At 60.5% G+C, this 48,678-nt stretch carries 44 protein-coding genes, 6 tRNA genes and 1 pseudogene; 24 read left to right on the top strand and 27 right to left on the bottom strand.

Going from position 1 to position 48,678, the window contains the following annotated elements:
• Positions 1–201 precede the first annotated feature (201 nt).
• Positions 202–429: a hypothetical protein gene (locus RR51_RS24615; protein WP_015268870.1), complete on the bottom strand. Its 228-nt coding sequence runs from the start codon at positions 427–429 to the stop codon at positions 202–204.
• A 611-nt stretch (positions 430–1,040) separates the two neighbouring features.
• Positions 1,041–1,955, bottom strand: coding sequence for a gamma-glutamylcyclotransferase (locus tag RR51_RS24610; protein ID WP_039614961.1), 915 nt, complete (start codon positions 1,953–1,955; stop codon positions 1,041–1,043).
• A 601-nt stretch (positions 1,956–2,556) separates the two neighbouring features.
• Between RR51_RS24610 and RR51_RS28580 the strand changes: the two are divergent.
• The 4 genes and pseudogenes from RR51_RS28580 (at position 2,557) to RR51_RS29690 (ending at position 9,943) form a co-directional block, all read left to right on the top strand.
• A pseudogene (locus RR51_RS28580) lies at positions 2,557–3,718 on the top strand (IS256 family transposase).
• Between the two features lie 664 nt (positions 3,719–4,382).
• Entirely contained in the window at positions 4,383–7,445 is a 3,063-nt protein-coding gene (locus tag RR51_RS29695; protein WP_082044755.1) for an ATP-binding protein, read from the top strand.
• Positions 7,442–8,302 (top strand): response regulator, encoded by an 861-nt coding sequence (locus RR51_RS28575; protein WP_052261100.1) that lies wholly within the window; start codon positions 7,442–7,444, stop codon positions 8,300–8,302. Before RR51_RS29695 ends, RR51_RS28575 begins: the two co-directional genes overlap by 4 nt.
• Positions 8,303–8,780: 478 nt before the next feature.
• A protein-coding gene (locus RR51_RS29690) for an IS3 family transposase (protein ID WP_152619936.1) occupies positions 8,781–9,943 on the top strand; the annotation gives its coding sequence in 2 pieces (ribosomal slippage) (positions 8,781–9,036 and positions 9,036–9,943; 1,164 coding nt in all).
• A gap of 149 nt (positions 9,944–10,092) precedes the next feature.
• On the opposite strand, the gene RR51_RS24580 is transcribed toward RR51_RS29690, so the two are convergent.
• Together RR51_RS24580 and RR51_RS24575 are read right to left on the bottom strand one after the other, a co-directional pair.
• Positions 10,093–10,168, bottom strand: a tRNA-Thr gene (locus RR51_RS24580).
• A 71-nt stretch (positions 10,169–10,239) separates the two neighbouring features.
• Complete coding sequence (locus tag RR51_RS24575; RefSeq protein ID WP_039614958.1) at positions 10,240–10,650, bottom strand: pilin; 411 nt, start codon at positions 10,648–10,650, stop codon at positions 10,240–10,242.
• 215 nt (positions 10,651–10,865) lie between these two features.
• Here RR51_RS24575 and RR51_RS24570 point away from each other — a divergent pair, with 215 nt between their 5' ends.
• Genes RR51_RS24570 through yacG form a run of 4 tightly spaced genes read left to right on the top strand, consistent with a single transcriptional unit; the run spans position 10,866 to position 13,763 of the window.
• A complete protein-coding gene (locus RR51_RS24570) occupies positions 10,866–12,074 on the top strand; it encodes a type II secretion system F family protein (protein ID WP_039614957.1) in 1,209 nt (402 codons plus the stop codon).
• Positions 12,075–12,076: 2 nt separating this feature from the next.
• On the top strand, positions 12,077–12,943 hold the full coding sequence (locus RR51_RS24565; RefSeq protein ID WP_039614956.1) for a prepilin peptidase: 867 nt from the start codon (positions 12,077–12,079) through the stop codon (positions 12,941–12,943).
• Positions 12,943–13,566, top strand: a complete 624-nt coding sequence (gene coaE / locus RR51_RS24560) for a dephospho-CoA kinase (protein ID WP_013970769.1) — start codon at positions 12,943–12,945, stop codon at positions 13,564–13,566. The genes RR51_RS24565 and coaE overlap by 1 nt, the downstream gene beginning before the upstream one ends.
• Positions 13,563–13,763: a DNA gyrase inhibitor YacG gene (gene yacG / locus RR51_RS24555; protein ID WP_003260624.1), complete on the top strand. Its 201-nt coding sequence runs from the start codon at positions 13,563–13,565 to the stop codon at positions 13,761–13,763. The genes coaE and yacG overlap by 4 nt, the downstream gene beginning before the upstream one ends.
• A gap of 135 nt (positions 13,764–13,898) precedes the next feature.
• Here yacG and RR51_RS24550 read toward each other — a convergent pair whose 3' ends face one another.
• On the bottom strand, positions 13,899–14,606 hold the full coding sequence (locus RR51_RS24550) for an energy-coupling factor ABC transporter permease (protein ID WP_039614955.1): 708 nt from the start codon (positions 14,604–14,606) through the stop codon (positions 13,899–13,901).
• Positions 14,607–14,692: 86 nt separating this feature from the next.
• Here RR51_RS24550 and RR51_RS24545 point away from each other — a divergent pair, with 86 nt between their 5' ends.
• From RR51_RS24545 to RR51_RS24530, 4 genes are all read left to right on the top strand, one after another.
• Positions 14,693–15,124 carry a hypothetical protein gene (locus RR51_RS24545; RefSeq protein ID WP_039614954.1) on the top strand — a complete coding sequence of 144 codons (432 nt, stop codon included), beginning with the start codon at positions 14,693–14,695 and terminating at the stop codon, positions 15,122–15,124.
• A 55-nt stretch (positions 15,125–15,179) separates the two neighbouring features.
• Complete coding sequence (locus tag RR51_RS24540) at positions 15,180–15,809, top strand: DUF1780 domain-containing protein (RefSeq protein WP_013970766.1); 630 nt, start codon at positions 15,180–15,182, stop codon at positions 15,807–15,809.
• A 133-nt stretch (positions 15,810–15,942) separates the two neighbouring features.
• Positions 15,943–16,116: a DUF3094 family protein gene (locus RR51_RS24535; RefSeq protein WP_013970765.1), complete on the top strand. Its 174-nt coding sequence runs from the start codon at positions 15,943–15,945 to the stop codon at positions 16,114–16,116.
• An 84-nt stretch (positions 16,117–16,200) separates the two neighbouring features.
• Positions 16,201–17,496, top strand: a complete 1,296-nt coding sequence (locus RR51_RS24530) for an NAD(P)/FAD-dependent oxidoreductase (RefSeq protein WP_003260618.1) — start codon at positions 16,201–16,203, stop codon at positions 17,494–17,496.
• 176 nt (positions 17,497–17,672) lie between these two features.
• Here RR51_RS24530 and RR51_RS24525 read toward each other — a convergent pair.
• The 8 genes from RR51_RS24525 to rluD all read right to left on the bottom strand — a co-directional run bounded on the left by RR51_RS24525 (position 17,673) and on the right by rluD (position 23,087).
• A tRNA-Lys gene (locus RR51_RS24525) sits at positions 17,673–17,748 on the bottom strand.
• A gap of 5 nt (positions 17,749–17,753) precedes the next feature.
• Positions 17,754–17,830, bottom strand: a tRNA-Pro gene (locus RR51_RS24520).
• Positions 17,831–17,876: 46 nt separating this feature from the next.
• Positions 17,877–17,952 (bottom strand) — tRNA-Lys (locus RR51_RS24515).
• A 6-nt stretch (positions 17,953–17,958) separates the two neighbouring features.
• Positions 17,959–18,035 (bottom strand) — tRNA-Pro (locus RR51_RS24510).
• A 4-nt stretch (positions 18,036–18,039) separates the two neighbouring features.
• A tRNA-Asn gene (locus RR51_RS24505) sits at positions 18,040–18,115 on the bottom strand.
• 455 nt (positions 18,116–18,570) lie between these two features.
• On the bottom strand, positions 18,571–21,135 hold the full coding sequence (gene clpB / locus RR51_RS24500; RefSeq protein WP_015268858.1) for an ATP-dependent chaperone ClpB: 2,565 nt from the start codon (positions 21,133–21,135) through the stop codon (positions 18,571–18,573).
• Between the two features lie 252 nt (positions 21,136–21,387).
• Entirely contained in the window at positions 21,388–22,128 is a 741-nt protein-coding gene (gene pgeF / locus RR51_RS24495; protein WP_015268857.1) for a peptidoglycan editing factor PgeF, read from the bottom strand.
• Positions 22,125–23,087 carry a 23S rRNA pseudouridine(1911/1915/1917) synthase RluD gene (rluD, locus tag RR51_RS24490; RefSeq protein ID WP_003258205.1) on the bottom strand — a complete coding sequence of 321 codons (963 nt, stop codon included), beginning with the start codon at positions 23,085–23,087 and terminating at the stop codon, positions 22,125–22,127. Before rluD ends, pgeF begins: the two co-directional genes overlap by 4 nt.
• A gap of 147 nt (positions 23,088–23,234) precedes the next feature.
• Between rluD and RR51_RS24485 the strand changes: the two genes are divergently transcribed.
• The 10 genes from RR51_RS24485 to RR51_RS24440 all read left to right on the top strand — a co-directional run bounded on the left by RR51_RS24485 (position 23,235) and on the right by RR51_RS24440 (position 33,098).
• Complete coding sequence (locus RR51_RS24485; RefSeq protein ID WP_015268855.1) at positions 23,235–24,254, top strand: outer membrane protein assembly factor BamD; 1,020 nt, start codon at positions 23,235–23,237, stop codon at positions 24,252–24,254.
• A 94-nt stretch (positions 24,255–24,348) separates the two neighbouring features.
• A complete protein-coding gene (locus RR51_RS24480; RefSeq protein ID WP_013970760.1) occupies positions 24,349–24,579 on the top strand; it encodes a PP0621 family protein in 231 nt (76 codons plus the stop codon).
• Between the two features lie 226 nt (positions 24,580–24,805).
• The gene (locus tag RR51_RS24475; protein ID WP_023382451.1) at positions 24,806–25,570 is read left to right on the top strand and encodes a FadR/GntR family transcriptional regulator; all 765 of its coding nucleotides are present in this window, start codon (positions 24,806–24,808) and stop codon (positions 25,568–25,570) included.
• A 90-nt stretch (positions 25,571–25,660) separates the two neighbouring features.
• Entirely contained in the window at positions 25,661–26,863 is a 1,203-nt protein-coding gene (locus tag RR51_RS24470) for an ABC transporter substrate-binding protein (protein WP_039614953.1), read from the top strand.
• A gap of 65 nt (positions 26,864–26,928) precedes the next feature.
• A complete protein-coding gene (locus tag RR51_RS24465; protein ID WP_039614952.1) occupies positions 26,929–27,789 on the top strand; it encodes a branched-chain amino acid ABC transporter permease in 861 nt (286 codons plus the stop codon).
• A 1-nt stretch (position 27,790) separates the two neighbouring features.
• Positions 27,791–28,810, top strand: coding sequence for a branched-chain amino acid ABC transporter permease (locus tag RR51_RS24460; RefSeq protein WP_039614951.1), 1,020 nt, complete (start codon positions 27,791–27,793; stop codon positions 28,808–28,810).
• On the top strand, positions 28,810–29,562 hold the full coding sequence (locus tag RR51_RS24455; RefSeq protein WP_039614950.1) for an ABC transporter ATP-binding protein: 753 nt from the start codon (positions 28,810–28,812) through the stop codon (positions 29,560–29,562). The genes RR51_RS24460 and RR51_RS24455 overlap by 1 nt, the downstream gene beginning before the upstream one ends.
• A complete protein-coding gene (locus RR51_RS24450) occupies positions 29,562–30,257 on the top strand; it encodes an ABC transporter ATP-binding protein (protein ID WP_039614949.1) in 696 nt (231 codons plus the stop codon). Before RR51_RS24455 ends, RR51_RS24450 begins: the two co-directional genes overlap by 1 nt.
• Positions 30,258–30,409: 152 nt before the next feature.
• Positions 30,410–31,687: a Zn-dependent hydrolase gene (locus tag RR51_RS24445; protein WP_039614948.1), complete on the top strand. Its 1,278-nt coding sequence runs from the start codon at positions 30,410–30,412 to the stop codon at positions 31,685–31,687.
• Between the two features lies 1 nt (position 31,688).
• Positions 31,689–33,098 carry an amidase gene (locus tag RR51_RS24440; protein ID WP_039614947.1) on the top strand — a complete coding sequence of 470 codons (1,410 nt, stop codon included), beginning with the start codon at positions 31,689–31,691 and terminating at the stop codon, positions 33,096–33,098.
• A 158-nt stretch (positions 33,099–33,256) separates the two neighbouring features.
• On the opposite strand, the gene thiO is transcribed toward RR51_RS24440, so the two are convergent.
• The 5 genes from thiO to RR51_RS24415 are packed head-to-tail and all read right to left on the bottom strand — an operon-like array spanning position 33,257 to position 36,084.
• Positions 33,257–34,354: a glycine oxidase ThiO gene (gene thiO / locus RR51_RS24435; protein WP_039614946.1), complete on the bottom strand. Its 1,098-nt coding sequence runs from the start codon at positions 34,352–34,354 to the stop codon at positions 33,257–33,259.
• A gap of 54 nt (positions 34,355–34,408) precedes the next feature.
• Complete coding sequence (locus RR51_RS24430) at positions 34,409–34,798, bottom strand: type IV pilin protein (RefSeq protein WP_013970758.1); 390 nt, start codon at positions 34,796–34,798, stop codon at positions 34,409–34,411.
• Position 34,799: 1 nt separating this feature from the next.
• Positions 34,800–35,264 (bottom strand): hypothetical protein, encoded by a 465-nt coding sequence (locus RR51_RS24425; protein WP_039614945.1) that lies wholly within the window; start codon positions 35,262–35,264, stop codon positions 34,800–34,802.
• A complete protein-coding gene (locus RR51_RS24420; RefSeq protein WP_039614944.1) occupies positions 35,261–35,905 on the bottom strand; it encodes a PilW family protein in 645 nt (214 codons plus the stop codon). Before RR51_RS24420 ends, RR51_RS24425 begins: the two co-directional genes overlap by 4 nt.
• Positions 35,902–36,084 (bottom strand): prepilin-type N-terminal cleavage/methylation domain-containing protein, encoded by a 183-nt coding sequence (locus tag RR51_RS24415; RefSeq protein WP_039614943.1) that lies wholly within the window; start codon positions 36,082–36,084, stop codon positions 35,902–35,904. Before RR51_RS24415 ends, RR51_RS24420 begins: the two co-directional genes overlap by 4 nt.
• 109 nt (positions 36,085–36,193) lie before the next feature.
• Here RR51_RS24415 and RR51_RS24410 point away from each other — a divergent pair, with 109 nt between their 5' ends.
• The gene (locus RR51_RS24410; protein ID WP_024086212.1) at positions 36,194–36,691 is read left to right on the top strand and encodes a GspH/FimT family pseudopilin; all 498 of its coding nucleotides are present in this window, start codon (positions 36,194–36,196) and stop codon (positions 36,689–36,691) included.
• 79 nt (positions 36,692–36,770) lie between these two features.
• On the opposite strand, the gene ispH is transcribed toward RR51_RS24410, so the two are convergent.
• From ispH to murJ, 6 genes are all read right to left on the bottom strand, one after another.
• Positions 36,771–37,718: a 4-hydroxy-3-methylbut-2-enyl diphosphate reductase gene (gene ispH, locus RR51_RS24405; protein ID WP_013970753.1), complete on the bottom strand. Its 948-nt coding sequence runs from the start codon at positions 37,716–37,718 to the stop codon at positions 36,771–36,773.
• A 14-nt stretch (positions 37,719–37,732) separates the two neighbouring features.
• A complete protein-coding gene (gene fkpB / locus RR51_RS24400) occupies positions 37,733–38,170 on the bottom strand; it encodes an FKBP-type peptidyl-prolyl cis-trans isomerase (protein WP_003258215.1) in 438 nt (145 codons plus the stop codon).
• Positions 38,163–38,678 (bottom strand): signal peptidase II, encoded by a 516-nt coding sequence (gene lspA / locus RR51_RS24395; RefSeq protein ID WP_003258216.1) that lies wholly within the window; start codon positions 38,676–38,678, stop codon positions 38,163–38,165. Before lspA ends, fkpB begins: the two co-directional genes overlap by 8 nt.
• Positions 38,671–41,502 carry an isoleucine--tRNA ligase gene (ileS, locus tag RR51_RS24390; protein WP_039614942.1) on the bottom strand — a complete coding sequence of 944 codons (2,832 nt, stop codon included), beginning with the start codon at positions 41,500–41,502 and terminating at the stop codon, positions 38,671–38,673. The genes lspA and ileS overlap by 8 nt, the downstream gene beginning before the upstream one ends.
• Positions 41,499–42,449, bottom strand: coding sequence for a bifunctional riboflavin kinase/FAD synthetase (gene ribF / locus RR51_RS24385; protein ID WP_039614941.1), 951 nt, complete (start codon positions 42,447–42,449; stop codon positions 41,499–41,501). The genes ileS and ribF overlap by 4 nt, the downstream gene beginning before the upstream one ends.
• Before the next feature lie 118 nt (positions 42,450–42,567).
• Positions 42,568–44,106 (bottom strand): murein biosynthesis integral membrane protein MurJ, encoded by a 1,539-nt coding sequence (gene murJ / locus RR51_RS24380; RefSeq protein ID WP_013970749.1) that lies wholly within the window; start codon positions 44,104–44,106, stop codon positions 42,568–42,570.
• A 250-nt stretch (positions 44,107–44,356) separates the two neighbouring features.
• Between murJ and rpsT the strand changes: the two genes are divergently transcribed.
• Positions 44,357–44,635 (top strand): 30S ribosomal protein S20, encoded by a 279-nt coding sequence (rpsT, locus tag RR51_RS24375; protein WP_003247625.1) that lies wholly within the window; start codon positions 44,357–44,359, stop codon positions 44,633–44,635.
• 247 nt (positions 44,636–44,882) lie between these two features.
• On the opposite strand, the gene RR51_RS24370 is transcribed toward rpsT, so the two are convergent.
• Genes RR51_RS24370 through RR51_RS24360 form a run of 3 tightly spaced genes read right to left on the bottom strand, consistent with a single transcriptional unit; the run spans position 44,883 to position 48,445 of the window.
• Positions 44,883–47,183, bottom strand: a complete 2,301-nt coding sequence (locus RR51_RS24370; protein ID WP_039614940.1) for a PqiB family protein — start codon at positions 47,181–47,183, stop codon at positions 44,883–44,885.
• Positions 47,176–47,799, bottom strand: a complete 624-nt coding sequence (locus tag RR51_RS24365) for a paraquat-inducible protein A (RefSeq protein ID WP_015268842.1) — start codon at positions 47,797–47,799, stop codon at positions 47,176–47,178. The genes RR51_RS24370 and RR51_RS24365 overlap by 8 nt, the downstream gene beginning before the upstream one ends.
• Complete coding sequence (locus tag RR51_RS24360; protein ID WP_013970746.1) at positions 47,786–48,445, bottom strand: paraquat-inducible protein A; 660 nt, start codon at positions 48,443–48,445, stop codon at positions 47,786–47,788. Before RR51_RS24360 ends, RR51_RS24365 begins: the two co-directional genes overlap by 14 nt.
• Positions 48,446–48,678: the final 233 nt, after the last annotated feature.

Genomic DNA, 48,678 nt, shown 5'->3' with positions numbered 1-48,678 from the left:
CTCAGGCGCGGGTTGTGTTCACACTCCAGCATTTCGCCGTGCTGGAGGGACTAGCGCGGTCCCTGTAGGAGCTGGCTTGCCTGCGAAGGGCTGCGCAGCAGCCCCATAACCCTACCCGACAGGAATACACCACCAGAAGGCCATTAGCAGAAAGCCAGCCGCAAGCGTGATATCCGGCCCGCCGCTCATCAATGATCCTGCCTAACTAACAGGGTCCTGCCCGTTTCGCTCCATCACCTTCCCACACTGCTCACTGGCCAAACGGCTGATGATCCGGATCGCCTGGTGGATACCGGCAGTGTTGCGAAAGCTCAGGTGGGGGTTGTGTTCGCACTCCAGCATTTCGTCGTGCTGGACCAGGGCTTCGCCTAGCAGTTCGAGGGTCCAGGCGTAGCTTTGGATGGTGGATAGGCGTTCTTGGTCAGTCATGGTGCACCTCCGATTGGGCGGAGGCGGAACGGGATTGGCTGGAGGTGATGTAACTGAGCGTCGTCCAGGAATAAAGGTGGAGAACGGATGCGAGGATCTTGGTTGAACGTGAGGTAGGCATGCATGCGGTCCTTTTCGGTTGAAGCACCACGCTGACCGTCGCCAAACGGTTAGGGTGGCAGCTGTACGCAGGTTGGCGAACCGAGGAAAAGGAACTCGGCAGACCCGAAGGTCTCCCACGCACAGCCGCCATTACACGAAACTGCGGACGCAAAAAAAGCGCCTGCAATCGTGGTCGGGGCGCCGTTGCGCCTTTTCGTTCGGGTCGCCAAACCCGGTCGCGGAATTGGCCGCGACTTGAGCAAGGTATCGCTGAGGGTGCGCTAATGCAAGGTTCTCCATTGTATGAATATTCGCGGAAAACTGTAGGAAAAAGTCAGCTAGGGGAGCGAGTCGTAGCTAGAGGACCTGAAACACGACAACTCATTCTGGTGCGGAGACAGGAATCGAATATTGGCTTATTCATCCAGTATTTACTGGTCATTCACTCATGCAATCCTTGACCGTATCCCTAAATCACGAAGCACCTTCCTTGGCAACAGGTCGTGCACTCAGCTTTGCGACTCTACTCCTGGATGATCATCCCAATCACATACGCCACAGCTGAGATAGCTATCACCGCTCGGCGGAATGTCGATATCGTAATGACTCCTTACGTCTCGTGACTTACAGACCGGACACTGATCTGTCCGATCCTGCCTGGCACGATTTAGAACCTGCATGGTATGACCTACCACGGTTGAGCAAGAGTGCATTGCGATCGAGGAGGCCGTACGACTTGCACTCTTCGTATGCGTTAACCAGTTGGCAAGCTGCCAAGCCTCCTTCGCAAGGTTCTTGAGGTGCTGCCGTAGTGCCTTGTTGCTCGCGCCCGCACACAGTTGATTCATCAGGAGATCCGACCATGCGATAAAATTCGCATCCTGAGGCTGCTCGATTTCTACCGGAATCTCACATAACCCACGAACCGTAGTGATTAGGATCACCAGAGCTTCGCGAAGGAGCATGCCTACCGCTTGGAAATCTTCCGCTTCAACGGCGGACACCAAACGATCTTCGGCTTGGTCCATGCGCCGGAAAACTTCATCAAAAGGATTCGGCTCAGAGTTAGGCTCCTGCTGACCACGGAGCCGCATCATGAGCCCTATGTGAAAGGAAAGGGTGTAGTCGAGCGACGGGAAATACTTCTGTGAGTAAAGGTTGGTCATGTTGGTGATCACCCACCACCGGTCCTTATCGGTAGTGACGTCCCAGACCTCAAAGACCTGTCCTACCGCAATCTCCTTCTTGATGCGTTCCACATGCTGGACAATCTCATCAGGTGCTTGGCCCTCGACATAACGAGCGATGTCCTTCTCAGCGTGGTAATCCCTGTCAGGGCTGTACCTAGATAACTCATCAGGCGGGACGGGGTGATCATGAAAAACGCAATCGCCTTCTACACAGGTGCCTGGCTCGTCAATCATTGCTGCGCTTCCTCGCAGGTGGAAATCGGCTTGATAGCATTTTGGAAGGATTATCACCAATCCAGCCGTGTCGACGTCTGGCATCTGCGCCTGAGAACGCATTCAGCATGGGGCTGGTCAGCGGTTGTGCAAAAAATCACACACATGCTGCTTGTTAACCTGGTTCACCAGTTCACTAAGCTGGGCCCCCTCCCACTAACAAAGAGCCGCGGGTTTCCCGCCCCGTAATGCACCAATTCTCCTAGGGTCCCCGGAGCCTTTCCTGATTGGCACCGTCACGTGATCTTGCCTCGCGCTGGAGGTTTTGATTCCTCATGGGCGGGGGAATCAGCACTGTAGCGCGGAAGGAAGGTTTCACGTGTTGCATGTGTTTCGAAGCCACTAAGCAATTGATTTTAATTAAGTTAACCCAGTAAGTACTTACCCGAATGCGCGTGTAACAGGAGGAGCGAAACGTGTAACGGTGTTACTGACGATCCTGTCCCAGGAAGTGGTGTAACTGAACCAGCCGAAGGCGCCCTGCGGGCGAGAGAGGATGGTAATCGTGGTTCTTGACTAACGTTGAGTTTGCGAAGACCAAACACTCACCAAAGAATCCACGATGACCAAACCCACTATCGCATTGACCGAGTTGGTTGAGAAAGGGGCAGACGCTGATCTGCTCAAGCAAATGACCCAGTTCGTTGCCCAGCGCATGATGGAGTTCGACGTCGAAGGGCAGTGCGGCGCCGGCTTCGATGTCAAAAGTCCAGACCGGACAAATAACCGCAATGGCTACCGTGATCGCCTTTGGCAAACCCGCGCAAGCGACGTTGACCTGGAGATCCCGAAGCTGCGCCAAGGCAGTTACTTTCCTGGCTTTCTTGAACCTCGACGTACCGCCGAGAAGGCCATGGCGGCGGTGATCCAGGAGCCTACATCCAAGGCGTTGCAACGCGTTCGGTGGACTAACTGGTCAAGGCCATGGGCATGACCGGCATCTCCAAAATCCAGGTTTCACGGCTAGCTGGTGAGATCGATGAGCGCGTTCACGCCTTCCTCGACCGCCCGCTTGAAGGCGTCTGGCCCTATCTCTGGATCGATGCCACCTACGTCAATGTGCGGAAGGCCGGGCGCATCGTCTCGGTCGCCGTAATAATCGCCGTGGCCGTGAACACTGACGGTGGCCGCGAAGTCCTGGGCATGCGGGTTGGGCCGTCAGAGGCTGAGCCGTTCTGGACAGACCTCCTGTGCAGCCTAATGTGACGTGGCTTGCGGGGCGTGAAGCTGGTCATCTCCGACGCCCACGAAGGTCTGAAAGCTGCCGTATCCAAGGTATTCAATGCGACTTGGAGTGCTGTCGCGTGCATTTCATGCGCAATGCCATGGCCCATGTCGGCAAAGGCCAACGCACCATGATGGAGGCGCGGCTGCGCACGGTCTTCGCCCAGGACAGCCGCGCCGAATGCCATCAGCAATGGCGTTTGGTTGCTGATCAGCTATGCGAAAAATACCCCAAGATCGCGGCGCACATGGCGTTCCCCAAGGCGCATCGACAGCAGTTGCACAGCACCAACCCGCTTGAGCGGCTCAACGCCGAGATCAAGCGTGGCACCGATGTCGCAGGGATTTTTCCCAACGATCCAGCCATTACGCGGCCGTTAGGCGCAATGCTGCTGGAGCAGAACAACGAGTGGTGCCTGCAACGACGTTGCATGCAGTTGGAGGCCTTTGAGGCAGTCAGCGATAATCCACAGGTCAAGCTGTTGGTCGTGATCAACTAAACGGCAAACTCATTGGCCAGAGCCATGATGAGTTATACCACTTCCTGGGGCACGATCGAAATAGAACACGCGAAGGCATGCCGCGTCTACGAGACTGTGGTTTTTGGTAGCCAGGGTTTCAAATCGTCCAGGATCCGAAACGGTGGCACCAATCGTCATGATGCATTAGAGATTTAAACCAACAGATCATCATCAAGTATCGGCCGAATCGCTAACACATGACCTGGCCCTGATGGATGTCCTAGCATTAATCGTGTCACCTCCCATGCTGCATCTTAGCGCTCTTAACCCTTTGTTATCACAGCGTTTCTTCGCTTTGACGGCCGTTAACCCTACAACTCCTAAAACCTTGAGGCCGGCAATTTTATTCAAGGGCTCTAGTACAGAGCCCACTGAATCTTTACGACACCTGCACCACGTAGAATTTCATTCTCTCCTGAGCCCTCCAGGGATCTCGGAGCTTCTAAAGCCCGAAACGTCCCATCATACTGAAGGGGAAAAGCTTGGTACCCTCACCTATTGCTGTGAAGCTCATTCCTATAGGAATTACAGACTTATGATCGGGCTTAGAACTTAGCGTCGAAATTCGTTTGCCTTATGACCATTTTTCCGCAAAAATGGCCTTTTGCCACGAAACCTAACATTCTGCCATCGGAATAATTACATGGATGCAATCAACGAATTAATTAGGGAAATTGAAAATAACGACCTCATGACTGCCGCCCTGCATCACAAGTCATTTAAATCAACGGCTTCAGATATATTAAAAACTCATGACTTAGACTATAGAGTCATTGATGCCTGGGAATCACTTGGAAAAAGTGTAATCAGCTTGCACTCAGCTTTACGAGCTGTAGATGTTGCTGACAAAGCATCCGGCGCTTGCTCCCTAGTTGAAAGAAAGCTTAAAGTATTCATATACGCACAAATCGCCGAAAAAGTGCAGCTAACAAAGAAAGGGCGATTTGGACCGGGCGTCTCAGGTCAGGAAAAAAAATCTGCAGAAACGTTAAATTCTTTGACCAACCAATTACTAGGCTCAATTCAATATAGCACCGGCTACACAGACATATGCAATAATTTTTTTGATCGCTATGTATCTTTAAATGGTGTGGATCTCGCCCCCGAAAAAGACAGCAAGACCCAACTGCAAGAATATTGCCAAGGGGTTGGCCACAAGCTCCCAACCTACACTCTGCTTGAGGAAAATGGCTTTGCTCACGCAAAGACTTTCAAAGTTAGCGTTCAGGCTTTGGGCGTTCAGTCCTTAGGCACAGGTTCTTCTAAGCGGATCGCCGAATTAGAGGCAGCCAAAGCCTTTATCGCTACACACGCGTTACAGACACCAAGAAAGAAAAGCTTAATCTACACCTACAACCCTACAAACTATAAAAAAATCGCCAACCAATTAACCAAACCATCTACATTCAGAAACTTAAATTCAATATTAGAAAAACTAAACCTTCCTGACTGGACTCTATCTCTTGTAGGGTTGGCTTTGACCCACAGAAGTTATAACTTTGGTAAGTCATGCTCTGTCCTTGGAAAAAATAATGCAGTACTCGCCTTTCTGGGGGCCAGTGTAATCGAGTGGTTAGCACACGATTCGGTTATAAAAAATTTTAGCTTGGATGACCTAACCAAAGCAGGTGGAATACGAGAAATTGTTAGAACACTTGTAAACGCATCCAGCATTGCAAAACTTTATGACCAGTTGCTATCAGAAAAAAACTTACTCCTAGGGCCAGGGGAGAAGCATTTAACTCAAGCAATCAAAACAGAATTCATTCAAGCACTATTCGGCGTCCTGCTCATAGCAAAACTAGAAAAAATATCAAATGCCAACAGCTTTATCGGAGACACCCCGCTAATGCTTGAGCATTTCATACACAACCCTCGAAAAATGGATATCTCACGGGATAACATAATTCCACCAAAAACCTCCTTCCAAGAAACATGTCAGCTTCTTGGAATTAAAGTAAAATTCCAAACCGAAGTTAATTTTCTTAACCAAAAACGTATCGCCAAGCCCAGCATAGTTTTAAACTCACAGTTCTTAAAATACGCATTAAGAATAGATGGTGAAACGGTTGTATCTCAGAAAAATGATGGCACCCCGAATACAATCCTGGAGTCAAATCTAACAATAGAACACAAGAATATATTTGATAGCGTTCTCACTTCAAAACGAGACTTGACCTCTAACTCTGAGAACAACGTATATATTGAGTGGCTTTTGAAGCACTCGATAAGCCTCGCAGGAAGTGCTGGCGACAAAACAGGGACTTCACAATCAGCAAAATTAATTAACAATAACTTTTTAGGCGTTAACTTTGCGAAAAATTTAGACTTTGAAAAATTTGAGAAATTCATAACATCAATTTACAACCATGCCAACCTAGACTTGAATTCAGCAAGAGAGAACATTTTAAAATATTATGGACATGCCGGAAGAAGCGTAAACTCAAAAGAAGTTCGCAGGCTTTCCAAGACAATCAGCTCTATCGAAGAAGAGCTATCCCAAGCTGATCCTCTTCGCGAAGGATCAGACCTGAGGGATACGGCGGCCTTCAAAGGATTAATTTCCGAAGCAACATCATATCGATTGAAAGGTGGCGACATCGCCATCACGACCATTGCAGAAATAATTGAAGAATTTGAATTACTCCAACGAGGTAAGGCAAAATTAACTTGCCTACTTGACGCCAATGCACAGATTATTGAAATAGACGGCTCACATCTCTGCTTACTAGATACGGTAAAAGGTCACTTAATACAAGATGACTTGGTCACAATTGAGTTCAGCAGTCAAGACAAAGAGCTTTGCTTAAAGGTTGACGGCCTGTCAGAAGAAAACCAGAGTGCTGTTCTAGCATCTTTAATCTGGAATGACTTGAGGATAATACTCCCCATAACAGACTTTAAAAAATCACCAACCTCACTTCATATCACCCTCAACTCTCTCAGTACAAGTAAAATTCGAAATACCTCCTTAGGGTTATGGTGGCAGTACCATTTCAAAGACCCATACGCACTTGCTGCAAATGACCGCATAGCCTCAATTCTCCATGATATTAAAAACAGCATCTTAGGATACTGTTTTACTTCAGCATTTGCTAGAGAAAAGAAATCTGGGCGGGAACGATACTTGCTTGCGGCCGAAGCTAGTGGACATTTGGATACTGCCAAAGCAGCACTGGAAATAGTTAAAAGCCTTTCAGATCAAACGGGGCCAACAACCATATCGCCAATAAATATTGGTGACCTGATAAAAACACTGGTAACCGAGCTATGGTCATGGATGCCTAACTCTGTAACATTAATATTTACACCATGTGAGTCAGCCACTAGAATCTATACTGACGACCGTCGTTTGCGCTCATTGATCTCTAACATTGTAAAGAACTCAGTTGAGGCAATGAAAAACCGAGGCACCGTTAATCTCTTATACAGCATCGAGACGGATCTCGAAGGAATTGAGTTTAGCGTATCTGATACAGGTCCAGGCTTTACTGAAGATCAACTTGCGTCTCTCAGATCCGGCACCCCGTTGAAAACCTCAAAAAAGTCCGGTCACGGAATAGGCCTCATGGCAGTTATGCTAACCGCTAAGGAGCTCGGAGGAAATATAGCTTTTTCCAATACCGACAGCGGAGGAGCTTGCGTGAAGGTCTGGGTGCCTTCGATCCAAGAGCATGAAGAAAACGTACATGGAGCCGAGTCATGATAAATTTACTTTGGGCGGACGACCAACAAGACGTAGTTTCAAGTGCCGCAAGAGTTTTGAATTTAGAGCATATCAACTTTCATTTCTCGCCTGATGGCGAAGATGCTCTCAGAAAGCTACAAACAAACACCTATGATCTGGTTTTGATTGATTTGGCTATGCCTCCTGGTCGCTGGGGCGGATTGTGGCTTCTACAGAAACTACTTGATTTGAAGATCGATATACCATCAATAGTCGTCTCAGGAGAAGGCAGCCAAGCGGAGACTATCAAAGCTCTCAGGCTTGGAGCTGTTGACTATGTAACGAAAGAAAAATTGACAAGCGAGCTTTCTGGACAACTAAAAAAAGCTCTAAAGAGCGAGTCAAAAAATACAGTAGCTTTAGCGGAAGCAATTAAGACCGGTGAAACAGACACCATTGAGTTCAAGTCCACTTTGAGAGTCAACCTACATACTGGCCAGAAAGATCGGGAGATGGAGAAATCCGTTCTTAAAACCGTTGCTGGCTTTTTAAACGCCTCTGGCGGCTCTTTATTTGTCGGGGTTAGTGACGACGGGACACTTTTGGGGATTGACAATGACTCGTTCCCGAACGCGGATAAATTTCAACTTCATTTCTGGAACATTTTCAGAGAAGCGATCGGCGCAGAATATTCGGAGTTTATTAAAACCGATATCATTGAGAGTCATGGGAAGTTGATCTTCCACGTGAAAAGCCTACAAAGCAATAGACCGGTTTTTTTGAAATGGAAATCTAGCCAAAGTAAAGTAGAGGAGCACTTCTATGTTCGAGTGGGTCCACAAACAGACCTTCTCGGGATAAGACAGGCCTTGACATATATAGAAGATCACTTCTGAAATAAACAGTTAAGCGTTGACCCCACCAGATGAGTCAACGCTCTACGACGTCACACTAGATCATGCGGACACGCCAAACATTATAGCTTCCAAATCATCATAACTCGAATAGGCGATGCGACTTGACATTTGAATTCGAGCGCATCACCGCACTTTGATATAGCAATGCACTCAGCGAGCAATCATACTAGCGCATTGACAGTTTAGTTTGGGAGTAGATCCAGATCTATGATCTGAGCGGGAGAGTAATTGTAGCTCATAGAGCCTAAATCTCGTTCATCAAAGTGAGTGAAACTTTCCACTTGGCTACTTAAGTGAAAACGGTGAAATGCCATTTGCTCTCTCCCCATGTAGCGCTTCGCTGCATAAAGCTTGGCCCCTAATTCCAGAAGCTCTTTTATCGACACATCCCATTGTAGTGGTCTACTAACCCCGGACACCTTTTTAGGCGAAAATGGTCGCCACACAGAGGTGTTCGATGAGCAGACAACGACGTACTTTCACCCCCGAATTCAAGCGCGAGGCAGCCGGCCTGGTGCTCGACCAGAGCTATAGCCTTACTGAAGCCGCCCGGTCGCTCGACTTGGTTGAATCGGCGCTGCGCCGCTGGATGAATCAACTCCAGTCAGAACGTGGCGGTGCTACGCCAACGAGCAAGGCGCTGCCCCCCGAGCAGCAGAAGATCCAAGAGTTGGAAGCTCGGATCAACCGGCTGGAACGGGAGAAATCGATTTTAAAAAAGGCTACCGCGCTCTTGATGGCCGAGGAACACGAGCGCTCGCGTTGATTGATCAGCTCCGCCGCGAGGAGCCTGTCGAATTACTCTGCTCGGTGTTTGAAGTCACTCGCTCGTGTTACTACGCGCATTGCCATAAACGGCGATCTCCGGACGTTGCGCGACTGGCACTGCGCGTTCGGGTTAACGAGCTATTTACACAGAGCCGTAGTGCCGCAGGTAGTCGAACCATCATGTGCATGATGCGCGAAGAAGGCATTCAGATCGGCCGCTTCAAGGTGCGCAAGTTGATGCGCGAAATGAAGCTGATCAGTAAGCAACCGGGTTCACATGCCTACAAGAAGGCCACAGTAGAGCGCCCTGACATCCCGAACGTGCTGGAGCGCGCATTCGATGTTACGGCACCGAATCAAGCATGGTGCGGCGACATCACGTATGTGTGGGCTCAAGGCCAGTGGCACTATGTGGCGGCAGTTATCGACCTTTCTGCACGTCGCATGGTGGGCTGGGCGTTTTCACCCAAACCGGACAGCGAATTGGTCATCAAGGCGCTGGACATGGCGGACAAGCACCGCGGGCGGCCGCAGAATGTACTGTTTCACAGTGATCAGGGCAGCCAGTATGGCAGCCGAGCTTTTCGTCAGCGGTTGTGGCGTTACCGCTTCAAGCAAAGCATGAGCCGCAGAGGTAATTGCTTGGACAATGCGCCTATGGAGCGTTTGTTCCGCAGCCTGAAAACGGAGTGGGTGCCAAGTGTGGGCTACATGAGTGCTGCGCAGGCACAGCAGGACATCGGCAGGTTTCTGATGCAGCGCTACAACTGGGGGCGACCGCATCAGTTCAACGGTGGGTTACCTCCGGCGATTGCCGAGGAAAAACTTAATCCGGTGTCCGGGATTAGTTGACCACTACAAACCGAGATATCCCTAACCATATCCCTAAATCGCGTAGATGCCCAGAGACAAAAAGAGACAGACAGAAACAACAAAGCCCGCACTAGGCGGGCTTTGCGGGGCGTTTCGTAGACAGTCATAGACTTCTGGAAACTGGTCTCTGGTGCCGGAGACAGGAATCGAACCTGCGACCTTCGCGTTACGAGTGCGCTGCTCTACCGACTGAGCTACACCGGCGTGTAGCGCAACGTACCACTGCTCGCACCCGTTACGCAAACCCCTGTTTCCGCTAGTTTATTGCCCCACCCTCAAGGCGCCTTGCACCCCTTCGGCGCCAGGTCTTCCTCGATGTCGGTCGTACACGCCCACCCGCTAGCCGAACGCGTCAGGGTCAATGCCTTGCCCAGCGCATTGGCCGGCGCATCCACCAGCGTGCAAACGATGCTCCCGGTGCCTTCCGCCGCCTTGCCGCTAGCCGTGATCGCACAGTGCGCCGTCGCCGGCTGGCCGCCCAGCGCGGCCACATCCGGCACATCCTTCCCGTCATTCAACCGCAGGTCCATCGCGGTCTTCAGCGCGCTGATCTCCAGCAACCCGGCCGCGGCCTTGGAGCGTGACTGGTGGTTGGTGTACATCGGTAAGGCGATGGTCGCCAGAATGCCGATGATCGCGACGACGATCATCAGTTCGATCAGGGTGATACCGCGTTGCCCTTTCATGAACGTTTTCCTTTTTGATACGCGTACTCGTTGAGGTCAGGCTCGACCCCGGCTGGCAGCGGCGCAGTAGGCCTGAACAGACACCTTTTGTCACCCCTGCCCGCTTGGGCGTCGTCTTCGCTGAACTACTCTAGTGAGCATCTCGGACGCACGCCCTTGGATGGACACGGCAAGCTGTTTCCAGGCTTGTCACTTGGGCAGAAAAAGGACCTTGCATGACTCAATCCACACTCCTCTACACTTGGCACGGCACCGACGCCAACGGCGCGCCTGTCAGCGGGCAAACGTCCGGGCGCAGCCCGGCTTATGTGCGTGCCGGGCTTATCCGCCAGGGCATCAAGGTGGCCAGTTTGCGGCCTGCCGGTGGGCTGACGTTCAGTTTGCCGAAACGGCGGGCAAAGGCCGACCCGGCGGGGTTCAGCCGGCAGCTGGCGACCTTGCTCAAGGCCGGGGTGCCGCTGCTGCAGGCGTTCGAGGTGATGGGGCGCAGTGGCTGTGATGCGGCGCAGGCGGCGTTGCTGGATAGATTGAAACAGGATGTGGCCTCGGGCCTGGGGCTGGCGGATGCGTTGCAGCGCCACCCGGGCTGGTTCGATGCGTTGTACTGCAACCTGGTGCGGGTGGGGGAGCAGTCCGGCACGCTCGACCGGCAGCTGGAACAGTTGGCGGGCATGCTTGAGCAACGTCGGGTGCTGCACAAGAAGGTGCGCAAGGCGATGATCTACCCGTTGCTGCTGTTGCTGACGGGGTTAGGGGTGTCGGCGATCCTGTTGCTGGAGGTGATTCCGAAATTCGAGGGCATGTTCTCGGGCATGGGCGTGGCGTTGCCGGCATTTACCCAATGGGTGATCGACTTGTCCACAGGGCTGAGCCGCTTTGCGCCGCTGTTGCTGGTGATGGGCGTGGTGCTGGGTTTTGCCATGCGCCAGCTCTACCGGCAGCACGCGCCAGCGCGCCTGTGGATATCTCGCCGGGTGCTGGGCTTGCCGGTGTTCGGCACGCTGCTGGGGCAGGCGGCGCTGGCGCGGTTTGCGCGTAGCCTGGCAACGTCCTACGCCGCCGGGGTGCCGTTGCTGGATGCACTGGGCACGGTGGCCAAGGTCAGTGGCGGCGACCTGCACGAGCAGGCGGTGTTGCGGCTGCGCCAGGGCATGGCCAATGGGCAGGGGCTGCACCAGGCGATGGCCGCTGAGCCGCTGTTTCCGCCGCTGCTGGTGCAACTGACGGCCATCGGGGAATCCAGTGGCACGCTGGACCAGATGCTGGAAAAAGCCGCCAGCCATTACGAGGAACAGGTCAGCCAGGCGCTGGACCAGTTGACCAGCCTGCTGGAGCCGGCCATCGTGCTGGTCCTGGGCCTGCTGGTGGGCGGCCTGGTGGTGGCGATGTACCTGCCGATCTTCCAGTTGGGTAGCTTGATCTGAACATGACTTTATGGACTTTGCTGGCTGAGCAGCCGGCGTACTTTCTCACCCTGGCCACGGTGCTCGGCCTGCTGGTGGGCAGTTTTCTCAATGTGCTGGTGTACCGCCTGCCGATCATGCTGGAGCGGCAATGGCAGCGTGAGGCGCAGGAAATGCTGGAGTTGCCGATCACGCGGCACGAGCGTTTCGACCTGTGGCTACCCGCCTCGCGCTGCCCGCATTGTGCGCATCGGATTCGCGCATGGGAGAACATTCCGGTCATCAGCTACCTGGCCTTGCGCGGGCGTTGTTCAGCCTGCAAAACCCGCATCAGCCCGCGCTACCCGTTGGTGGAGGTGGCCAGCGCGCTGCTGTCGCTAGTGGTGGCCTGGCGCTTTGGTGTTTCGCCCGAGGCCTTGCTGGCGCTGCCGCTGACCTGGTGCCTGCTGGCCCTGAGCCTGATCGATGCCGAGCACCAGTTGCTGCCGGATGCGCTGGTGCTGCCGATGCTGTGGCTGGGGCTGATCGTCAACGCCTTTGGCCTCTACGTCCCGCTGACCAGTGCGTTGTGGGGCGCGGTGGCCGGATACCTCAGCCTGTGGACGGTGTACTGGGTGTTCAAGCTGGCCACTGGCAAGGAAGGCATGGGCTATGGCGACTTCAAGCTGATGGCGCTGATCGGGGCCTGGGGTGGCTGGCAGGTGTTGCCATTGACCTTGCTGTTGTCGTCAGTGGTCGGGGCGCTGGCTGGGCTGTGCCTGTTGCGCTTGCGCCGCCATGCGATGGGCACGGCGATCCCGTTTGGCCCCTATCTGGCGATTGCGGGGTGGATTGCCGTGCTCTGGGGTGATGAAATATACGCTTCATACACAAACCTGCTTGGATTCTGATGACCACTGCGGCCTTTACCCCCTGGATTCTCGGCCTGACCGGCGGCATTGGTAGCGGCAAGAGCGCCGCTGCCGAGCGTTTCGTCGAGCTTGGCGTGCACCTGGTCGATGCCGACCAGGCGGCGCGTTGGGTGGTCGAGCCTGGCCGCCCGGCCCTGGCCAGCATCGTCGAGCGCTTTGGCGCCGGCGTACTGCAGGCGGACGGCCAACTCGATCGTTCGGCACTGCGCCAGCTGATATTCGCCGACCCGGCGCAGCGCAAATGGCTGGAGCAATTGCTGCACCCGCTGATCGGGCAGGAGATTTTCAGCTACCTGGCCAAGGCGGAGTCGCCGTATGCGGTGTATGTGTCGCCGCTGCTGATCGAGTCGGGCCAGCACCAGAAAACCCAACGGGTGCTGGTGATCGATGCGCCGCAGGAGCTGCAGGTGGCGCGTACCCTGGCGCGTGACAACACCAGTGCCGAGCAGGTGCAGGCCATTCTCAAGGCCCAGCTGGCCCGTGAGGAGCGCCTGCGCCATGCCGATGATGTGGTGGTCAATGACGGCGACCTGGCCGCGCTGCATCAGCAGATTGACCGCCTGCACCACTTTTACCTGACTTTACGAGGAGGCCAGCCATGAGCCAGCCATTGACCGTCGATTGCCCGACCTGTGGCGCACCTGTGGAATGGAACGAGAAAAGCCCGTTCCGGCCGTTCTGTTCGGACCGTTGCAAACTGATCGACCTGGGGGCCTGGGCGGCGGAGGAGCACAAGATTCCGGGGGCGGAAGAGTCCGAGGATGAGCTGTACTCGGGGGATTTGGAGCCGCGGCATTGATCCGATAGCAAGGTGTCCTTCAGGGCCCTTTCGCGGGTGAACCCGCTCCTACAGAGACCTCACGGCTTTCAAGGCTGGTGCAATACCTGTGGGAGCGGGTTTACCCGCGAAAGGGCCAGTACAGCCGCCACAAAATCACCGCTCATCCTCCTTCCACGGCGCCTGCAGATACCGCGTGCGGTTGAAGGTTTCCAGCCACTCCGGGCAAAACACCACCAGCGCACTGATCACCGTGCCGTTGATGAACGCTTCGGGGAACATCATCAGCCACAGGTAGCCGACAAAATCGCTGAGCCACTCCGGCATGGCGAAGCGCCCGTCCAGCCACAACAGCCCCAACGCAGCCGACAGGCAGGCCAGCACGGTCAATGCCGCCGGGAAGAACCCTGAACAGAAGATATACACAAACAGGTTCCGCGGCTGGGCGCGCTCGACCCCTATCGCGCACGCCTCGGCGATCAGCACCGGCAGGCCAACCAGCAACAAGCCATTCACCCCCAGCGCCGCCAGGTCCTGACGCCCCAGCACCAGCAAACCGAGCTGGGCCATGAACCCGCCCAGCACCGCCAGTGGCCAGTCCAGCAACAGCGTGACCGCCGTCATGCCTATGAAGTGGTACGACACACCGGTATCGAAATCGCGCCGCACCAACCACAAGGCAAACAGGCAGAACACCGTGCCAAACAGCAGATGCTGGCGGCGCCGGTCGGTGAACAGCTCAACCCAGCGCACCTGGCTGACCGCCCAGATCAGCAACGGCACATATCCCAGCCAGCCAAGCGTAAGGGTGGTGCCCGACAACACCTGCGCGCTGATCACCTGACGAATGCCCCCTGCAGCCATGTGGATAAAGCCGAGTCTACACCCATTCTCCGTTTCATTCGGTTGCGCTAGGCTGGCACCCTCACTCGATGCAGGAAGCATTGCTCATGCCGGAAGGAATCAACCTCGCCCTGCTGCTGGCAGCAGCGCTCAACGCCATCATCGGCGTACTTCACCTGGTCATCATCGCCGTCGGGCCGCGCTGGTACCGTTTGTTCGGGGCCGGCGAGCGCATGGCCGTGGCCGCCGAAAACGGCCGCTGGTACCCAGGGCTGATCACCGCAGCCATCGCCTGCGCGCTGCTGGCCTGGTCGGGGTATGCGCTGTCAGCTGCCGGGGCCATCGGGCGGTTGCCCTTGCTGCTGCCGGCCATCTGCCTGATCACCTTGGTGTACCTGGCGCGCGGCCTGCTGGGGCCGATATTGCTGGCGGGTACCGGGCGCTCGCGGCGTTTCATCGTGGTCAGTTCGCTGATCTGCCTGGGGTTTGGCCTGGTGCACCTGCTTGGGGTGGTGCAGCAATGGCCAATACTGGGCTGATTTCTGCGCACAAACAGCATCTTATCGTCATCGATTAGCAGCTAAGCTTGTCTGCATGGATGACTCAGACTACCTGCGCCTGCTTACCATCCAGGCGGAACAAGCCAATGCCTTTCTCTCCAACGCCCGCAAGTGGGAGCGGGAGCGTTGGGTGTGCCAACGCCTGTTGCAGGGGCTGAACATCCCCTATCGCAGCGAGGACTTCACCCCGGCCGGGCAAGAACCGCCAGATGTGCTGTTCCGCGACGCGGCGTTCGAGGTGTTTTTCGTGCTCGACGAGGGCCGCCGGCTCAACGATGAATGGCGCGAAGAACTGCAGCGCCGGCGCAGTGCGTTTTCCCTGGCGCAACTGGTGCGCCGCGAAGCGCGCCCGCGGCGCATCAGTGCCACCGAGCTGCTGGGGCGGCTGGCGCCGACCTTGCGCAAGAAGGCGCACAACTACCGGGAACGCGGGCTGGAACTGAACGAGCTGGATATCATTGCCTTCGCCAGCCTCAAGCGCGAAGTGCTCGACCTCAATACCCATTTCCCGCCGCCCACCGAATATCTGCGCCAGGGCTGGCGCTCGCTGTCACTGGTCGGGCCGACATTTGCCCGGGTGCTGTTCGCCCACCCCGATGCGCCGGACTTCCTGCGCGGCAACCTGGGCCGCAGCATTGTGTTCGACGTGGGCATCAGTCTTTGATCCACTGCAGCGAGTGTTTGCGATGGCGTACACTCGGCGCCGGAGATAGAAAGCCTTATCATTTGTTTCAAGCGCTTGCGTGAACGCTGTAGCGTTTACGCAGTCCCAAACGTCTACCTGACGAGGCCCCACCATGACCAGCCGCCTGAATCCGGAAGATCAGCGTCGTGTCGATGAGTATCTGCGAGCCCCCCAGCACCAAGTCGAGCGCAGGCCCTTCCGGCCGTGGCTGCTCCTTGTGCTGGTGGTGGCCGTGACCATCGGGTTGGGTCTCATCAGCCGCCTGCTCAGTGGACTGGTGCTATGAGCTGCTTCGCGCTCGCCCTCCCCTCGTGCAGTTTGCGGCCGGCCCCCGGGGCCACGAATTCCGTAAACCTTATGAGATATCCCCATGACTCATCGCATCGTGATTGTCGGCGGCGGCGCCGGCGGCCTGGAACTGGCGACCCGCCTGGGTAAAAGCCTGGGCAAGCGCAAGCAGGCCGAGATCACCCTGGTCGACGCCAACCTCACGCACATCTGGAAGCCCCTGCTGCACGAAGTGGCCGCCGGCTCGCTGAACTCCTCGGAAGACGAACTGAACTACGTGGCCCAGGCCAAGTGGAACCACTTCAACTTCCAGTTGGGGCGCATGAGCGGCCTGGACCGTGAAGGCAAACAGATTCAACTGGCCGCCACCCTCGACGAAGAGGGCCGCGAGCTGCTGCCTGCGCGCACCTTGGGCTACGACACCCTGGTCATTGCCGTAGGTTCCAACACCAACGACTTCGGCACCTTGGGCGCGGCGCAGCACTGCCTGTTCCTCGACACCCGCAAGCAGGCCGAGCGTTTCCACCAGCAGTTGCTCAACCACTATCTGCGCGCCCATGCCGGTGACGTGGCGAGCGAGAAGATCAGCGTGGCCATTGTCGGTGCCGGTGCCACCGGTGTGGAACTGGCAGCCGAGCTGCATCACGCGGCCCACGAACTGGCGGCCTATGGCCTGGACCGCATCCAGCCCAAGGACATGCACATCACCATTATCGAGGCCGGCCCGCGCGTACTGCCGGCGCTGCCAGAGCGCATCAGCGTGCCGGTGCACAAGACCCTGGAAAAGCTCGGGGTGAAGGTGATGACCAATGCCGCCGTCAGTGAAGTGACCGAGGATGGCCTGAAAACCAAAGACGGTGAAGTGATCCAGGCTAGTTTGAAAGTGTGGGCGGCTGGTATCCGTGCGCCGGCGTTCCTCAAGGACATCGATGGCCTGGAAACCAACCGCATCAACCAGCTGGTGGTACGCCCTACCTTGCAGACCACGCGCGATGACAACATCTTTGCCTTCGGTGACTGCGCGGCCTGCCCGCAACCGGGTAGCGACCGCAACGTGCCGCCACGTGCCCAGGCGGCGCACCAGCAGGCTTCGATGCTGGCGCAGAGTTTGAAGGCGCGGCTGGAGAACAAGGCGCTGCCGACCTATGAGTACAAGGACTACGGTTCGCTGGTGTCGCTGTCGCGCTTCTCGGCGGTGGGCAACCTGATGGGTAACCTGATGGGCAGCGTGAAGCTGGAGGGCTGGCTGGCGCGGATGTTCTACGTGTCGCTGTACCGGATGCACCAGATGGCGTTGTACGGGTTCTTCCGTACGGCGTTGATGATGCTGGGTAGCAAGATTGGCCGGGGTACCGAGCCGCGCCTGAAATTGCACTGACAGACACCTGCATACCCTGTGGGAGCGGGTTTACCCGCGAATGCGATGGTGAACCTGCTGCCGCATTCGCGGGTGAACCCGCTCCCACACAGGGCTGTGTGGGCCCAAGAGCGCATTCTTGTGGGGTAAATTCAACGCAAAAAAAGGGCATCTCATGCGAGATGCCCTTTTTTTCATGGTGGGTCGTGTAGGATTCGAACCTACGACCAATTGGTTAAAAGCCAACTGCTCTACCAACTGAGCTAACGACCCGGAAATGGTCGGGGTGAGGGGATTCGAACTCCTGACATCCTGCTCCCAAAGCAGGCGCGCTACCGGACTGCGCTACACCCCGTGATACTTAAAGAAAAAGGGCATCTCACTGAGATGCCCTTTTTACATGGTGGGTCGTGTAGGATTCGAACCTACGACCAATTGGTTAAAAGCCAACTGCTCTACCAACTGAGCTAACGACCCGGAAAATGGTCGGGGTGAGGGGATTCGAACTCCTGACATCCTGCTCCCAAAGCAGGCGCGCTACCGGACTGCGCTACACCCCGAGATTGGCTCCGCGACCTGGACTCGAACCAGGGACCCAATGATTAACAGTCATTTGCTCTACCGACTGAGCTATCGCGGAACTGAACTTCGGTACATCTTTACAGCTTCGAAGCTTGTGTTAGCTTCGGTCTCTTTGGCTATCCGCTTTCGCGTTGCAGCTGCTGAGGCCGGCTATTCTACATTCTTCGTTTTCCTTGTCAACCACTTTTTTTCATTCAACTTACTGATTTGTAAGTTGTTTTGCGGTCACCGATGTTGCTGGTGATTCGCTTAGTGCCTGACAACGCGGCGTATATTAGGGGCACCCGATTTTAGATGCAAGCAAAAATTTCAAAAATTTCAGCTAGTTATCCAGGAAGCCGGAAAGGCCCGGATTTGCTGGGGCTGTGAGGGCCTCTTCGCGGGTAAACCCGCTCCCACAGGTACTGCACAGGCCTTTGAGCTGTAGGTAATCCTGTGGGAGCGGGTTTACCCGCGAAGGGGCCGGCACAGGCAAAAAAAGCCCCGCAGATGCGGGGCTCATGGTGAAACAGATCAGCCGAAGACGATTTCGTCGCCTTCCACCTTGGCGGTAATCGCCGTGCCCGGCATGAACTTGCCTGCCAGGATCAACTGCGCCAGCGGGTTCTCGATCCAGCGCTGGATCGCACGCTTCAGTGGCCGTGCACCGTATACCGGGTCGTAACCCACGGCAATCAGCTTGTCCAATGCCTCCGGGCTCAAGCTCAGCGACAGTTCGCGCTCCAGCAGACGGCTGCGCAGGCGGCCCAGCTGGATTTCGGTAATGCCGGCAATCTGCTCGCGGCCCAGTGGCTCGAACACCACCACTTCGTCGATACGGTTGATGAATTCCGGACGGAAATGCGAACCCACCGCATCCATCACCGCCGCACGCTGTGCCTCGCGGTCACCCACCAGTTCCTGGATCTGCGCCGAGCCCAGGTTGGAGGTCATCACAATCACGGTGTTGCGGAAGTCCACGGTGCGCCCGTGGCTGTCGGTCAGGCGGCCATCTTCCAGCACCTGCAGCAGCACGTTGAACACATCCGGGTGGGCCTTCTCCACCTCGTCCAGCAGCACCACCGAATATGGCTTGCGCCGTACCGCCTCGGTCAGGTAACCGCCCTCTTCATACCCCACATAGCCTGGTGGGGCACCGATCAGGCGAGCCACGGAATGCTTCTCCATGAACTCGGACATGTCGATGCGCACCATTGCCTCTTCGGTGTCGAACAGGAACTCGGCCAGCGCCTTGCACAGCTCGGTCTTGCCCACCCCGGTCGGGCCGAGGAACAGGAACGAACCACTCGGCCGGTTCGGGTCGGACAGCCCGGCACGCGAACGGCGCACCGCGTTGGCCACGGCGGTTACCGCCTCGTTCTGACCGATCACACGCTGGTGCAGCAGCTCTTCCATCTTCAGCAGCTTTTCACGCTCGCCTTCGAGCATCTTGGCCACCGGGATACCGGTCCACTTCGAGACCACTTCGGCAATTTCTTCCTCGGTGACCTTGTTGCGTAGCAACTGGTTTTCGGTCTTGCCGTGCTGGTCGACCATCTGCAGGCTGCGCTCCAGGTCCGGGATCACCCCGTACTGCAGCTCGGCCATGCGGCTCAGGTCGCCTTTGCGACGGGCGGTCTCCAGCTCCTGGCGGGCCTGCTCGATCTTTTGCTGGATCTGCGCCGAGCCCTGTACTTCGGCCTTCTCGGAAGCCCAGATTTCTTCCAGGTCGGCGTATTCCCGCTCCAACCGGTCGATTTCCTCGGTCAGTTTCTCCAGGCGTTTTTTCGCCGCTTCGTCTTCTTCCTTCTTCAGCGCCTGCGACTCCACCTTCAGCTGGATCAGGCGACGGTCGAGGCGGTCGAGCACTTCCGGCTTGGAGTCGATCTCCATGCGGATGCGGCTGGCCGCTTCGTCGATCAGGTCAATGGCCTTGTCCGGCAGCTGACGGTCGGTGATGTAGCGGTGGCTGAGCTTGGCCGCAGCAATGATGGCGCCGTCGGTGATGGCCACCTTGTGGTGCACTTCATAGCGCTCTTTCAGGCCCCGCAGGATGGCGATGGTGTCTTCCTCGCTCGGCTCCTCGACCAGCACCTTCTGGAAGCGGCGCTCCAGGGCAGCATCCTTTTCGATAAACTGGCGGTACTCGTTCAGCGTGGTGGCGCCAACGCAGTGCAGCTCGCCACGAGCCAGGGCCGGCTTGAGCATGTTGCCGGCGTCCATGGCGCCCTCGCCCTTGCCGGCGCCGACCATGGTGTGCAGTTCGTCGATGAACAGGATGATTTGGCCTTCCTGCTTGGACAGCTCGTTCAGCAGGCCTTTGAGGCGTTCTTCGAACTCGCCGCGGTACTTGGCACCGGCAATCAGCGCGCCCATGTCCAGCGCCAGCAGGCGCTTGCCCTTCAGGCCGTCCGGCACTTCACCATTGATGATGCGCTGGGCCAGGCCTTCGGCGATGGCGGTTTTACCTACGCCAGGCTCACCGATCAGCACCGGGTTGTTCTTGGTACGGCGTTGCAGCACCTGTACGGTACGGCGAATTTCGTCGTCACGGCCAATCACCGGGTCCAGCTTGCCTTCTTCGGCACGCTTGGTCAGGTCGACGGTGTACTTGTCCAGCGCCTGGCGCGATTCCTCGGCGTTGGCGTCATTGACCGCCGCACCGCCGCGCAGGTTGTTGATGGCGTTTTCCAGGGCCTTCTTGCTCACGCCCTGGCTCAACAACAGCTTGCCGAGCTTGCTGTTCTCGTCCATGGCAGCCAGCAGCACAAGTTCGCTGGAAATGAACTGGTCGCCCTTCTGCTGGGCCAGGCGGTCGGCCTGGTTGAGCAGGCGCGCCAGGTCCTGCGACATGTTTACGTCGCCGGTGGGGTTCTGGATTTTCGGCAGCTGGTCGAGTTCTTTCACCAGTGCCTGGCGCAGGCTGTTGATGTCGAAGCCTACCTGCATCAGCAGCGGCTTGATCGAACCGCCCTGCTGCTCGAGCAGTGCCTGCAACAGGTGCACCGGCTCGATGGCAGGGTGATCCATGCCAACCGCCAGGGATTGGGCATCGGATATCGCAAGCTGCAGCTTGCTGGTCAAACGGTCTATTCGCATGGGGGTACCTTCCTTTTAAAGGGCAGGTCGGAGCGATGGACAGCGCCTGTTTGTGAAGAAACCTGCCTGAGATGACCTTATAGATAAGGCTGATTCTGGAAGATTCAAGCGTAGCGGGGTTGACCAGGATCAACCTGTTGGATTAGTGCTGGGCCATTCGCAGGCATGCCCGCTCCCACAAGTACTGCTCCGCTCTCAGGGCCTGTGATTATCCTGTGGGAGCGGGTTCACCCGCGAAAAGGCCGATGCAGGCTAGCGCGGTTCCAGCCACACAAGGGAAGCAAAACGCCCCCCCTGCGGAGTACGGCGATAGGAGAAGAACCGCTCGTCGCTGACCGTGCACAAGCCACCGCCATGAACAGCAGTCACCCCACGCGCCGCCAAACGAATACGCGCCAGCTCATAGATGTCGGCCATCAACTTGCCCGGCCGGGCACCATCGACAAAGGCCCTGGCCGCTTCCGGGTGCACCGCCGTAAAGGCATCACGCACTTCCAGCCCCACTTCGAACGCCTGTGGGCCAATCGCCGGCCCCAGCCACACCAGCACCTCTTCGGGTGGCAGTGCCAGGCGATCCAAGGTGGCCTCCAGCACACCACCGGCCAGCCCGCGCCAGCCAGCATGCGCGGCCGCCACACGGGTACCGGCCCGGTCGCAGAACAGTGCTGGCAGGCAATCGGCAGTCATCACGGTGCAGGCAATGCCAGGCTGATCAGTCCAGCTGGCGTCGGCCTCGGCCACCACGGCCGGGTCGGCATTTGCTACCACCAGCCCATGCACCTGCTTGAGCCAGGCCGGCTGGATGGCGAATTCGTCGCTCAGGCGACGACGGTTTTCGGCCACCGCGGCAGGGTCGTCCCCTACATGGTCGCCAAGGTTGAAGGTTTCATAGGGCGGCAGGCTGACGCCGCCCTGGCGGGTGGTGACACAGGCGCGCACCGAGGCCGGGGCTGGCCAGTCGGGGAACAGCAGCGACTGAGTCAGGCCACTCATCCGATAAAGCTCTCGCGATCCTGGTTCAGCAGCGACAGCAACCAGACGAAGTCATCCGGCAGCGGCGATTCCCATTCCATGCGCTCACCGGTGGCCGGGTGTACCAGCGCCAGGAAGCGTGCGTGCAGGGCCTGACGCGGGAAGGTCTTCACCGCCTCGACCATGGTCGGGCTGGCTGCCGGCGGAATGCGGAAGCGGCCGCCGTAGGTCTGGTCGCCGACCAGCGGGTAGCCGACATGAGCCATGTGCACGCGGATCTGGTGGGTACGGCCGGTTTCCAGCTTCACCCGCACATGGGTGTGCGAGCGGAAGCGCTTGAGCACACGGTAGTGGCTGATCGCAGGCTTGCCGCCGTCGGTGACTGCCATGCGCTGGCGCATGCCGCCGTGGCGGCCGATGGGTGCGTCGATCTTGCCACCGGCAGTCACCACACCAACCACGATGCATTCATAAATGCGGCTGACCGAGCGCTTTTGCAGCTGGTCGACCAGGTTGGTCTGCGCCTGCAGGGTCTTGGCCACCACCATCAGGCCGGTGGTGTCCTTGTCCAGGCGGTGCACGATGCCGGCGCGCGGCACGTTGATGATGTCGGGCACATGGTGCAGCAGCGCGTTCAGCAAGGTGCCGCTGGCATGCCCGGCAGCCGGGTGCACAACCAGGCCGGCAGGCTTGTTGATCACCAGGATCTGGTCGTCTTCATAGACGATGTCCAGCGCGATGTCCTCGGCCTCCCACTCGCCCTGGGCCTCTTGCTCGGCCTCCAGGGCCAGCACGGCGCCACCATGGACGGTGTCACGCGGGCGCAGGACCGCGCCATCGACCGTCAGGCGGCCTTCTTTGATCCAGGTAGTCAGCCGCGAGCGCGAATACTCGTCGAACAATTGGGCGGCGACCTGGTCGAGGCGTTGACCGCCCAGTTCGGACGGGACCTCTGCGCTAAGTTGAATGATCTCGGACATGCTCGATTCGGCGGGCGCACAGCCTTTGGTTTCGGCTGCGAGCTTGTGGTTAAATACGGCTTCTTTTGTCCCGGGGTTGGCCGGGGCGCTCATCATAACAGGACGGCACCGCCCAAGACAGCGGCCGTCAAAGGGACGCAAGCCGCCATGCAAGTGAAACACCTGCTGCTGATCGCCATCCTCGGGCTCACCGCGGCCTGTTCCTCCAATAAGGAAGTGATCGACGAGAACCTCAGCGAGGCCGAGCTGTATCAGCAGGCGCAAGCTGACCTGGACAACTCCAGCTACACCAGCGCCGTGAACAAGCTCAAGGCCCTGGAGTCGCGCTACCCGTTCGGCCGCTATGCCGACCAGGCGCAGCTCGAGCTGATCTACGCCAACTACAAGAACTCCGAGCCCGAGGCTGCCAAGTCGGCTGCCGAGCGCTTCATCCGCCTGCACCCGCAGCACCCGAACGTCGACTACGCCTACTACCTCAAGGGCCTGACCTCGTTCGACCAGGACCGTGGCCTGGTGGCGCGCTTCCTGCCGCTGGACATGACCAAGCGTGACCCGGGTGCTGCCCGCGACTCGTACAACGAGTTCGCCCAGCTGACCAGCCGCTTCCCCAACAGCCGCTACGCCCCCGATGCCAAGCAGCGCATGATCTACCTGCGCAACCTGCTGGCCTCGTACGAAATCCATGTGGCCGACTACTACCTGAGCCGCCAGGCCTATGTAGCCGCCGCCAACCGTGGCCGCTACGTGGTGGAGAACTTCCAGGAAACCCCATCGGTCGGCGACGGCCTGGCGGTGATGGTCGAGGCGTACCAGAAGATGCACCTGGACGAACTGGCCGCCACCAGCCTGGAAACCCTCAAACTCAACTACCCGGACCACCCGAGCCTGGTAGATGGCGAGTTTCAGCCAAAGCAGACCGAGTCTGACGGCCGCGGCTGGCTGTCCAAGGCGACCCTGGGCCTGATCGAAACCGACACCCCGCTGCCACCGGGTGAAACCCGCGCCAACCAGGACGTGGTCAAGCAGTTCCAGGATGCACGTGACGAGATGCCGCGTGAGCTGCTGCCAACTGACGAGAACGGTGACCCGATCGTGCCGGAAGGGCCGAAGGAAGCCGAGAAGGACCGTTCCTGGTTCAGCTACATGACCTTTGGTCTGTTCGACTGATACGTGGCGGTACATGAAAGGGAGGCCCTGGGCCTCCCTTTTTTATTGGCCGCGTCCTAGACTGTCGGCTTCTTCAACCGACAAGCTGGACACCATGGTTCGCCTACTTTTCTGGATCGCCCTGATCGCCGCCGCGTTCTGGCTGTGGCGCAAGTTCAAAGCCAGCCAACAGTCGCACCCCGAGGCGAAGCTGGATGCGCCGCTGAAGATGGTGCGCTGCGCCCATTGCGGCGTGCACCTGCCCAATGACCGGGCATTGCAGCAGGGCAACGAGTGGTACTGCAGCCAGGCGCACCTGCAGCAGGGGCCTGGCCGCCAAGACTGAATACAGCCCCCGGTGGGAGCGGGTTCACCCGCGAATGCGTCGGTAGCTTCAATGCAGCATTCGCGGGTAAACCCGCTCCCACAGGTTGTGCGATGAATCCCCACATAACTTATCCCTCCCCGACCCTTTCACACCAATTACGACCCCTCCCCCGCCGCCAGCATTGACCCATCCCGGCAAAACTCGCTAAATCCTATTTATCCGCATAAATATGAAAAATAGCGAAATGCTCAAACCCAAACGCAAGCGCCAGAAGCTGTCCGATGTGATCGTCGAATCGGTCAAGCGCTCGATCGTCACCGAAGCGCTGCACCCCGGCGACCGCCTGCCCACCGAGCGCGAGCTGATGGAGCATTTCGAGTGCTCCAAGGGTACCGCCCGCGAAGCGCTCAAGGCCCTGGAGGTCGAGGGCCTGGTCAGCACCCGCACCGGCCCGAGCGGCGGCGCCTACCTCAACGAAGTGGGCACCGAACCTGCCAGCCGCGCGCTGCGCAACTACCTGCACTTCCAGCACCTGGACGGCGAACAGGTGTACCAGCTGCGCAAGGTCATCGAGGTGGAGCTGGCGGTATCGGTAATGGGCAAGCTGAGCGACGCCGACTACGCCGCGCTGCAGGCCAACATCGACTTCTGCAGCGCACCGGAAGACAGCGAAGAAGGCCAGCGCGAACAGCGCCTGGCGGAGCTGGAGTTCCACACCCTGCTGGCCGACCGCTGCCCCAACCCGCTGCTGCGTTTCATGGCGGTGTTCCTCAACGACCTGCTGCGCGACCTGGTGGTGCTGAAAAAGGCCTACCTGCCCAAGCGCCAGCAATTCGCCGCGGCCAACATCGCCTATCACAAGCAATTGCTGACCGCCCTGCGCGCCAGCGACGAGCCCGCTGTACGCCGGCTGATGCACGAACACATGTGCGACGCCGAACACCACATGACCGCGCTGGAAGGCGAGGTTGCCCGCAACTTCCTGCTGGAGTTCGAACACCACCACTGATCCGCCTGGAAAGAGGCCTGCACACAGGCCCGGCCGTACCCGCTTTGTCATTGCCACTCCTGCCTAATAACCACAACCAAGGAGTTACTCATGCAAAGACGTACCCTGCTCAAGGCAGGCCTTGCCCTGGGTGCCTTAGGTAGCCTCCCCCTGGGGGCGCACCGGGCATTCGCCGACCAACCATTGACCTTCTATGGGCTCAAGTCCATGTCTGGCGCCTTCGCCAGCTACGGCAAGTACGCCGACATGGGCTCACGCCTGGCCATCGCCGAATACCCGCAACTGCTCGGCCACCCGCTCAAGTACAAGGTCATCGACACCGAAGGCAACGCCGGCAAGGCGGTGCGCAAGGTGCAGGAAGCCATCGGCCAGGATGGAGCCCGCTTCTTCCAGGGCTGCACCCTGTCGTCCTCGGCATTGGCGGTGTCGAAGGAAATCCACAAGGCCGGCGGCGTGTTCATGACCCCGGTCGGCGCTGACGAAATCACCGGCAAGGACTGCAATGCCTCGACCTTCCGCTGGTCGGTGCCCACCTACGGCGCCATCCGCGAAACGCTGGGGCCGATGATCCGTCAGCTGCCACAGGCCAAGCGCTGGTACACCATCACCCCGCAATACGTGTTCGGCGATGCCCTGCTGGACAACGCCCGCAAGGTGTTCGCTGAGCTCGGAGTGGAACACATCGGCAACAGCTACCACTCGCTGCAGGAGCAGGAGTTTTCCGGCTACCTGACCAACGCCATCGCCGCCAAGCCCGACGTGCTGGTGCTACTCAACTTCGGCAGCCAGGCGTCCAACGCCCTGCGCCAGGCAGTGAACTTCGGCATCAAGGAGCGCATGAAAGTGCTGATTGTGTGGTCCGCCGGCCTCGATCAGTTCCAGGAGCTGGGCAGCGACGTGCTCGAAGGCGTGTACCTGGGCGCGCAGTACTGGCACCAGGTCGATACCCCACTGAACAAGCAACTGGTCGCTGCCACCCGCAAGGCCTATGGCATCAACCCCAACTACCCGCTGGCGGCCGACTACATCGGCACCAAGGTCATGCTCGAAGCCATCATCAAGGCCGGCAGCCTGGATGGCGCCGCCGTGTCCGCGGCGTTGCAGGGCATGCGCTTCCAGGGCCCGACCGGCGAAGAACTGATCCGCCCGGGCGACCACCAGGTGCTCAAGGATTACTACTTGCTGCGCGGCAAGCCCCAGGGGCAGATGCGCGACGAGGACGACCTGGCCGAAGTCATCAGCTCGGGCCGCTCGTTCGTCGAAGTCGACCACACCGGTTGCGCCCTGGCCTGAAGCCGCGGCGTCAGTCACAAACACTCGTACAGGCAGCCGCACCGCGCGCTGTCGAGGGCACGCTCATGCTCGATTTGTACCTGTTCCAACTGCTCAACGGCCTGGGCCTGGGGATGATCTACTTCCTCATTGCCGTGGGGCTGACGATCATTTTCGGCCTGCTCAACTTCGTCAACTTCGCCCACGGCGCGTTCTTCTTGCTGGGCGCCTACCTGTGCTACACCGCCGTGGCCATTACCGGCAACTTCTGGCTGGCCCTGCTGATCGCACCGCTGGTGGTGGCGGCGCTGGCCTGGGCGGTCGAGCGCCTGTTGATCAAGCGCATCTACCACCTGCCGCATACCTTCCAGATCCTCGTCACCCTCGGTATCGCGCTGATCATCCAGGAAGCCTCGGTACTGATCTGGGGCCCGGTGGGCAAGAACATCGCCGTGCCGCCGGAGCTGCGCGGGGTGCTGATCGTCGGTGACTTCATCTACCCCTACTACCGGCTGTTCCTGATCGGTTTCGCCGCGCTGATCGGCCTTGGCCTGTGGCTGCTGCTGGAGCGCACCCGCTTCGGCGCCCTGGTGCGGGCCGGCAGCGAAAGCACCGAAACCGTGTCGCTGCTGGGCACCAACATCTTCCGCCTGTTCTCCCTGACCTTCGCCCTGGGCGTGGGCCTGGCCGGCGTGGCGGGCGTGCTGTTCGCACCGCTGCGTGGCGCCCAGCCCTTCGTCGGCCCGGAAATCCTCGGCATCGCCTTCGTGGTGGTGGTGATCGGCGGCATGGGCTCGTTCGGCGGCGCCCTGGTCGGCGGCCTGCTGGTGGGTGTGGTGCAAAGCATGATGACCAGCCTCTGGCCGCAAGGCGCCAGCCTGATGATCTACGGCGCCATGGCCGCAGTGATCCTGGTCCGTCCCTATGGCCTGTTCGGGAGAGCCTGAGATGAGCGAGAAAAACCCATTGCCAGTCGCCAAGGGCCGCGCCCCGGCCCTGCTGTTGCTGGTGGTCGCCAGCCTGGTGGCGCTGCCGCTGCTGCTGCCATCGGCCACCCTGGCCACCGAGATCCTGATCTTTGCCCTGGCGGCGCTGGCCTGCAACCTGCTGCTCGGCTACACCGGCCTGCTATCGTTCGGCCAGGGCATCTTCTTTGGCGTAGGCGCCTATGGCGCGGCACTGCTGATGATCCACCTGCAGTGGGGCATGTTCGCCGCGCTGCTTGGCGCAGCCGTGTTCGGTGCCTTCCTGGCGCTGCTGGTAGGCGCCCTGGCGATCCGCCGCACGGGTATCTACTTCGTCATGCTGACCCTGGCCTTCAGCCAGATGGCCTACTTCCTTGCCTACACCCTCAGCGGCTGGACCGGCGGTGACAACGGCCTGCTCGATGTGCCCCGGCCCAACATCGAAATCGCCGGCCATGTGCTGGTCGACCTGGCCGACCCACGGCACTTCTATGTGTTCGTCGCGGTGCTGTTCCTGCTGATCTTTGCCGGCGCCCTGCGGGTGATCCGTTCGCCATTCGGCAGCACCCTGCTGGCCATCCGCGAAAACGAGACCCGCGCCGCAGCCATCGGCTACGACACCCGTCACTTCAAGATCCTGGTGTTCATGCTGTCGGGCGCCATCACCGGTATCGCCGGGGCGCTATACGCCATGCTGCTGCACTTTGCGCCGCTGTCGAACATCGACCTGATGATGAGCGAGAACATCCTGATCATGACCATCGTCGGTGGCACCGGCTCGCTGTTCGGCTCGCTGCTGGGGGCCGGCGCCATCGTGCTGCTGGGCGATGTGCTGTCGGAGCTGTGGCCGCGCTGGCTGATGCTGCTGGGGGTGATCCTGATCCTGGTGGTGGTGTTCATGCGTGGCGGCTTGTGGGGCGGCCTGGCCGAACTGGGCAAGCGCCTGCTGGCTAACCGCAATGCCAATGACAAACCCCAGGCCAAGACCAAGGAGACCCTGTGATGAGCGACTACCTCCTGGAAACCCGCCAGCTGGAGCTGGCCTACGGGCCGTTCAAGGCGGTTGCGGGTGTCGACCTCAAGGTTCGCGCCGGCTCCATCCACACCATCATCGGCCCCAACGGCGCCGGCAAGACCAGCCTGTTCCACTGCCTGACCGGCGAGCGCCAGGCCACCGCGGGCAAGATCCTGTTCAACGGCCAGGACATCATCCGCAAGCCGTCCCACGGACGCGTGGCGCTGGGCATGGCCCGTTCGTTCCAGCTCACCAGTCTGTTCCAGAACCTGTCGGTGCGCGAGAACCTGCGCCTGGCCGCCCAGGGCCGCGATGGCCTGGGTGCGCTGAACTTCTGGCGCAGCGTCGAGCACAAGCGCAGCCACTGGGACACCGCCGACCAGGTGCTGGAGCGCCTGAAGCTTGCCGCCCGCGCCGAGACCCTGGCCGGCGAGCTGTCGCACGGCCAGCAACGGGTGCTGGAGGTGGGCATGTCGATCTGCGCCAAACCCACCCTGCTGATGCTCGACGAACCCACTTCGGGCATGGGGATCGACGACATCCCGGTGATGACCGACTTGATCAGCGACCTCGGCCGCGACCACACCGTGCTGCTGATCGAGCACAACATGAGCATCGTCATGTCGATCAGCCAGCGCATCACGGTGATGAGCCACGGCCAGATCCTGGTCGAGGGTACCCCTGAACAGGTGCGCAACGACGAGCGTGTCCGCACCGCCTACCTTGGAGAGGCCGCCTGATGCTCAACGTCGATTCGATCCATTCCTACTACGACAAGAGCCATGTGCTCGAAGGCGTCTCGCTCAAGGTCGAGGCTGGCGAACTGGTGACCCTGCTGGGGCGCAACGGCGCCGGCAAGACCACCACCTTGCGCAGCATCCTCGGCATCGTCCGCCCACGGCAGGGGCAGATCAGCTTCAACGGCCAGCAACTGGTCGGCCGCGAAATCTTCGATATCGCCCGGCTCGGCATTGCCCTGGTGCCGGAGCACCGCGGCATCTTTCGCCAGCTCAGCGTTGAGGAGAACCTGAGGATTGCCGTTCGCAAGGACAGCCGCTGGCAGCTGGAAGACGTGTACAGCATGTTCCCGCGGCTGAAGGAACGGCACCGCAACGGCGGTTTCGCCCTGTCCGGCGGCGAGCAGCAGATGCTGGCCATCGCCCGCGCCCTGCTCAACGGCCCCAAGCTGCTGATCCTCGATGAGCCCACCGAAGGCCTGGCCCCGGTGATCGTCGACGAATTGGTGAGGATTCTGCGGCGGATCAAGGACGAAGGCCTGTCGATCCTGCTGGTGGAACAGAACCTGATGGTCTGCGACGCCCTCGCTGACCGCCACTACGTGCTGGAACAGGGCCGCGTCGCCTACCAGGGCAGTGCGGCGCAGTTCCGCGAGGATCCGAGCATCAAGAACCGTTACCTGGCCCTTAGTGCCTGACCCAGATCCGTTTTTCTGTACCGGCCTCTTCGCGGGCTTGCCCGCTCCCACAGGTACTCCACCGGCCTGAGAGAGGTGAGACTCCTGTGGGAGCGGGCAAGCCCGCGAAGAGGCCGGCACAAGCAACCCAGTCATTTCAGGAGAGATGAACCATGAACACCCGCATCGATCCCTCGCAGCACCTGCTCGGCCAGGGCCCGCTGGTCAACAGCGATCGCCTCTGGCAATCGCTGATGGACCTGGCCCGGCTCGGCGCCACCGCCAAGGGTGGCGTATGCCGCCTGGCCCTGACCGACCTCGACCGCCAGGCCCGCGACCTGTTCGTGCGCTGGTGCGAAGACGCCGGCTGCACGGTCAGCATCGACGCCATCGGCAACATCTTCGCCCGCCGCCCGGGGCGCAACCCGGCCCTGCCGCCAGTGATGACCGGCAGCCACATCGACACCCAACCCACCGGCGGCAAGTTCGACGGCTGCTACGGGGTCATGGCCGGCCTCGAGGTGCTGCGCACCCTGAACGACCTGGACCTGACCACCGAGGCCCCGCTGGAAGTGGTGGTATGGACCAACGAGGAAGGCTCGCGCTTCCCGCCGTGCATGATGGGCTCAGGGGTGTTCGCCGGTAAGTTCGGCCTGCAGGAGACCCTGGCCAAGGTCGACGACCAGGGCCTGTCGGTAGGCGCGGAACTCCAGCGCATTGGTTACGCCGGCCCGCGCGTGCCCACCGGGCATGCCGTCGGTGCTTACTTCGAAGCACATATCGAACAAGGCCCGGTGCTGGAAGACCAGCGCACCACCATTGGCGTGGTCCAGGGCTGCCTGGGGCAGAAATGGTTCGACCTGGTACTGACCGGCGTCGAGGCCCATGCCGGCCCCACCCCGATGCACCTGCGCAAGGATGCGCTGGTCGGTGCCGCCGAGGTGGTGGCTGCGGTCAACCGCGTGGCCCACGCCCACCAGCCGCATGCCTGCGGCACCGTCGGCTGCCTGAACCTGCACCCGGGCTCGCGCAATGTCATCCCCGGCCAGGTGCAGATGACCATCGACCTGCGCCACCTCGACCCCGAGCACCTCGCCGGCATGGTCAGCGAAGTACGCGCGGCCATTGAAACCAGCACGACAAGACACGGGTTGAGTTTCGAGCTGACGCCAACCGCAGACTTCCCGCCGCTGTACTTCGCCGAGCAGTGCGTGGACGCCGTGCGCCAAGGCGCGCGGGAGCTGGGCCTGAGCCACATGGATATCGTCAGCGGCGCCGGCCACGACGCGATCTTCCTCGCCGAACTGGGCCCAGCCGGGATGATTTTCGTGCCTTGCGAAGGCGGCATCAGCCACAACGAAATCGAAAATGCCGCGCCACAGGACCTGGCCGATGGCTGCGACGTGCTGCTGCGCGCCATGTTCCAAGCCGCCAACCCGGGAGCCCGTTGAGATGACCCAGAAAACCGCGATTGGCGAGTTCACCGCCGTCGAACTGCTCGAGTTGTACCAGCGCCGCCAACTGTCACCGGTCGAGGTGATCGACGATGTGCTGGCGCGCATCGACCTGCACAACCCGGCGGTCAACGCCTATTGCCATGTCGACGGCGAAGGTGCCCGCGCCGCCGCCCGCGCCAGCGAACAGCGCTGGCAGCGTGGCGAGCCCTGCGGCCGGCTGGATGGCGTACCCGCCTCGATCAAGGACCTGACCCTGACCCGGGGCATGCCCACACGCAAGGGCTCGCGCACCACCTCGGGCGCAGGTCCGTGGGAAGTCGATGCGCCCTTCACGGCCTTCATGCGCGAAGCCGGCGCTGTGTTGGTGGGCAAGACCACCACGCCGGAGTTCGGTTGGAAGGGGGTGACCGACAACCCGCTGTACGGCATCACCCGCAACCCCTGGGATACCCGGCTGACCGCTGGCGGCTCGTCTGGTGGCGCCGCAGCGGCCGCCGCGTTGAATCTGGGCGTGCTGCACCAGGGCAGCGATGCCGGCGGCTCGATTCGCATCCCGTGCGCCTTTACCGGCACCTTCGGCATCAAGCCGACCTTCGGCTACGTACCGCAATGGCCGGCCAGTGCCATGACCGTGCTGTCGCACCTGGGGCCGATGACACGCACCGTCGACGATTCGGTACTGATGCTCGACTGCGTCGCCCGCCCCGATGCCCGTGACGGGCTGGCCGGCGCCCCCAGGCAGGCGCCGTGGCTGGGCCAGGAGCAGGACCTGAGCGGCCTGCGCATCGCCTACAGTGCCAACTTCGGTTACGTGCAGGTCGACCCGCAGGTCCAGGCACTGGTGGCCCAGACCGTGCAGCGCCTGGCACGGCTGGGCGCACAGGTTGAGGAAGTCGACCCAGGGTTCGGTGACCCGCTGGAGACGTTCAATACCCTGTGGTTCGCCGGCGCGGCGCGGTTGGCCAGTGCGTTCAGCGATGAACAGCGAGCGTTGCTTGACCCAGGACTGCGCTGGATTGCTGAACAGGGCTCGCGGATCAGCCTGGACGAATACACCCAGGCCCTGGAAGCACGGGCAGAGTTGATCGCGAAGATGAATGCCTTCCACCAGCGTCATGACGTGCTGGTATCGCCGATGCTACCGCTGGTGGCATTCGAGGCCGGGCACAATGTGCCGCCGGGGTCGGGGATGACGCAGTGGATGGAATGGACGCCGTTCAGCTATCCCTTCAACCTGACCCAGCAGCCGGCGGCTTCAGTGCCGTGCGGGTTCACCCGCGAGGGGTTGCCGGTGGGGCTGCAGGTGGTGGCCGGGCGCTTTGCCGATGAGCAGGTACTGCGGGTGTGCAAGGTGTATGAGCAGCATTATCCAAGCCGGCATTTGCAGGCACCGATTACCGGTTGAGTGCTCTATTGGACCCGCCGGCTGAAATATTTATTGGCCTTGCTGGCCTCATCGCCGGCAAGCCGGCTCCCACAGGTAAAGCACAGGTCCCGAGGCTGTAGGTGGACCTGTGGGAGCTGGCTTGCCGGTGAAAGGGCCGCAAAGCGGCCCCGGCAATCTCAGCTCAACCGCCCGGCTGGCGCATACGGCGCCGGGTCAATGATCGGCTCTACCCCGGTCAACAGGTCGGCAAACAGCTGGCACGAAGCCGGCGCCAGCACCAGCCCGTTGCGGTAATGCCCGCAGTTCAACCACAACCCCGCATGCCCCGGCACCGGCCCGATATACGGAATACCTTCCGGCGACCCCGGCCGCAGCCCGGCCCAGTGCGCCACCACCGTGGCCCCCTCGAGCTCAGGCAGCAACTCCACCGCCGAGGCCTTCAGGCTCTCCAACGCCTCCTCGGTCGGGGTCTTGTCGTACCCGGCATGCTCCAGCGTGCTACCCACCAGAATATGCCCGTCACGCCGCGGGATCGCATAGCGCCCCTTGGCCAGCACCATGCTCGGCAGGAAGTCTTCGGCACATTTGAACAAAATCATCTGGCCCTTCACCGGCTCCACCGGCAGCTCCAGGCCGAGCGTACGCAGCAGGTCGCCACTCCACGCGCCAGCACTGAGCACCACCTCATCCGCCGCCAGCACGCCGTCTGCCGTCTGCACCCCGGTCACGCGACCGCCCTGCTGGACAAAACCGGTAACCTGGCAGTGCTCACGCAAGGTCACGTTGGGCAACGCCAGCAACGCCGCCTTGAGCGACTTCACCAGGCGCGGGTTGCGCACGTTGGCCACGCCGGCCATGTAGATGGCACGCTTGAAGCCCGGGCCCAGCACCGGTACCGCGTCATAGGCCGCCGAAATATCCACGGCACTCAGCGGCCGCTGCTCACGCTCGGCCCAGGCCAGTGCTTCGGCCTCGTCGTCCAGGTCGAGCCAGTACAGGCCCGTGGTGTGCACTTCGGGGTCGACGCCGGTGCTGGCGAACAAACGCTCGCCCAGCTGCGGATAAAAGTCTTGCGACCAGTGTGCCAGGGCGGTCACGGCCGGGCTGTAACGCCACGGGTACAGCGGCGAGACGATGCCACCACCAGCCCAGGACGACTCGCGGCCGACTTCACCCTGATCGCACACCACCACCTGCCCGACCTTCGCCGCCAGGTTGAATGCCGTCAGCAGGCCGATCACCCCGCCGCCGACCACCACTACTTGCTTGCTCATCTGTCGATCCAACACCTGAAGTAAATCCGCGATGCACCGGGCATCATTCAATCTTCAGCTTCCCCAGCAGTGCACGCTGTCTTCGACGGCACCCGGATTGCGCTGCACGCCGGCCTGGTCGAGCTGGAAATCGCCACAGCGGTCCTGCGCCATCAGCCCGCTCGGCAGCCGCCGGGCGCGCAGCGTGAAGGTGTCGCTGTCGCGCTGGGCCTGCAGGCTGTAATAGCGGGTACCGTCGGGCAACGCCGGGTCGCCCTCGGCGTATTGGCCAGTGCGTACGCGGTGGCGCTCCAGGCGCAGGGCGGCATCATGCAGCAGGCCAACCACTTCGCTGCGCGCGGCTCGCCGTAGCTGGTCGCTGTAACTGGGGTAGGCAATGGCTGCCAGAATGCCGGTCACGGCCAGCACAATCAACAACTCGATCAGGCTCAAGCCTTGCTGCATGTCAGTCTCCTCGCAATCTCTGCCGCCAGGCAATGCGCCGGGTTGTGTCGCCGGCCATGGCGTAGACCGCTTCCAGCACATGCCGCGACTGGGTTTGCAGGCTGACGGCGGTGACGCGGTACAGGGTGACCTGCTGCCCTTCCGGCATATGCGCCGCGTGTTCGCTGGTACCCAGATTCTGCAAATGGAAATAGCCGGTTCGCGTACGCTGCCACTGCCCGCTCAGGTCATGCGGTCGAGCGGGTGGCGGGCACGCCTCGCAAGGGTCGGGGGGAGCCCGCTCGAGCTCGCCTGCCCCTGCCAGCAGCGTGGCCTCGGCCTGCTCCAGCGCCAGCAGGCCTTCGCTCAGATAGCCGGTCATCCGCGTTTGCGCCAGCGCATCACGCAGGGCGGACGCCGCAAGCAGCCCAAGCAGCAGGCTCAGGACCAAGGCCAACAACAGGACTATGCCACGCTGACGATTCATGAGGCCGGCACCGGGTTGCGGATTGCGACGCTCAGTTCATGGTGCTGTTCAAGTTCGAGCGTGGGTTCGTAAAGCGTCAGGGCAATATCCACCCCCTCACCCTGTGCCATTTGCACACGCTGGAAACGTACTGAGCGCACATTTTCAACCAGCGGCTGGAAGTTGCTTTTGTTGCGTTTGAATCTCAGCGTATTGCCCTGGAGTTGGTAGACATATCTGCTGATGGGGTAAACCTGTGGGTAGCCCTCCTTCAACTCATCGTCCACAGACACTTTGCTAGTACAGTCCGTGTGCAGGAACCACTGCGGGCCCCCGGCTTGCCCAGGTAACTCCGCAACGACCAGGCTAAGGGTGGATGCTTCGACTTCCATCGGCCGGGCGAATGCGTGCTCTGCGCTCGAACTGCCGAAGTGCTTTGGCCGCAGTCGCAGGCAGCCGAACATCCCGGTCATGCGGATATCCTGGGCCATTCGCAGCAATGCCAGGCGTGCCTCATCCTGCATGCGTACTGCCGTGCCTTGCAGCCGCCAGGTATGGTGGGCCGAGGCGAATAGCTGGCTGGCCGCCGCCAACAGCAGCAACCCGATGGTCAGCGCCAGCATCACCTCAAGCAAGCCGAAACCACGCTGGCCGCGACTCATGGCCGCCCCCTTTCCTGCTCACTGTGCGCCGCCATTGCCGCCTTCCCATCGCGGCGCGCGTCCTCCGCAGCCTGCAATGCCTGCAGTTGCAGGCCTGCCGCTGCGAATATACCCACGGCCACCACACCCACCGCCAACAACACTTCCAGAAGCGTCATGCCCCGCTGTCTTGCGTGCATCCCTGCACCTCCTGCGACTTTTCCTGCAATTGCATTGAACCCGGGCGACTGGACCGCCGGTCCAACGACCGTGAAGCTACAGCCAAGCACTTCCAGGGAGGAATGCACGGTGAAGCAACGAGGTGTAACACTGATACAAATGTTGTCGGCCCTGGCGGTGGCCGTATTGCTGACACAGCTCGGCATGCCGGCCTACGCCAGATTGAGCGACGACCTACACAGGGCGGCAGCTGCGCGTGACTTGGCACAGGCGCTGCGCAGTGCGCGCAGCCATGCCATGTTGCAAAGCCAGCCGGTGTTGGTGCAGGCGTTGGACGGTAACTGGGGGAATGGTTGGCAGGTGATGCTGGAGCATAACGGGCAGGTGCTGCGCGAGCAGCGTCTTTCACGGCCGCTGAAGATCACGAGCAATCGCGGTGAGCAGCTGAAATTCAGTGCGCAGGGTGTTCCGCTTGGGGCCAACGGTAATTGGTTAGGTTCAACGATGGAGATTTGCGAGCGCTTGACCGCAACTAGCCAGTATCAAGTTGTGATGGCATCGACTGGCAGGGTCAACGTACAGATGGGAGAGCCAAAAAAATCCCGATGCAAAGACACCTCCAGCTAGCATACGTGGTCGTTGTGGGAGCGGCCCTTTCGCGACACAAGGCCGCTCCCACATAAAACAGCACCAGGTGGGTGCCGTTTCAGATCAGCGACCGAACCCGCAGTTCCTTGGGCATGGAGAAGGTGATGTTCTCTTCCCTCCCATCCAGCTCTTCAGCACCGGTGGCGCCCCAGGCCTTGAGCTGCTCGATCACGCCACGCACCAGCACTTCGGGAGCCGAAGCGCCAGCGGTGATGCCGACCCGCGCCGTCTGGTCGAACCAGCCACGCTGCAGGTCCTCGGCACCGTCGATCAGGTAGGCCGGGGTGCCCATGCGCTCGGCCAGCTCGCGCAGGCGGTTGGAGTTGGAGCTGTTCGGGCTGCCGACCACCAGTACCACGTCGCACTCATCCGCCAGTTGCTTGACCGCGTCCTGGCGGTTCTGGGTGGCGTAGCAGATGTCGTCCTTGCGCGGGCCGCCAATGTTCGGGAAGCGCGCACGCAGGGCGTCGATCACACGACTGGTGTCGTCCATCGACAGCGTGGTCTGGGTGACGAACGCCAGGTGGTCCGGGTCCTTCACCTGCAGGTTGGCAACATCCTCCTCGTCTTCGACGAGGTAGATGGCGCCACCGTTGCTGGCGTCGTACTGGCCCATGGTGCCTTCGACCTCCGGATGCCCTTCGTGGCCGATGAGAATGCACTCACGGCCGTCGCGGCTGTACTTGGCCACTTCGATGTGCACCTTGGTCACCAGCGGGCAGGTGGCATCGAACACTTTCAGGCCACGGCCAGCAGCTTCCTGGCGCACGGCCTGGGAAACCCCGTGGGCACTGAAGATGACGATGACGTCGTCCGGTACCTGGTCCAGCTCTTCGACAAAGATGGCGCCACGGTTGCGCAGGTCTTCCACCACGAACTTGTTGTGCACCACTTCGTGACGCACATAGATCGGCGGGCCGAAGACTTCCAGCGCGCGGTTGACGATCTCGATCGCCCGGTCGACCCCCGCGCAGAAGCCGCGAGGGTTGGCGAGTTTGATTTGCATGCTCGGCTCCAGGCTTACAGGGCCTTCACCTCGAGGATCTCCACCTCGAAGGTCAGGGTCTTGCCAGCCAATGGGTGATTGAAGTCGATGGTCACCTGGTCGTCATCGAACGCTTTGACCACACCCGGCAGCTCGGTGTTGGCGGCGTCGTTGAAGATGATCAACAGCCCTTCGGACAACTCCATGCCCTCGAACTGAGACCGTGGCATGACTTGCACGTTCTGCGGGTTTGGCTGGCCGAATGCGTTCTCCGGGGCCACCACGACGGTACGCTTGTCGCCGCCCTTGAAGCCGAACAGGGCGTTCTCGAACCCTGGCAGCAGGTTGCCATCGCCAACCTTGAAGGTGGCCGGGGCCTTGTCGAACGTGCTGTCGACGGTGTCGCCGTTTTCCAGGTGCAGCGCGAAGTGCAGGGTGACTTCGGTGTTCTGGCCGATACGGGTGTCAGTCATGGACCGGATCCTCGGACTTCTTGCTCTTGAACATATCCAGCGCCAGCATCACCGCACCAACGGTGATGGCGCTGTCGGCCAGGTTGAAGGCCGGGAAGTAATGGCGGTTCTGCCAGTGCACCAGGATGAAGTCGACCACATGGCCGAGTACGACGCGGTCGTACAGGTTGCCGATCGCGCCACCCAGCACCAGCGCCAGCGCCACGGCCAGCCAGGTCTCGTTGCGCCCCAGGCGCTTGAGCCACACTACCAGCACGGCACTGACCACCACGGCGATCAGGGCGAACAGCCAGCGCTGCCAGCCGGAGCTTTCAGCCAGGAAGCTGAACGCCGCGCCGGTGTTGTAGGCCAGGGTCCAGCTGAAGTAGTCAGGGATGACGACAACCTGCTGGTACATGGTCAGGGCATTGTTGAAATACAGCTTGGTGGCCTGGTCGAGGACCAGTACCACCAGGCTCAGCCAAAGCCATGCAAGGCGCCCGAAGCGCCCCGCTACAGGGTTAGGCATAGTGGCGCACCTCGCCGGAACCGCTCAGGTTGTCGACGCAACGGCCGCAGATTTCCGGATGCTCCGGGTGGCTGCCGACGTCGGCGCGGAAGTGCCAGCAACGGCCGCACTTGGTGTGGCCGGACTTGACCACTTGCAGCTTGAGGCCTTCGACTTCGGTGGCCACCGCTTCGGCCGGCGCTTGCGCGAATGGCACCACGCTGGCAGCCGAGGTGATCAGCACGAAGCGCAGTTCGTCGCCCAGCTTGCCCAGGTCGGCGCTCAGGCCTTCGTCGGCGTACAGGGTGACTTCGGCCTGCAGGTTGCCGCCGATGACCTTGGCGGTACGCTGGTTTTCCAGCTCCTTGTTGACCGATGCCTTGACGGCCATCACGCGGTCCCAGTAGGCGCGGTCCAGTTCGGTACCTTCCGGCAGCTCGCTCAGGCCTTCGTACCAGCCGTTGAGCATTACCGACTCGTTGCGCTCGCCTGGCAGGTACTGCCAGATTTCGTCGGCGGTGAACGCCAGGATCGGCGCGATCCAGCGTACCAGCGCCTCGCTGATGTGGTAGAGCGCGGTCTGGCAGGAACGGCGAGCGACACTGTTGGCGCCGGTGGTGTACTGGCGGTCCTTGATGATGTCGAGGTAGAAGCCGCCCAGTTCCTGCACGCAGAAGTTGTGCACCTTGGAGTAGACGTTCCAGAAACGGTACTCGCTGTAGTGCTCTTCCAGCTCGCGTTGCAGCAGCAGGGTGCGGTCAACCGCCCAGCGGTCCAGCGCCAGCATGTCTTCCGGGGCCAGCAAGTCGCGGGCCGGGTCGAAGCCGGACAGGTTGGAGAGCAGGAAGCGTGCAGTGTTGCGGATACGGCGGTACGCGTCGGCGCTGCGCTGCAGGATCTGCTCGGAAACGGCCATTTCACCGGAATAGTCGGTAGCGGCAACCCACAGGCGCAGGATATCGGCACCCAAGGTGTTGTTGACCTTCTCCGGCTCGATGGTGTTGCCCAGCGACTTGGACATCTTGCGGCCGTTCTCGTCCACGGTGAAGCCGTGGGTCAGCAGCTCGCGGTACGGCGCGTGGCCGTCGATGGCGCAACCGGTCAGCAAGGACGAGTGGAACCAGCCGCGGTGCTGGTCGGAACCTTCCAGGTACAGGTCGGCACGCGGGCCGGTGGCGTGGCCGATGTCATGCGAGCCACGCAGCACGTGCCAGTGGGTGGTACCCGAGTCGAACCACACGTCGAGGGTGTCGGTGATCTTGTCGTACTGCTCGGCTTCAGCGCCCAGCAGTTCGGCGGCGTCCAGCTTGAACCAGGCCTCGATGCCTTCCTGTTCGACGCGCTTGGCCACTGCTTCCATCAGCTCGACGGTGCGTGGGTGCAGCTCGCCGGTCTGCTTGTGCAGGAAGAACGGGATCGGTACACCCCAGTTGCGCTGACGGGAGATGCACCAGTCCGGGCGGTTGGCGATCATCGAATGCAGGCGCGCCTGGCCCCAGGCCGGGACGAACTTGGTGTCTTCGATGGCTTTAAGTGCGCGCTCACGCAGCGGCTCGCCGGTGGTCGGCTGCTTGTCCATACCCACGAACCACTGCGCGGTGGCGCGGTAGATCAGCGGGGTCTTGTGGCGCCAGCAGTGCATGTAGCTGTGGCTGATGGTTTCGGTGTGCATCAGCGCGCCGACTTCGCTCAGCTTCTCGACGATGGCCGGGTTGGCCTTCCAGATGAACTGGCCGCCGAAGAATGGCAGCGAGTCCACATACACGCCGTTGCTCTGCACCGGGGTGAGGATGTCGTCGTTGACCATGCCGTAGCGCTTGCAGGTGACGAAGTCGTCTTCACCGTAGGCTGGCGAGGAGTGCACCACGCCGGTACCGGCGCCCAGCTCGACGTAGTCAGCCAGGTAGACTGGCGACAGGCGGTCGTAGAACGGGTGGCGGAAGTTGATCAGTTCCAGTGCCGAACCCTGGGCGGTGGCAATGACCGAGCCTTCCAGGCTGTAGCGCTTGAGGCACGACTCGACCAACTCTTCGGCCAGAACCAGCAGACGCTCGCCGGTGTCGACCAGGGCGTACTTGAACTCCGGGTGGATGTTCAGCGCCTGGTTGGCCGGGATAGTCCACGGGGTGGTGGTCCAGATCACGATGGCAGCCGGCTTGGCCAGCGAAGCCAGACCGAAGGCAGCAGCCAGCTTGGCGTCATCGGCTACCGGGAAGGCAACGTCGATGGTCTGCGATTTCTTGTCGGCGTACTCGACTTCGGCCTCGGCCAGGGCCGAACCGCAATCGAAGCACCAGTTCACAGGCTTCAGGCCCTTGAACACGAAGCCTTGCTTGACCATCTCGGCCAGGGCGCGGATTTCGCCGGCCTCGTTGGCAAAGTTCATGGTCTTGTACGGGTTGTCCCAGTCACCCAGCACGCCCAGGCGGATGAACTCGGTCTTCTGCCCTTCGATCTGCTCGGCGGCGTACTCGCGGCACAGCTCGCGAGTGCGGTCGGCGGACAGATGCTTGCCGTGGGTGACCTCGACCTTGTGCTCGATCGGCAGGCCATGGCAGTCCCAGCCCGGCACATACGGCGCATCGAAGCCGGCCAGGGTCTTGGAACGGACGATCATGTCCTTGAGGATCTTGTTCAGCGCATGACCGATGTGAATCTTGCCGTTGGCATAGGGCGGGCCGTCGTGCAGGACGAACTTGGGACGATCCTTGCCAATTTCGCGCAGCTTCTGGTACAGGCCAATGCTGTCCCAGCGCTGCAGGATCTGCGGTTCGCGCTGAGGCAGGCCGGCCTTCATGGGGAAGGCGGTGTCCGGAAGGTTAAGCGTGGCTTTGTAGTCGGTCATTTCAGGCTCTTCGTTAGCGGTTGAGCGTGCCAATGTGCACGTGCGGCGGCGATATCCGCATCGATCGCCGACTTCAGCGCCTCCAGGGAGGCGAATCGCTGCTCTTCTCGCAGCTTGTGGTGGAACTCCACCGTCAGGCGCCGGCCGTAAAGGTCGCCGGCATAGTCCAGCAGATGAATCTCCAGGTGCGGGCGCCCATCACCGGCAACAGTGGGGCGCACGCCGATATTGCCGACACCCGGCCAGGCCTTGCCGTCGATTTCGATGCTGGCCAGGTAGACCCCGGACAGCGGCACGCGGCGGCGCTTGAGCTGAATGTTGGCGGTAGGTGTGCCGAGCTGGCGGGCCAGCTTCTGGCCATGCAGCACGCGGCCGCTGATGCGGTACGGGCGGCCCAGCAGGTGCTCGGCCAGCTCGAAGTTGCCTTCGGACAGGGCCTTGCGCACTTCGGTGCTGCTGACCCGCAGGCCGTCCTGGATCACCGTGTTGGCAGCCTCGACGGTGAAGCCGTACTGCTTGCCGGCCTCGACCAGGAATGCGAAGTCGCCGGCGCGGTCGCAGCCAAAGCGGAAGTCATCGCCCACTTCGAGGTGGCGTACACCCAGGCCGTCGACAAGGATGGCTTTGACGAAGGCATCGGCGCCGAGCTTGCTCAGGCGCTGGTTGAATGCCAGGCACAGCACCCGGTCGATACCCTCGACCGCCAGCAGCTCGATCTTGTCGCGCAGCCGGGCCAGGCGGGCCGGCGCGGTGTCGGGGGCGAAATACTCGCGTGGTTGCGGTTCGAAGATGACCACGCAGGTCGGCAGGCCCAAGGCCTGGCCGCGCTCGCGCAGGCGCGCCAGGATAGCCTGGTGGCCGCGGTGAACCCCGTCGAAGTTGCCAATGGTGGCGACACAGCCCCGGTGCTCGGGGCGCAGGTTGTGAAGACCTCGAACCAGCTGCATAACGCGCTTCTTGCTCATAAAGTGGCCGATTATAACCACACCCGGGCGCCGGTGACAGGCAGCAGCGCCCAAGGGCGGCGTGGAATGCGAAAAACCGACGCCTGACCCGCCCGATGCCTCAGTGCAAGGCCTTGCGGGCGAAATGCCGAGGCCGGAAGCCGCACAGGTACAGGCAGCCGAAATAGGTCACGACGCCCGCCAGTACCAGAGCCCCCAGGCGCACCAGGCGCTCGAGCATGTTGCCCTGTTCCCAGGCCGGCAGATAATGCATGCCGGCCAGCAACACCGCCGACATCAGCCCCACCGCCAGCACCAGCTTGAGCAGGAATATCGCCCAGCCTGGTTGCGGCTGAAACAGCTGCTGACTGCGCAGTTTCCAGAACAGCAGGCCGGCATTCAGGCAGGCCCCCAGGCTGATCGCCAGGGCCAGGCCGGCATGCGCGAGCGGCCCGATCAGGGCCAGGTTGAACAGTTGGGTGCAGACCAGGGTGAATACCGCGATCTTCACCGGTGTACGGATATTCTGCTGCGCATAGAAGCCCGGTGCCAGCACCTTGACCAGAATGATCGCCAGCAAGCCCACCGAATAGGCGATCAGCGCCTTCTGGGTCATGGCTGCGTCGACGGCAGTGAACTTGCCGTACTGGAACAGCGCCACGGTCAAAGGCTCGGCGAGGATGGCCAGGGCCAGGGTGCAGGGCAGCACCAGCAGGAAACACAGGCGCAGGCCCCAGTCGAGGATCCGCGAGTATTCCTCGCGGTCCTTGTTGGCGTAGGTCTTGGCCAGGGTCGGCAGCAGTATGGTGCCCAGGGCCACGCCCAGTACGCCGGAAGGCAGCTCCATGAGGCGGTCGGCGTAGTACATCCACGACACCGAGCCGGCTACCAGGAAGGAGGCGAAGATGGTGTTGATGATCAGCGAGATCTGGCTCACCGACACCCCGAGGATCGCTGGCAGCATCTGCTTGAGCACCCGCCACACGCCGGTATCGCGCAGGTTCAGGCGTGGCAGCACGAGCATGCCGATCTTCTTCAGCGCTGGCAGCTGGTACAGCAACTGTGCCAGGCCACCGGCCAGCACGCCCCATGCCAGGGCCATGATGGGCGGGTCGAAATACGGCGTGAGCAGCACGGCGAAGGCAATCATCGCCACATTCAGCAAGGTCGGGGTAAAGGCCGGTACCGAGAAACGGTTCCAGGTATTGAGGATCGCCCCGGCCAGGGACGACAGCGAGATCAGCAATATATAAGGAAAAGTCACCCGCAACAGGGCGGTGGTCAGTTCGTATTTTTCGGCACTGTCGACAAAGCCTGGTGCGGTCGCCCACACCACCCATGGCGCCGCCAGGATGCCGATGGCGGTCACCAGCGCCAGAACCAAGGTCAGCAGGCCACTGACATAGGCGACGAAGGTGCGGGTCGCCTCCTCGCCTTGCTGGGTCTTGTATTCGGCCAGGATCGGCACGAAGGCCTGGGAAAATGCGCCCTCGGCGAAGATGCGCCGCAGCAGGTTGGGCAGCTTGAAGGCGATGAAGAAAGCATCGGTGGCGATGCCGGCGCCGAAAACACGCGCCAGGATGGTGTCGCGGACAAAGCCTAGCACCCGGGAAATCATGGTGATCGAGCTTACCGCAGCCAGGGATTTGAGCAGGTTCATCGAAAAGATTCACGCCAAGGGCAGAGGACGCTGCCAGACAGCGTCCGAATGTGCGATACTCCCGCGCCTTCGCAGGGGAGCCAAAAATTCCCGAGTTTACAGGTCGCGCAGCAGAAAGGAATATTTCCCTCTTGTTGGCGCACCGCTCGGCGGAACCTTGCAGGTGGCCTTGACATCCGTTCGACTGATCGGCATGATTCGCGGCCTATTTTGTTTGCTATTTACCTAAAGTCTTTCGAGGAGCTCGACGGTGGCCAACACACCTTCCGCCAAGAAACGTGCAAAACAGGCTGAGAAGCGTCGCAGCCACAACGCCAGCCTGCGTTCCATGGTCCGTACCTACATCAAGAATGTAGTTAAAGCCATCGACGCAAAAGACGCCGAAAAAGCGCAAGCCGCTTACGTTCTGGCTGTGCCTGTAATCGACCGTATGGCCGACAAGGGCATCATCCACAAGAACAAGGCTGCTCGTCACAAAGGCCGTCTGAATGGCCACATCAAGGCGCTGAAAGAAGCTGCAGCTGCCTAAGCGACGCGCTAGTCGAAAAACCGACCCTAGGGTCGGTTTTTTGTTGCCTGCGATTTGTGCAAGCATCCCGCCCAGTTGATTACGATCGGCTTTTTGTAGGAGCAGCCTTGTGCTGCGAATGGGCTGCATAGCAGCCCCAGGCTTAAACGGGCAGCGACATTGTCGGGGCTGCTACGCAGCCCATTCGCAGCACAAGGCTGCTCCTACGGAAAAGCGCAAGGCTGCACTTGGCAGCCCTGCCTCCACATCACTTGGCAATCTGAATTTTCGGCGCCCACTGTAGCCATTCATCCTCGGCCTTGTCGAACAAGGCGAACGTCTGCTGCGGCCGTGCCGGGTTGCCCATCTGCTCGCCATCCGGCGTGGCAAAGGCGATACCGCCGTCGATCATGGTCTCCACCGACTCGGTACGCACCGTAACCCCCTTGACCAGCCCCCAGTCGAAACCGAAGCCGCTGCTGTTCCAGAAGCGGCTGCCGCTGCGCACCAGGGCCGCATAGCGCGGCTCGATCAGGATATGGATCAATACGCGGTCAGCGCTCTGGCCCAGCTCGAAGCCCGTCACCTTGCCCACCGCAACCTCACGATAGGTCACCGGCACGCCCGGCTTGATCGAGCCACGGCGCGGGGCGCTCAGCGTCAACGGCAGACCGACTTCAGGCCCTGCCACCTGCGGGGCGTCGGCCAAGGCGATGAAATCGCGCTGCGGGCCACGGTCCTTGGCAGCCGGCTGCACTTCCAGGTACTGCCCGCCCACCAGAGTGTCGAGGTTCTGCGTGCGCACCAGGCCAAAGGCTGGCTTGACCACCCAAAACTGCGTACCGACGCGGGCGATACGGTCCGCCGCTTCGGTAATGCGCGCCCGCAGCAGCACCGCCTGCAGGTCATCGGTCAGGTCGACGCTCTCGATGCTGCCCACATCCAGGCCACGGAAGCGGATCGCCGTACCCGGCTTGAGGCCATCGGCACGGTCCACGCGAATGGTGATCAACGTACCCGCGCGGTTGACCGCATCCTGGCTGTCATGCAGGCGGAAGCGCGGGATGTGGCGTTTCAGGGGCACATCAGGCCGTGGCGTATCGAATGCGATACCACCGGCCATCAGGGTTTGCAGTGACTCACTCTTGATCTTGATGCCCGACAGGCCGCCCGTCAGGGTGATGCCACTGACATTCCAGAAGCGCGACGAACCGTTGACCAGCTTTTCGTATTCCTTCTCGATATGCACACCGATCAGGATGCGGTTGCTGTTGCGGGCGAACTGGTAGCTCTGCACGCTACCCACCTTCACCTGGCGGTACATGACCGGGCTACCGACTTCCAGGGAACCCAGGGTGTCGGCGAACAGCACCATGTGCAGGCCTGGTGCCTTGAGGTCGAGCGGAGGCGCCTTGGCGCGGGCTTCGAACTCGCGTTCGGGCCGCGCACCCTTTTCACCAGGGCGAATGGCAATGTAGTTACCCTTGACCAGCGCCTCCAGGCCGGTGATACCCGCCAGGGAAATCGACGGTTTGACCACCCAGAACTGCGTGCCCTCGACCAGATAATCCTCTGCCAACGGGTCCAGCGTAAGCTCGGCCGAGGCACTGGCCAGGTTGTCCGCCATTGTCAGGGCTTTCAGCGAGCCTACCTGGATGCCCTTGTACATGACCGGTGTACGGCCCGCCTGCAGGCCCTCGTAATCGCTCAATTTCACCTTCACCCGGATACCGGCCTGGGCCGCATCGAAGTCCTCATACAGACGGAACGGCAGGTTCGAGTCGGTGGGTGGACTGTCCTTGCGGTGTTCCGGCGTGGCAAAGGCGATACCACCGGCGACAATGCTCGACAGCGATTCACTACGCACTTTCACGCCCGACAGCGAGGCATCGATGCTGACGCCGCTGGCATTCCAGAAACGCGTGTGCTTGCGCACCAGGCTGGCATAGGCCGGCTCGATGAAGACCTTTATCTCGACGGTGCTCTGGTCCTCGGACAGGCGGTAGCTTTTAACCCGGCCAACCTGGATCTGCTTGTAGAACACCGGGCTGTCACGGTTGAGCGACCCAAGCCGCTCAGCCTTGAGGGTAAGGTGCAGGCCCGGCTCGGTGTCCGACAGCGGCGGCGCAACCTTCAAGGCAGTAAAACGCTTGGTGCGCTCCCCCTCCCCTGGGCTGACGGCGATGTAGTTGCCTGACACCAGAGTTTCCAGGCCGGAAATACCCGCCAGGCTGACGCTCGGCTTCACCAGCCAGAAACGCGTGCCTTTGGTCAGATGCGGCTCGGCAGCCTTGTTCATCTCGATGGTGGCGATCACGCCCTGGTTCTCACCCTTGGCGTCGAGCACCAGGCTCTTGACCTTGCCAACCGGCATGCCCTTGTAGATCACCTCGGTCTTGTTGGCGACGATACCCTCACCCGACTCGAAGCGGACTTCAATTTCCACACCGGCATCACGGTAAGCCTGCCACGCAAGCCAGCCACCGATCATCAAGGCGATCAAAGGCAGGATCCATATGGCCGACCAGTTCGAGGCTGGGCGGGTTTTAGCCGTTGGCAGGTCACTCATGGTCGTCATCCGACTCCGTGTTGTCCCAAATCAGTCGGGGATCGAAAGTTAAAGCGGCAAGCATTGTCAGGATCACCACAGTTGCAAAGGCGACAGCGCCCAGGTTGGCTTCGACACTGGCTATTCGGCCGAAATTCACCACCGCCACCAGGATGGCGATGACAAAGATATCGAGCATGGACCAGCGCCCAATGAATTCGATGAAGCGGTACATCAATATCCGTTGACGTGCCGAAAGCGGCTGACGGCGCTGAACGGAGTACAACAGCAAGCCGATGCCCACCAGTTTGAACGTGGGCACCAGGATACTGGCAATGAACACCACGGCAGCAATGGGCACCATGCCATGCTTGAGCAAGGTGATGACGCCGGACATGATCGTGTCGGGGCTGCCTTGGCCCAAGGTGCTCACGGTCATGATCGGCAGCATGTTGGCCGGGATGTACAGGATCGACGCGGCAATCAGCAGCGCCCAGGTACGCGCGATGCTGTTCGGCCGACGGGCATGCACGATGGCACCGCAGCGTGTACAGGTTTGTGAAGTGCTGTCTGGCTGTTGCCGGTTCAGCTCGTGACATTCATTGCAGACAAGAATGCCTGCATCAATCGCCCGCATGCAGGTCCTCCCCTGATAGCGCACTCCAGATCTGATGCGGTGACATCACCACCTCGAGCCACACCTGGATCAATAACAGGCTGATGAAGCAGAACAGCCCCAGGCCTACCGTCAGCTCGGCCAGGTCCACCAGCTTGACGATGGCTACCAGCACGCCCATGAAATAGACCTCGAGCATGCCCCAGTCACGCAAGTGGTGATAGATGCGGTAGAACAGCAGGCCGAAACTACGCCCCACGTTCAGACGGATACTCAAGAGCACGACCAGCTGACAGAGCAGTTTTGCCAGAGGGATGGCCATGCTGCACAAGAAAACCACGACGGCCACACCGCGCATTTCCGAGTTGTACAGGCCCAGCACGCCGCTCCAGACAGTATCGTCCGATGTCTGGCCAAGCAGGTGCAGCTGCATGATCGGCAGGAAATTGGCAGGCACAAACAGCAGCAAGGCGGTGAGCACCAGGGCCAGGCTGCGGTTGACCACATTGTGCCGATGGGCGTACAGCTCATAGCCGCAGCGCGGGCATTGGGCTTTCTCATCATGCTGGAGCACGGGCTTGCGCAGCAGCAGGTCACATTCATGACAGGCGACAAGCTCGTCCAACGGCAACTGGGCCAGGGTTTCAGGTTCGACAGGATTGGGCATATAGCGCTTCTGAATAGGTGCGTGGGCCTATTCTAGTGTTCTGGCTCGAATTGTGGGAGGCGACGATTGAACGGTGACCAGTGCGGGCGAGTCGAGGCGTCGAACCGCCGCGAAGCGGGCGACGTGGTGGATGGCACCGGCTATGCCGGTGTTCGCGGGTGAACCCGCTCCCACAGGGACTGCGTATGCCCAGGAATTTTTGCGCCACAAAGACAAAACCCCTACCTGCATGT

Source organism: Pseudomonas sp. C5pp, assembly GCF_000814065.1.
Classification (GTDB): Bacteria; Pseudomonadota; Gammaproteobacteria; order Pseudomonadales; family Pseudomonadaceae; genus Aquipseudomonas; species Aquipseudomonas asiatica.
The sequence above is the reverse complement of the archived record's forward strand: the minus strand, read 5'-3'. Positions and strand labels throughout refer to the sequence as shown.

Bases quoted from the DNA above. Each gene is read 5' to 3' on its own strand.
- RR51_RS24615 (WP_015268870.1), bottom strand. From the start codon at position 429: ATGACTGACCAAGAACGCCTATCCACCATCCAAAGCTACGCCTGGACC.
- RR51_RS24610 (WP_039614961.1), bottom strand. From the start codon at position 1,955: ATGATTGACGAGCCAGGCACCTGTGTAGAAGGCGATTGCGTTTTTCAT.
- RR51_RS29695 (WP_082044755.1), top strand. From the start codon at position 4,383: ATGGATGCAATCAACGAATTAATTAGGGAAATTGAAAATAACGACCTC.
- RR51_RS28575 (WP_052261100.1), top strand. From the start codon at position 7,442: ATGATAAATTTACTTTGGGCGGACGACCAACAAGACGTAGTTTCAAGT.
- RR51_RS24575 (WP_039614958.1), bottom strand. From the start codon at position 10,650: ATGAAAGGGCAACGCGGTATCACCCTGATCGAACTGATGATCGTCGTC.
- RR51_RS24570 (WP_039614957.1), top strand. From the start codon at position 10,866: ATGACTCAATCCACACTCCTCTACACTTGGCACGGCACCGACGCCAAC.
- RR51_RS24565 (WP_039614956.1), top strand. From the start codon at position 12,077: ATGACTTTATGGACTTTGCTGGCTGAGCAGCCGGCGTACTTTCTCACC.
- coaE (WP_013970769.1), top strand. From the start codon at position 12,943: ATGACCACTGCGGCCTTTACCCCCTGGATTCTCGGCCTGACCGGCGGC.
- yacG (WP_003260624.1), top strand. From the start codon at position 13,563: ATGAGCCAGCCATTGACCGTCGATTGCCCGACCTGTGGCGCACCTGTG.
- RR51_RS24550 (WP_039614955.1), bottom strand. From the start codon at position 14,606: ATGGCTGCAGGGGGCATTCGTCAGGTGATCAGCGCGCAGGTGTTGTCG.
- RR51_RS24545 (WP_039614954.1), top strand. From the start codon at position 14,693: ATGCCGGAAGGAATCAACCTCGCCCTGCTGCTGGCAGCAGCGCTCAAC.
- RR51_RS24540 (WP_013970766.1), top strand. From the start codon at position 15,180: ATGGATGACTCAGACTACCTGCGCCTGCTTACCATCCAGGCGGAACAA.
- RR51_RS24535 (WP_013970765.1), top strand. From the start codon at position 15,943: ATGACCAGCCGCCTGAATCCGGAAGATCAGCGTCGTGTCGATGAGTAT.
- RR51_RS24530 (WP_003260618.1), top strand. From the start codon at position 16,201: ATGACTCATCGCATCGTGATTGTCGGCGGCGGCGCCGGCGGCCTGGAA.
- clpB (WP_015268858.1), bottom strand. From the start codon at position 21,135: ATGCGAATAGACCGTTTGACCAGCAAGCTGCAGCTTGCGATATCCGAT.
- pgeF (WP_015268857.1), bottom strand. From the start codon at position 22,128: ATGAGTGGCCTGACTCAGTCGCTGCTGTTCCCCGACTGGCCAGCCCCG.
- rluD (WP_003258205.1), bottom strand. From the start codon at position 23,087: ATGTCCGAGATCATTCAACTTAGCGCAGAGGTCCCGTCCGAACTGGGC.
- RR51_RS24485 (WP_015268855.1), top strand. From the start codon at position 23,235: ATGCAAGTGAAACACCTGCTGCTGATCGCCATCCTCGGGCTCACCGCG.
- RR51_RS24480 (WP_013970760.1), top strand. From the start codon at position 24,349: ATGGTTCGCCTACTTTTCTGGATCGCCCTGATCGCCGCCGCGTTCTGG.
- RR51_RS24475 (WP_023382451.1), top strand. From the start codon at position 24,806: ATGCTCAAACCCAAACGCAAGCGCCAGAAGCTGTCCGATGTGATCGTC.
- RR51_RS24470 (WP_039614953.1), top strand. From the start codon at position 25,661: ATGCAAAGACGTACCCTGCTCAAGGCAGGCCTTGCCCTGGGTGCCTTA.
- RR51_RS24465 (WP_039614952.1), top strand. From the start codon at position 26,929: ATGCTCGATTTGTACCTGTTCCAACTGCTCAACGGCCTGGGCCTGGGG.
- RR51_RS24460 (WP_039614951.1), top strand. From the start codon at position 27,791: ATGAGCGAGAAAAACCCATTGCCAGTCGCCAAGGGCCGCGCCCCGGCC.
- RR51_RS24455 (WP_039614950.1), top strand. From the start codon at position 28,810: ATGAGCGACTACCTCCTGGAAACCCGCCAGCTGGAGCTGGCCTACGGG.
- RR51_RS24450 (WP_039614949.1), top strand. From the start codon at position 29,562: ATGCTCAACGTCGATTCGATCCATTCCTACTACGACAAGAGCCATGTG.
- RR51_RS24445 (WP_039614948.1), top strand. From the start codon at position 30,410: ATGAACACCCGCATCGATCCCTCGCAGCACCTGCTCGGCCAGGGCCCG.
- RR51_RS24440 (WP_039614947.1), top strand. From the start codon at position 31,689: ATGACCCAGAAAACCGCGATTGGCGAGTTCACCGCCGTCGAACTGCTC.
- thiO (WP_039614946.1), bottom strand. From the start codon at position 34,354: ATGAGCAAGCAAGTAGTGGTGGTCGGCGGCGGGGTGATCGGCCTGCTG.
- RR51_RS24430 (WP_013970758.1), bottom strand. From the start codon at position 34,798: ATGCAGCAAGGCTTGAGCCTGATCGAGTTGTTGATTGTGCTGGCCGTG.
- RR51_RS24425 (WP_039614945.1), bottom strand. From the start codon at position 35,264: ATGAATCGTCAGCGTGGCATAGTCCTGTTGTTGGCCTTGGTCCTGAGC.
- RR51_RS24420 (WP_039614944.1), bottom strand. From the start codon at position 35,905: ATGAGTCGCGGCCAGCGTGGTTTCGGCTTGCTTGAGGTGATGCTGGCG.
- RR51_RS24415 (WP_039614943.1), bottom strand. From the start codon at position 36,084: ATGCACGCAAGACAGCGGGGCATGACGCTTCTGGAAGTGTTGTTGGCG.
- ispH (WP_013970753.1), bottom strand. From the start codon at position 37,718: ATGCAAATCAAACTCGCCAACCCTCGCGGCTTCTGCGCGGGGGTCGAC.
- fkpB (WP_003258215.1), bottom strand. From the start codon at position 38,170: ATGACTGACACCCGTATCGGCCAGAACACCGAAGTCACCCTGCACTTC.
- lspA (WP_003258216.1), bottom strand. From the start codon at position 38,678: ATGCCTAACCCTGTAGCGGGGCGCTTCGGGCGCCTTGCATGGCTTTGG.
- ileS (WP_039614942.1), bottom strand. From the start codon at position 41,502: ATGACCGACTACAAAGCCACGCTTAACCTTCCGGACACCGCCTTCCCC.
- ribF (WP_039614941.1), bottom strand. From the start codon at position 42,449: ATGCAGCTGGTTCGAGGTCTTCACAACCTGCGCCCCGAGCACCGGGGC.
- murJ (WP_013970749.1), bottom strand. From the start codon at position 44,106: ATGAACCTGCTCAAATCCCTGGCTGCGGTAAGCTCGATCACCATGATT.
- RR51_RS24370 (WP_039614940.1), bottom strand. From the start codon at position 47,183: ATGAGTGACCTGCCAACGGCTAAAACCCGCCCAGCCTCGAACTGGTCG.
- RR51_RS24365 (WP_015268842.1), bottom strand. From the start codon at position 47,799: ATGCGGGCGATTGATGCAGGCATTCTTGTCTGCAATGAATGTCACGAG.
- RR51_RS24360 (WP_013970746.1), bottom strand. From the start codon at position 48,445: ATGCCCAATCCTGTCGAACCTGAAACCCTGGCCCAGTTGCCGTTGGAC.